Annotated in this window: 38 protein-coding genes; 14 read left to right on the forward strand and 24 right to left on the reverse strand. The window is 42.5% G+C overall.

Annotated features, from left to right (window positions below; all coding sequences use genetic code 11):
* The first annotated feature begins 361 nt into the window (after positions 1–361).
* Positions 362–1447, forward strand: coding sequence for an efflux RND transporter periplasmic adaptor subunit (locus AB4238_RS07635; RefSeq protein WP_372032616.1), 1086 nt, complete (start codon positions 362–364; stop codon positions 1445–1447).
* A complete protein-coding gene (locus tag AB4238_RS07640) occupies positions 1444–4536 on the forward strand; it encodes an efflux RND transporter permease subunit (RefSeq protein ID WP_372032618.1) in 3093 nt (1030 codons plus the stop codon). The genes AB4238_RS07635 and AB4238_RS07640 overlap by 4 nt, the downstream gene beginning before the upstream one ends.
* Positions 4537–4658: 122 nt before the next feature.
* Here the strand turns inward: AB4238_RS07640 and AB4238_RS07645 are convergent, their stop codons facing one another.
* From AB4238_RS07645 to AB4238_RS07710, 14 genes are all read right to left on the reverse strand, one after another.
* Complete coding sequence (locus AB4238_RS07645; RefSeq protein ID WP_372032620.1) at positions 4659–4859, reverse strand: DUF2897 family protein; 201 nt, start codon at positions 4857–4859, stop codon at positions 4659–4661.
* Positions 4860–4873: 14 nt separating this feature from the next.
* Positions 4874–5611 (reverse strand): 8-amino-3,8-dideoxy-manno-octulosonate cytidylyltransferase KdsB, encoded by a 738-nt coding sequence (gene kdsB, locus AB4238_RS07650; protein ID WP_372032621.1) that lies wholly within the window; start codon positions 5609–5611, stop codon positions 4874–4876.
* A 67-nt stretch (positions 5612–5678) separates the two neighbouring features.
* The gene (kdnB, locus tag AB4238_RS07655; protein WP_372032623.1) at positions 5679–6749 is read right to left on the reverse strand and encodes a 3-deoxy-alpha-D-manno-octulosonate 8-oxidase KdnB; all 1071 of its coding nucleotides are present in this window, start codon (positions 6747–6749) and stop codon (positions 5679–5681) included.
* A gap of 80 nt (positions 6750–6829) precedes the next feature.
* Positions 6830–8014 (reverse strand): 8-amino-3,8-dideoxy-alpha-D-manno-octulosonate transaminase KdnA, encoded by a 1185-nt coding sequence (gene kdnA, locus AB4238_RS07660; protein WP_372032624.1) that lies wholly within the window; start codon positions 8012–8014, stop codon positions 6830–6832.
* Positions 8015–8256: 242 nt separating this feature from the next.
* Entirely contained in the window at positions 8257–8868 is a 612-nt protein-coding gene (gene can, locus AB4238_RS07665) for a carbonate dehydratase (protein WP_372032626.1), read from the reverse strand.
* A 166-nt stretch (positions 8869–9034) separates the two neighbouring features.
* Positions 9035–9865 carry an alpha/beta fold hydrolase gene (locus AB4238_RS07670; protein WP_372032627.1) on the reverse strand — a complete coding sequence of 277 codons (831 nt, stop codon included), beginning with the start codon at positions 9863–9865 and terminating at the stop codon, positions 9035–9037.
* A gap of 50 nt (positions 9866–9915) precedes the next feature.
* Positions 9916–10593 carry a M15 family metallopeptidase gene (locus AB4238_RS07675; RefSeq protein WP_372032628.1) on the reverse strand — a complete coding sequence of 226 codons (678 nt, stop codon included), beginning with the start codon at positions 10591–10593 and terminating at the stop codon, positions 9916–9918.
* Positions 10584–11729, reverse strand: coding sequence for a succinyl-diaminopimelate desuccinylase (dapE, locus tag AB4238_RS07680; RefSeq protein WP_372032630.1), 1146 nt, complete (start codon positions 11727–11729; stop codon positions 10584–10586). The genes AB4238_RS07675 and dapE overlap by 10 nt, the downstream gene beginning before the upstream one ends.
* A complete protein-coding gene (locus AB4238_RS07685; RefSeq protein ID WP_372032631.1) occupies positions 11726–12070 on the reverse strand; it encodes an ArsC family reductase in 345 nt (114 codons plus the stop codon). Before AB4238_RS07685 ends, dapE begins: the two co-directional genes overlap by 4 nt.
* A gap of 217 nt (positions 12071–12287) precedes the next feature.
* Positions 12288–12797 carry a PTS glucose transporter subunit IIA gene (gene crr, locus AB4238_RS07690; protein ID WP_372032633.1) on the reverse strand — a complete coding sequence of 170 codons (510 nt, stop codon included), beginning with the start codon at positions 12795–12797 and terminating at the stop codon, positions 12288–12290.
* Positions 12798–12853: 56 nt separating this feature from the next.
* Entirely contained in the window at positions 12854–14560 is a 1707-nt protein-coding gene (ptsP, locus tag AB4238_RS07695; protein WP_372032634.1) for a phosphoenolpyruvate--protein phosphotransferase, read from the reverse strand.
* A gap of 10 nt (positions 14561–14570) precedes the next feature.
* Positions 14571–14828, reverse strand: a complete 258-nt coding sequence (locus AB4238_RS07700; protein WP_372032635.1) for an HPr family phosphocarrier protein — start codon at positions 14826–14828, stop codon at positions 14571–14573.
* A 48-nt stretch (positions 14829–14876) separates the two neighbouring features.
* Entirely contained in the window at positions 14877–15269 is a 393-nt protein-coding gene (locus AB4238_RS07705; RefSeq protein ID WP_372032636.1) for an ACT domain-containing protein, read from the reverse strand.
* Between the two features lie 107 nt (positions 15270–15376).
* A complete protein-coding gene (locus tag AB4238_RS07710) occupies positions 15377–17017 on the reverse strand; it encodes a methyl-accepting chemotaxis protein (protein ID WP_372032637.1) in 1641 nt (546 codons plus the stop codon).
* 335 nt (positions 17018–17352) lie between these two features.
* Here AB4238_RS07710 and AB4238_RS07715 point away from each other — a divergent pair, with 335 nt between their 5' ends.
* Together AB4238_RS07715 and AB4238_RS07720 are read left to right on the forward strand one after the other, a co-directional pair.
* Complete coding sequence (locus AB4238_RS07715) at positions 17353–18051, forward strand: DUF3334 family protein (RefSeq protein WP_372032638.1); 699 nt, start codon at positions 17353–17355, stop codon at positions 18049–18051.
* An 81-nt stretch (positions 18052–18132) separates the two neighbouring features.
* On the forward strand, positions 18133–19149 hold the full coding sequence (locus AB4238_RS07720; protein ID WP_372032640.1) for a LacI family DNA-binding transcriptional regulator: 1017 nt from the start codon (positions 18133–18135) through the stop codon (positions 19147–19149).
* 50 nt (positions 19150–19199) lie between these two features.
* On the opposite strand, the gene AB4238_RS07725 is transcribed toward AB4238_RS07720, so the two are convergent.
* Positions 19200–19868, reverse strand: a complete 669-nt coding sequence (locus AB4238_RS07725) for a PolC-type DNA polymerase III (RefSeq protein WP_372032641.1) — start codon at positions 19866–19868, stop codon at positions 19200–19202.
* Between the two features lie 171 nt (positions 19869–20039).
* On the opposite strand from AB4238_RS07725, the gene AB4238_RS07730 reads away from it, so the two are divergent.
* The gene (locus AB4238_RS07730; protein ID WP_372032643.1) at positions 20040–21185 is read left to right on the forward strand and encodes a JmjC domain-containing protein; all 1146 of its coding nucleotides are present in this window, start codon (positions 20040–20042) and stop codon (positions 21183–21185) included.
* A 114-nt stretch (positions 21186–21299) separates the two neighbouring features.
* Here AB4238_RS07730 and AB4238_RS07735 read toward each other — a convergent pair whose 3' ends face one another.
* Positions 21300–22220, reverse strand: a complete 921-nt coding sequence (locus AB4238_RS07735; protein WP_372032645.1) for a transporter — start codon at positions 22218–22220, stop codon at positions 21300–21302.
* A gap of 166 nt (positions 22221–22386) precedes the next feature.
* On the opposite strand from AB4238_RS07735, the gene AB4238_RS07740 reads away from it, so the two are divergent.
* The 3 genes from AB4238_RS07740 (at position 22387) to AB4238_RS07750 (ending at position 24154) form a co-directional block, all read left to right on the forward strand.
* Entirely contained in the window at positions 22387–22899 is a 513-nt protein-coding gene (locus tag AB4238_RS07740) for a GreA/GreB family elongation factor (protein WP_372032647.1), read from the forward strand.
* Between the two features lie 191 nt (positions 22900–23090).
* Positions 23091–23606, forward strand: a complete 516-nt coding sequence (locus tag AB4238_RS07745; protein WP_372032648.1) for a GNAT family N-acetyltransferase — start codon at positions 23091–23093, stop codon at positions 23604–23606.
* A 2-nt stretch (positions 23607–23608) separates the two neighbouring features.
* Positions 23609–24154: a GNAT family N-acetyltransferase gene (locus tag AB4238_RS07750; protein ID WP_372032649.1), complete on the forward strand. Its 546-nt coding sequence runs from the start codon at positions 23609–23611 to the stop codon at positions 24152–24154.
* 120 nt (positions 24155–24274) lie between these two features.
* Here the strand turns inward: AB4238_RS07750 and AB4238_RS07755 are convergent, their stop codons facing one another.
* Together AB4238_RS07755 and AB4238_RS07760 are read right to left on the reverse strand one after the other, a co-directional pair.
* Entirely contained in the window at positions 24275–26809 is a 2535-nt protein-coding gene (locus AB4238_RS07755) for a glycoside hydrolase family 15 protein (protein ID WP_372032650.1), read from the reverse strand.
* A 93-nt stretch (positions 26810–26902) separates the two neighbouring features.
* Positions 26903–28456: an MFS transporter gene (locus AB4238_RS07760; protein ID WP_372032651.1), complete on the reverse strand. Its 1554-nt coding sequence runs from the start codon at positions 28454–28456 to the stop codon at positions 26903–26905.
* Between the two features lie 341 nt (positions 28457–28797).
* On the opposite strand from AB4238_RS07760, the gene AB4238_RS07765 reads away from it, so the two are divergent.
* The gene (locus AB4238_RS07765; RefSeq protein ID WP_372032653.1) at positions 28798–29157 is read left to right on the forward strand and encodes a hypothetical protein; all 360 of its coding nucleotides are present in this window, start codon (positions 28798–28800) and stop codon (positions 29155–29157) included.
* Position 29158: 1 nt separating this feature from the next.
* On the opposite strand, the gene AB4238_RS07770 is transcribed toward AB4238_RS07765, so the two are convergent.
* A complete protein-coding gene (locus AB4238_RS07770) occupies positions 29159–30694 on the reverse strand; it encodes a DUF3612 domain-containing protein (protein WP_372032654.1) in 1536 nt (511 codons plus the stop codon).
* Positions 30695–30850: 156 nt separating this feature from the next.
* On the opposite strand from AB4238_RS07770, the gene AB4238_RS07775 reads away from it, so the two are divergent.
* Positions 30851–31363: a malate synthase gene (locus tag AB4238_RS07775; protein ID WP_372032656.1), complete on the forward strand. Its 513-nt coding sequence runs from the start codon at positions 30851–30853 to the stop codon at positions 31361–31363.
* Between the two features lie 80 nt (positions 31364–31443).
* Here the strand turns inward: AB4238_RS07775 and AB4238_RS07780 are convergent, their stop codons facing one another.
* The 5 genes from AB4238_RS07780 to AB4238_RS07800 all read right to left on the reverse strand — a co-directional run bounded on the left by AB4238_RS07780 (position 31444) and on the right by AB4238_RS07800 (position 42219).
* On the reverse strand, positions 31444–33573 hold the full coding sequence (locus tag AB4238_RS07780; protein ID WP_372032657.1) for a glycoside hydrolase family 97 protein: 2130 nt from the start codon (positions 33571–33573) through the stop codon (positions 31444–31446).
* A gap of 258 nt (positions 33574–33831) precedes the next feature.
* Positions 33832–35898 carry an alpha-amylase family protein gene (locus AB4238_RS07785; RefSeq protein ID WP_372032659.1) on the reverse strand — a complete coding sequence of 689 codons (2067 nt, stop codon included), beginning with the start codon at positions 35896–35898 and terminating at the stop codon, positions 33832–33834.
* Positions 35899–35938: 40 nt separating this feature from the next.
* A complete protein-coding gene (locus AB4238_RS07790; protein WP_372032660.1) occupies positions 35939–37867 on the reverse strand; it encodes a glycoside hydrolase family 13 protein in 1929 nt (642 codons plus the stop codon).
* 10 nt (positions 37868–37877) lie between these two features.
* A complete protein-coding gene (locus tag AB4238_RS07795) occupies positions 37878–39395 on the reverse strand; it encodes a tryptophan halogenase family protein (protein ID WP_372032662.1) in 1518 nt (505 codons plus the stop codon).
* Between the two features lie 100 nt (positions 39396–39495).
* On the reverse strand, positions 39496–42219 hold the full coding sequence (locus AB4238_RS07800; protein ID WP_372032663.1) for a TonB-dependent receptor: 2724 nt from the start codon (positions 42217–42219) through the stop codon (positions 39496–39498).
* A gap of 474 nt (positions 42220–42693) precedes the next feature.
* Here AB4238_RS07800 and AB4238_RS07805 point away from each other — a divergent pair, with 474 nt between their 5' ends.
* The 4 genes from AB4238_RS07805 to AB4238_RS07820 form a co-directional block, all read left to right on the forward strand.
* Positions 42694–44322 (forward strand): alpha-glucosidase, encoded by a 1629-nt coding sequence (locus AB4238_RS07805; RefSeq protein ID WP_372032664.1) that lies wholly within the window; start codon positions 42694–42696, stop codon positions 44320–44322.
* Between the two features lie 281 nt (positions 44323–44603).
* A complete protein-coding gene (locus tag AB4238_RS07810) occupies positions 44604–45869 on the forward strand; it encodes a sugar MFS transporter (protein WP_372032666.1) in 1266 nt (421 codons plus the stop codon).
* 151 nt (positions 45870–46020) lie between these two features.
* Positions 46021–47238, forward strand: a complete 1218-nt coding sequence (locus tag AB4238_RS07815) for an RsmB/NOP family class I SAM-dependent RNA methyltransferase (RefSeq protein WP_372032668.1) — start codon at positions 46021–46023, stop codon at positions 47236–47238.
* 192 nt (positions 47239–47430) lie between these two features.
* Positions 47431–47674 (forward strand): transposase DNA-binding-containing protein (locus AB4238_RS07820; protein WP_372032670.1); only part of this gene is annotated, 244 nt, incomplete at its 3' end.

Genomic DNA, 47674 nt, shown 5'->3' on the forward strand with positions numbered 1-47674 from the left:
ACTCATAAGGGAGCAACCATTGTGTCATTACTCACTTTGAATTAGCCTGCCTTGAATTAGCGTGCCAAAAACGCTCTGAGTAGATCAACTTCTTATACTGATTGGTATAATGCCTGTTTCAACTCGATGTCAAATATATAAAACGTTTATGCTCGTTAGTTTTGATTTGTAAACAGTTAAAACTTATTTAGTGCTTAAACGATATATTATTAACTGATGTAGCCGCTAATTCACTATTTTCTGCTGAACGCGAGAGTGTGAATGAAATGTGTTAATTGTAAGAAAAGGTAAAACGTATTGAAGCTTGGTATTACCTAGGTAAACTACCCACAATTGAATAACGCAGTTTGTTAGGGAAGTCATGAAAAAAATAACAATAATTATACTAATTGCATTAGCTGCCGCCTTTGGTTATCAATATCTTAAAACTGATAATGTAACTAAAGCCAAAAAATCTAGGCCTACACCCAATGTTGTTGTAGCAAAAGCCGCTATTCAACCTATACGCGATGAAGTTGAGGCGTTAGGAACCAGTAAAGCTAACGAGTCGATTACCGTCACCCCCAAAGTATCAGAAGTGGTTACCAAGGTTAATTTCGACGACGGTGATTTAGTCGAAAAAGGGCGCTTGCTGGTGCAGTTACAAGATAGTGAGCAAAAAGCACGTGTTACCGTTGCCAAAGTAAAAGTTAAAGATCACCAACGAGAGTTGGATCGTATTCGCACGCTCGTTACCAGCCAAACGATTGCAGAGCTTGAAAGAGATAGATTGCAAACTCTTATCGATACTGCCAAAGCTGAACTAGTACAATCTCAATCAGCACTCAGTGATAGACGGATAAGCGCACCATTTTCGGGTGCGTTAGGTTTGCGTCAAGTGAGTGTCGGCGCGTTAGTGACTCCTGGTAAAGCAATTACTACTTTGGATGACATATCAGTAATCAAGTTGGATTTCTCTGTGCCAGAGCGCTTCTTGCAATCGTTAGCGATTGGCAAAACAGTAGAAGCAAGTGCTGTAGCTTTCGATGGTGAGATGTTCATTGGCAAAGTGACATCAATTGATAGCCGCATTAACCCGCAAACCCGCGCAGTTATTGTTCGTGCTGAGATCCCAAATCCAAAACATCGTTTACTTCCTGGTATGTTGATGAAGGTAAAACTTATCAAGCAAAGCCGAGAAGCGCTTATTTTGCCAGAATCCGCGATTATTCCCATACAAGATCGGCACTACGTTTACCTAGTAAATGAAGAAGGTGTGGTTGAGCAGAAACAGGTAACGCTTGGATTACGTAAACGTGGCTGGGTAGAAATTTTGGATGGTGTTGAACTCGATGAGCAAGTTGTGATCAGAGGGATCCTTAAGGTAAGACCTGGTGATGCGGTTAAAGTGACGTTTAGCGAAAGGTTTAGTTTTCTTAAACAAGCCAGTGTGGAGCCAGTAGCATGATCTTAACTGATATTTCGGTTAAGCGGCCGGTTTTCGCTTCGGTTATCAGTATCCTGTTAATCGTTTTTGGTCTTGTAGCATTTGAAAAGTTACCGCTACGAGAATACCCAAACATTGATCCCCCAGTAGTATCAATACAAACCAATTATCGCGGCGCAAGCGCTGCAGTAGTTGAAAGCCGTATTACTCAGCTTGTAGAAGACCGCATCAGTGGGGTGGAGGGGATAAAACATATTAGCTCCTCAAGCAGTGATGGTCGCTCCAATGTCACCCTTGAGTTTGATGTCGGTCGAGATATTGAGGCTGCAGCAAACGATGTTCGCGATAGGGTATCCGGGTTATTAAATAATCTTCCGGAAGAGGCCGAACCACCTGAAGTGCAAAAAGCCAACGGTGGTGATGAAGTGATTATGTGGCTAAACCTAGTCTCTGATCAGATGAACACTTTGCAGTTAACAGATTATGCTAGGCGTTACTTAGTTGATCGCTTTTCAGTGATTGACGGTGTGGCAAATATGCGACTCGGTGGCGGTAAAGTTTATGCCATGCGGGTGTGGATCGACAGACAAGCGTTAGCAGCACGTAACCTTACCGTGGCTGATATTGAAAATGCTCTGCGCTCCGAAAATGTCGAATTACCAGCGGGTAGTGTTGAATCAAAGGAACGGCATTTTACTGTAAGGCTTGAAAGGAGCTTTAGAACTTCAGATGATTTTGCCAATTTGGTACTGGCTGAAGGTGACGATGGATATCTTATTAAACTAGGCGATGTCGCTAAAGTTGAGATTGGTTCTGAAGAGGAGCGAATTACCTTTAGAGGTAACCGTGAGGCGATGATTGGTCTAGGTGTCTCTAAACAATCCACCGCCAACACCCTTGATGTTGCTAGAGCGGCTAATGAGCTGGTTGATCAAATTAATCCAACATTACCAGCAGGCATGGAGATTAAACGTTCATACGATAGCTCTGTATTTATTGAGGCATCAGTAAAAGAAGTTTACCAAACTCTGTTTATCGCAATGTTTTTGGTTATCGTAGTGATCTATCTTTTCTTAGGCAGTGTCCGGGCTATGTTGATCCCAGCATTAACGGTACCTGTCTCGTTAATGGCGACATTTATCGTACTCTATGCGTTAGGTTATACCATTAACTTACTGACACTTTTGGCAATGATTTTAGCCATCGGTATGGTAGTTGATGACGCCATTGTCGTGTTAGAAAATATTCACCGCCGTATAGAAGAGGGCGATTCACCGCTTAAAGCCGCATACTTGGGTGCCCGAGAAGTCGCGTTTGCGGTTGTCGCTACCACATTAGTACTAGTCGCGGTATTTATGCCGATAACCTTCCTAGAAGGCGACTTGGGTAAATTGTTTAAAGAGTTTGCCGTTGCCATGAGTGCAGCAGTCATCTTTTCGAGTATCGTTGCATTAACGCTAAGTCCTATGATGTGCTCTAAAGTGTTAAAGCCTGCTGGGCAATCAACTTGGTTAGTTAGAAAAATCGACAGCGGTATGGATAAACTGTCTGCGGGTTATCGAGCGTGGCTTCGAAAAGCAATGTCACATCCATTCTTGGTTTCATCGCTCATTCTTATCGCGTTGGTGAGCAGCGCTTTCCTTGCTAAAGAGGTGCCGCAAGAGTTTGCGCCAAGAGAGGATAGGGGATCGATGTTCCTTATCGTCAATGGCCCTCAAGGTGCGAGCTTCGAATACATCGAATCCTACATGGATGAGATTGAAAACAGGCTGATGCCGTTAGTTGAAGCCGGTGAGATTAAGCGATTACTTATTCGAGCACCACGTGGTTTTGGTCGTAGCTCAAACTTTTCTAACGGTATGGCGATTATTGTACTTGAAGATTGGGCGGTTAGACGCAGTGCATTTGAGATCATCGGCGATATACGCGGTCGGTTGTCAGATCTTGCTGGTGTACGAGCGTTCCCGGTGATGCGGCAAGCATTTGGTCGTGGAGTTGGTAAACCTGTACAGTTTGTATTAGGTGGCCCAAGTTATGATGAATTAGCCCGCTGGCGCGATACCATTCTTGAAAAGGCTAAAGAGAATCCAAATCTTGTTGGTTTAGATCATGACTACAAAGAGACAAAGCCACAATTGAGAGTGGTGATAGATAAAGACAGAGCATCTGATCTTGGCGTATCTATCTCTCATATTGGTCGAACGCTAGAGTCTATGTTGGGTTCTCGATTAGTGACAACATTTATGCGTGACGGTGAAGAGTACGACGTCATTATTGAAGGTAATCGAGAAAATCAAAATACCGCAACCGATCTCGAGAATATCTATGTGCGTTCAGATCGTTCTCAGGAGCTTATTCCATTATCTAACCTTGTTAGCGTGGAAGAGTTTGCCGATGCGAGTCAGTTAAATCGTTATAACCGCATGCGAGCCATTACCATTGAGGCGAACCTTGCTGATGGCTATAGCTTAGGTGAGGCGCTTGATTACCTCAATGATTTAACTCATGAGTATCTGCCCGCTGAGGCGATTGTCAGCTACAAAGGGCAATCACTCGATTACCAAGATTCAGGTAACTCGATGTACTTTGTATTTATCTTAGCGCTAGGTATCGTGTTCTTGGTATTAGCTGCCCAGTTTGAAAGCTATGTGCATCCGGTGGTGATAATGCTAACGGTGCCATTGGCAACGTTAGGCGCATTAATTGGTCTGTGGGCAACGGGTCAAAGTCTAAATATTTACAGCCAAATAGGGATAATCATGCTAGTTGGTCTAGCGGCCAAAAATGGTATTTTGATTGTTGAATTTGCTAACCAATTGCGCGATAAAGGCGTGGAGTTTAAAGATGCAATTATCCAAGCTTCAAGTCAGCGACTACGGCCAATTTTAATGACGGGTATCACAACCGCCGCGGGAGCAATCCCTTTGGTTATGGCCCAAGGCGCTGGTGCTGAAACACGCTTTGTGATTGGTGTAGTGGTGTTATCAGGCATTAGCTTAGCGACATTCTTTACCTTGTTTGTCATTCCAGTTGCCTACTCTTTACTGGCTAAGAATTCCGGTTCACCTGAATTGGTTGCCCAACAGCTTGAAAAAGAGCTAGCTGAGTGATGAGTATTGTCAGTAATAGTTAGCTAAGACGGGTCATAGACAACAAAAAAGGCGCTTTTAGCGCCTTTTTTATTGTCTACAAATCTGCAGGGTATTCAAACGAAACAATGATAAGTGAATGGCTATAGGCCGTCTTTATCCTTATGTTTGCCATCGCTCTCTTCATTATCTGCAGACTCAGGAGCTTTTGAACTGCGAGTTTTTTTCTGATCTTTACCAAATTGTGGCATTTTATACTTTGCACTGTATTTCAGTACCGCCAGGTTGCTGGCGATAACACCAATAACTAATAAAATGATGAGGCCAACTTCAAGATCAGACATAAACTTATCCTTAATTAATCAACAGCTAAACGAGATTCACAGATGCGAATATCTTCTGGTGTATCAACTTCAGGAGAATCGAAGGCGCTGATGGCGACTTTGATTTTATGACCATGCTCTAATGCACGTAGTTGCTCAAGTTTTTCAAGATCTTCTAGGCGGCCAAGTGGTAGCTTGGCAAATGTGTGCACAAACTTTCGTGTATAAGCGTAAACACCTAGATGCTTGTAAACTGGATAGTCATCGGTATCACGGCCAAAAGGGATGCGTGCACGAGAAAAATACAGTGCGTTGAACTCATTATCAAACACGAGTTTCACGTGTTTAGGATCGTTAAGCTCTTCCTCTTCGGTAATTTGAAAACCGAGGGTCGCCATTCCGAACTCACCAGGGTGGCGTTCAAAAAGGCTAATAATTTGTTCAATCGAAATAGGATCGATAAGCGGCTGATCACCCTGTAGATTGACCACTAAGTCATCTTCACCTAGACCTAGCTGGGTAATCGCATCTTCGATTCGGTCGGTACCTGATGCAGCTTCTGCACTTGTCATGACAACTTTTCCGCCAAACCCTTCAACGGCATCTTTGATGCGATCGTCATCGGTAGCGACGTAGATATCAGTCAACCCTTTTGCAAGCGATGCACGCTCGTAAACATGCTGGATCATCGGTTTGCCATTGATTGGAGCCAGTGGCTTACCAGGAAAACGGCTTGAACCGTATCGAGCAGGGATTAACAAGGTTACATTCATTCAATTTACCTAATAATAAAATTAATGGGCTCCTTTATAGAAGCCCATTTATCATCTAAAAGCGAGTTTAGATACGACGGAATAGCTTAGTTAGCATTTCGTCGGTGACTTTCTCTTCCCAACCTTCACCATAAACATTGTCCCATAGTGGGCCCATGCTCTTAGTCACGGCAACCATCTTAGCGATAGTTTCGTCAGGTAGGTCACGACAGATGTTCTTTGGAAGCACGATGTTGTGGGTTTCCATCATCTTACGGAACTCTGCAACGCCTTCTGGGTAGAACTCTTCAAGTACATCAAATGCTAAACAGTTACCAATACCATGATGGTAACCAAGTACGTAGCCTAAGCCGTAAGAAACAGCGTGACATGCACCAACTTGGCTATAAGCAATGCTCATTCCGCCCATGTAAGATGCCATCATCAACTTGTCATCTTTCTCTTCATGGTTATCGATAAAGACTTCACGACAAAGATCCATCGACTTTTCAGCGAAAGCTTTAGCAAATTCATTAAGGTAAGTACCTTCTAATGATTCAACACAGTGGATGTAGCAATCCATACCCGTGTAGAACCATTGGTCAGTCGGTACGCCAGCGATGAGTTCTGAGTCCATAATGATCTGGTCAAATACGGTGTAATCTGAGTTTAGACCTAGCTTACGAACTGGACCACATAGTACTGCAGTACGAGACGCTTCAGCACCGGTTCCCGATACCGTTGGGATCCCAATATGGTGAACGGCTGGATTTTTGATTAAGTCCCAACCTTGGTACTCGGCACTGCCACCTTCGTTGGTTAGCATCAAAGATACTGCTTTGGCCAAATCTAGAGTAGAACCACCACCAAGACCAATCACACTTACTGGTAGCTTAGTGCTAAACGCTTGTACTTGTTCAGTTAATGCATCAACTTGCTTAGTTGTTGGTTCATCGTCAACGTTAACGTAAACCACTAAATCGTGTGCTTTAGCTGGCACTCGTGCGCCGAGCGGTTTTTCTTGATGAACATCATCTACCAAGAAAACGACGAAATCATCTTCGCTGCTACGTTCTTCAGCAAGAACGGCATCTAATTGTGCGAAAGATCCACGTCCAAAAATCATTTTTGGTACACATTTGAAATTTTTAAAACTCATTACAACATTCTCCGTTGAGATTATTACTGTAAAAAGTGCCGCGGGTTCTTATAAATGAAGCCGCGGCATATAAAATGCGATTAAGCGAAAGCGCGCTTAATGTTTTCAATACGCTGGTTAATCTCTTCTTCAGTCCAAGAAAGTTTAATCAACATTGAGATAGTACGACTCATAATGGCATCAGACTTAGGTACTGATACTTGAGTATAGTCAGGTCTATCTTCGATTAATGTGATCGGCAAAGCTGCTGGCGACTTAAGCTCTTGGATATGCTTCCATTGATTTAGGTAATGCCAGTTGTTGATATACCAGTAGAAACAACCGTCAACGCCATTTTCAGCAAGTTTTTTGTTGATCTCAATAGTACGTGCTTCAGTTGGCATAAAGAAAGTGAGGAAGCCTGCAGAATCACCAGCAGGATCTGGAATTTCGCGGAATGTCACTTCTGGGATTGCTGCCATTGCATCTTTGATAACTTTTTTATTGGTACGTTGAATATCAATAATTTTATCAAGCTTACGTAGCTGAGCTAAACCCATAGCAGAGTTCATTTCAGAGATGCGGAAGTTCAAGCCCATGATAGGGTGACCCTCAGCGCCACGGTCGTTACCTACGTGGTCGTGGCCATGATCTGAGAACATGTGTGCATGGTTGTAGATAGTTTCGTTGTTGGTAATTACTGCTCCACCTTCACCACAAGTGATAGTTTTAACAGAATCAAAAGAGTAACAACCTACATCACCAATGGTACCAAGGGCCTGGCCTTTATAGCTGCCACCAATGGCTTGGCAAGCATCTTCTAGAATAATTAAGTTGTGCTTGGCACAAACGGCTTTAATTTCGTCCATCTTGGCCATAGAGCCACACATATGAACTAGATTAATTGCTTTAGTCTTTGGTGTTATAACCGCTTCAATGCCTTCTGGAGATAGACAAAGTGTTTCATCAATCTCTGCAAAAATTGGAACCGCACCGGCCATGAAAACTGCTTCTACAGAAGCGACAAATGTGAAAGGCGGTACAATAACCTCGTCGCCAGCACCGATGCCAGCTGCTGCCATTGCAGTTTGCAATGCTGCTGTGCCACTCGATACTAAATGTGCGTGCTTTGCGTTCATTTTTTCGCAAAGTAGCGCTTCCATTTCACGGGTCTTCCAACGATCATTACGCATATGATCGAAGTTATAACGGAATGTAAAACCATTCTCCATTACGTCTGCAACTTCCTGCTTCTCTTCAGGACCAAATAATTCAAAACCAGGCATGGAAATTTCCTTAGAATTTACTGCGCATAAAAGCGCTAAAAATAACTAATGGATTATAACTGCGATATGGGGGTAACTGCGAGATTTCTTGATGATTTTCTTCGGATATATATCAAATATCCCTTAAACAAGCGATTTTAACGCGATTGGTTTACGACAAAGCGGTCAATTGACAATAAAAAGTAAAATAAAAGGCTATCATTCAGGCAAGAATGATAGCCTCTTTAAAGCGTTAGTAGTGCTTATTTAGAAAGCTCGCTTTCTCTATTGATTGTGACATCTAAATCAGAAAGAAGCCCATTTTCAACACTGTAGATCCAGCCATGAATAGCAACATCTTGACCACTGTGCCAAGCTTCTTGCACGATAGTCGTGCTGCTAACATTAGCCACTTGTTCCATTACGTTAAGTTCGCACAGTCGATCAAACCGTGCTTCTTCGTCAAGCTTATCTAAATCTTGTTTGTGTAAGCGGTGAATATCTCGTAGATGGCCAAGCCAGTTGTCGATCAGGCCTAAGCGCTCAGTCCCCATAGAGGCTTTTACGCCACCGCAACCATAATGCCCAACGACCATAATATGTTTTACTTTAAGTACTTCGACTGCGTACTGCAGTACCGATAGACAGTTAAGATCGGTATGAATGACCATGTTAGCAATATTACGATGCACGAAAACTTCGCCAGGCATAAGATCGATGATCTGGTTAGACGGTACTCTACTGTCGGAGCAGCCAATCCATAAATATTCGGGGTTTTGCTGTTTAGCTAACTGCTCAAAGAATTTAGGGTTTTCTTCAAGAATACGTCCAGCCCAGCGTTTGTTGTTATCAAAAAGCGGTTTAAGTAATTTCATTCTGCTCTTATTTTCAGTCTGTTAACGAGAACATTGATGCGTTGCCAGCATAGCACTAATAACTTGCCATGCTGGTCTATTCAGTGGTGCTAATTGCTAAGTAACAGCATAGAACACAAACCTTAACTTATTGTTAAAATTTGACACCGCTTGGTAACAAGTGATCTTAGTCTGTTGCTATTAAAAACTGGCTAAGTTGTTGGTTAACAAATTCAGGCTGTTCAAGTGTTGAAATATGCCCGGCATCTGGAATGTGAACAAATATACTGCCGTCAATGATATCGTGCATGAGATAGCTTTCTAGCACAGAACGAGCTTTATCTTGCAAGCCCGCTAGGATTAAACAGGGAAGGGTAAGCTTATCAGCTTCCTCGGTTGTATCTCGTCTACCGAAAATCATTTTGCCCATTCGATAAATAGTATCTATCTGCTCATTATCAAGATTTGCTAAACGAGCATTAAATGACTCTACTAACTCCATCTTTGGTTGATCAGCAAAGAATAACGGTGCGATGGCTGAGCGCAGTGTAGCTGAGACAGCTTGCTCTTGCTTAATCACCTCTAGCATGGCGTAGTATTTATCACGAGTGATCTCTGGCTCATAACCGATAAAGCTGTTTAGCATAACCAAACGTTTAACTCGTGTTGGCGCCGCAAGGGCGAGTTCTGCGCCCCACATTGCACCTACAGATAGGCCGATAATTGAAAACTCCTCAATTTCTAAACTATCCATCAACGCCAGCATTTGAGTCGATATATCGCGAAGATTACGGTTTTTGGATGGCATTGCATCTGACAAACCATGACCCCATAGATCTGGCACAATACAGCGGTAGTGTTGACTCAATAACTCAATCTGCGGCGCCCACATTAGTGCGTCCCACAAGTAGCTATGACCAAACAAAAGGGTTGGTCCTTGACCAATATCAATAAAGCTTAATGTCTGATTATCGATAGTATATTGCTGTCTATGAGCGGCGAAATCTTGATTTTTCACGAGGTATTCTCTGTCAAATATGAATTTATTAGATACTAATTAATACAGTACTACTGTGGAGTTGGTGCGACTCGATAAACGTACTCTTGCACCAAACCTGCTAGATTATTGAGTAATGAATCTTTATGTAATACAGAAGAGTCTTGCAGTATTTTACGCAATTCCCGAGGGTCGAATTTGTCTACAAATTCTTTAGATACAGGGTAGTAGCTCAAGTGCCAAGGCTCAGCGCTTACACCGCTCAATCCATGCTGAAAAGGAAAGTAAAAGCCAAACTGCTCCGCATTGTTAACTAACCAAGTATAAAGTTGATGGCAGGGACCATTCAACGCGTATTCTTGCGGTATAAGTTGTAATTTGTCCTTTGATATAGCTTTGCCATCAAAAACATCGATATCAGTTCCCCAATGATGACGTGAAGTTCCAGGTAGCGCTGACCACAATAAGATTAGTGCTATTATTTGCTCGGGGCTTTTTTTATCAACGTCTACAGGCTTTGAGTCCGAATCGAGCAACACTCGTTTGCCGCTGGCTTTTGCATTCCAGATAAGCTGTTGCCTATCAAAGTCACGAAAAGCGGAACATATCGTTACGTTAATACCTTCTTTAGCGGCAGTAGTGCGCATTTTTTCAAATGCGACAGCGGTTTCACTTTCGAGTAGAAAGCCACAGTACTCAACTAAATGAGCACTGCTAAGTCCGTAAAGGTGAGGCGAGGTTACTCGCAAAGTAAGTTTTCCAAAATAGCTTCGTAGCATAGCGTAAGTTGTTCTAGATCAGACACTTTTACGCACTCATTGACCTTATGAATAGTGGCGTTAACAGGGCCCAATTCAAGTACATGTGCTCCGGTTGGTGCAATAAAGCGACCATCTGAAGTACCACCTGATGTTTGTGGATCTGTATCTAGTCCGGTCACTTTTTTAATTGCATCACGGGTCGCATCGAGTAATGGTCCATCACCCGTTAGAAACGGCAGGCCATTGAATATCCAGTTGATATCGTAATCTAGTCCATGGGCATCAAGGATATTAAGTACTCGCTCGATTAAGATCTCTGCAGTCACTTCGGTTGAATACCTAAAGTTGAACATTACTTCTAATGCACCAGGGATAACATTCGATGCGCCTGTTCCACCATTGATATTGGCTATTTGAAAGCTAGTCGGTGGGAAGAACTCATTGCCGTTATCCCACTTCATACGTGCTAATTCATCTAACGCAGGTGCAGCCTTATGTATTGGATTATCAGCTAGGTGAGGGTAGGCAACATGCCCCTGTATCCCTTTAACAGTCAAGTTGCCTGTTAAGCTACCACGACGACCATTTTTAACAATATCACCGAGTTTATGGGTAGATGACGGTTCACCGACAAGTGACCAAGTGATCTTTTCATTGCGAGCTTCTAAAGTGTCGATGACGCGCGTGGTTCCGTTAATAAACGGGCCCTCTTCATCGCTAGTAATGAGAAACGCGATTGAGCCTTTATGATCTGGATGTTTGTTTACAAATCGCTCTGTGGCGACAACCATCGCAGCAAGTGAGCCTTTCATATCTGCAGCGCCACGACCATGGAGGTAATCGTCAATGACTACGGGCTCAAAGGGAGGGGTATGCCAGCGATTTAGATCGCCAACGGGTACCACGTCAGTATGACCAGCGAAACAAAAAACGGGACTTTGTGTGCCTCTTCTTGCCCACATATTGGTGGTGTCTTCAAACACCATATCTTCAATATTGAAACCGGCATCTTTTAATCTATCAGCCATCAAAGTTTGACAGCCCTCATCCAGTGGCGTAACTGATGGACGAGAAATAAGGTCTTTAGCCAGTGCAAGTACAGGTGAATCGTTTAACTGGCTCATAGTTTGAACCACGCTTTATAATCTGCTTCTTTGAAGCCAACCATCACCTTGCCGTTATCGACTAGTACAGGGCGTTTTACTAAAGTCGGGTACAACACCATTAATGCGATGGCCTTTTTCTCGTTGATGTCGTTTTTCTCTGCATCAGTAAGGTTTCTAAAGCTAGTGCTACGTTTATTAAATAAGGTTTCCCAACCGATAATGGCAGACCATTCTTTTACTAACTCTTCGGTAAGTCCATCTTCACGAAAGTCGTGAAAATTAACGCTAAGATTATTCTGTTCAAGCCATTTGCGCGCTTTACGCACGGTATCGCAATTCTTAATGCCGAAAAGTGTCAAGGTGGGTACTCCATTATCTATTTTTGTGTTTTGCATTGTGGCATTGGTTTTATAAAGGCTCAAGATGAAATCGTGCCGTAATGCTGTTAATGAGGTTTATTCACGCCAATGTAAGTGTCATCTGGACTTTGGTTGCTTAAAGCTTACATGGTTGCAACATTAAGCCCAATGGGTTCCACTAGGCTATCCTGTATACCGCGCGAGAATTGAGCAGAGGCTAAAGAATTGCAGAAAAGATAACGTCTTTACCGGCTTCTAAGCTTCCCTGTTTCTTATCTAAACTTTGGATATCTTCCATATTGGCAATTAGCACTGGTGTTAATAGGCTATCAGCGTGTTCCTTTAAGTATTCAATATCAAACTCAAGAATGGGTTCTCCCATTTTCACTTCTTGTCCCTCTTCGGCTAGACGTTGAAAACCATTTCCTCGGAGCTCAACAGTACCAATACCAAAGTGAACGAATATCTCTAAACCTTGAGGTGACTCAATGCTGAAGGCATGGTTCGTCTCAAAGATTTTACCTATGGTTCCGTCAATGGGCGCAACAATATGCTTACCCGTTGGCGCTATGGCTAAGCCATCACCAACTATTTTTTCGGAAAATACCGCATCAGGTACTTTCTCGATAGCAACAATTTTGCCTGAAACGGGCGCGTATACATTTACACTTCCCGCGATGTCTGTTTGTCCGGAAACAAGACGTCTAATGCGGCTTAAAAATCCCATTCATTTGCCCCTTGGAATCATTATTATTTTCAAATTAGACTGCATTTATTATATCTCTATAAACTAAGACCTGTTAGATAAAGATTTAATTCTTCGATTCTTTTTAATTGGTGTGCCTGTTTTGCCATTTCTAAACAGGCTTGGAGTGACCTTGCCCTTATGGCAGATTTGACCTCAAGTAATGAAGCCAAGTTGACACTCAGTTCATCAATGCCCATTCCGACTAAAAGCGGCGCTACAATAGGATCACTGGCTAACTCACCACAAAGCGATACTTTAACGTTGTGTTGTTTCGCACTATCAATTGTCATTTGTATCAAGGTTAATATGGCAGGCGATAGTGATGGGTAATCTCTTGTCAGCTGAGGGTTGGTTCTGTCTGCTGCCATTGCATATTGGGTCAAATCATTGGTACCTATACTTATAAAGTCAAGTCTTGGTAGCATGGATTCAAGGTTTATCACCGCAGCGGGAGTCTCAACCACTATGCCATAGCTTAGTTGACCAAAGCCTTTTTCTTGTTCATTTAAGCTGACTTTACACTGCTCTATTAGGTCGAAAAGGGTATCTAACTCCTCCACTTGATTGAGCATAGGGAACATCAATCTAATTGGCCCATGGTTCGCAGCACGCAAAATAGCCTTTAACTGAGTCATTAATATTTCTGGATGGGCAAAGGTGTAGCGTATACCTCTCACGCCTAGCGCGGGGTTGTCCTCGCAAGCGGGGTTTAAACAAGGGAGTTCTTTATCCGCACCGACATCGAGCGTGCGAATGGTAAAAGGCTTGCCATCCATTAGGTGCAGCGCATCACAGTAAAAATGATACTGAACTTTTTCTTGGGGAATGGTAGTGGTGTTCATTAACATAAACTCTGTTCTGAACAAACCAATCCCTTCAGCACCAACATCGGTAAGGTGGCTAATTTCATTCAAGCTACCGACATTGGCAAGTAGCCCGACACTATGGCCATCAAGCGTTTGTGTCGGTAGATCTTTAAGCAATAGGAGCTGTTGCTTATGTGCCTCATCTTGTAGACGAAGCTCGGTTAATTTTTTTAAAGTTTCGGCGCTGGGTTTAAGGTGAAGTTCGCCATCGATGGCATTAAGGACGACTTCATCGCCATTATGGATCTGGGCTCGAGTGAATTGACAACTTAGCAGCGCGGGCAGACCTGCACTGCGTGCCAAAATGGCGGTATGGCTTGTAAGCCCGCCGGTATTGAGCACTAATCCTGCGATGTGCTCTAGCGGTAACATGGCAAATTCTGCAGGGGTTAGATCATGCGCTAGTATAACTGTGGGCTGAGTTAATCGGCTCAGATCTAGGTGCTGTGCGCCACTGAGTCTTGCAATCAAGCGGCTGCCAAGGCATAACACATCTTGGGCTCGGTTAGCGAGGTAGGGGTCGTCGAGTTGCTCAAGTTCAGATGCTTGTAGCGCAAAAACCCTTTCTATCGCAACAGCTGCATTGATCTGTAGTTGCTCAACTTCTGCTAACACCAGTTCCAACAGAGACTCATCATCTAAAAAGAGTATGTCCGCTTCTATTAGATCATAGTGGTCAGAACCAACTTCAAGTTTTGCTAAACCCTCTTCTAAATGGCACTTTTGCTTACTAAAAGCCTGTGTAAGTTTTCTTTGCTCATCGGCAATTTGAGCTGTTGGTAGCCTACGGTAGTCAATTTTTTCATGATGCAGGTTTAAATGTAGGGCCTGTCCAAATGCAACTCCTGAAGAAACAACAATACCTTTAATAGACATGACGTAGCCTTTAACTTAGAGTAATCAGTAATTCGGAAACTTCTTCAACAGCCTGTTCTGCTTGCTCGCCTTCTGCAATCACCTTCACTTCAATACCATAGTAGAGTCCAAGGGTTTGCAGTTTAAATAAACTTTTTGCACTGGCTTGTTTACCATTACATTCAACTAAAATATCACAATCGAATGATTTAGCTTTTTTTACCAAAAGTGCTGCTGGGCGAGTGTGTATGCCGTGTTTGGCGGTAATTGTGACTGTTTTCTGATACATATATTTTCTCTATCTAGCGCAAAACGAGTGGCTAAGTCATCACCGTAACTATCCTTGATGATTGATTATCTGATAGTTCTTTTTTTTGAGTGCTTTAGTGGCATCGGCAAGTGTTTCTTTTTTTACCAAAATATAATCAGTATCAAAAGTAGAAATCGCAAAGATTGATATTTTTTGCTCTGCAAGTGCACCAGATACACTCGATAAAATACCTGTCATAGAAAAACCTAAAGGCCCGAGCACTTCTAAGCAACTCCAGCCATGTTCTTGTTCTAAGCTGTCTATTTCGAAAGTGGAATCAACGACAACCGACAACTCTTCCCGTGTCTTACCAATAAAATAGATCTCTTGCTGGAATATGCTGCTTGGCACGATAGCGTCAGGAGCTAGGCTATGGATTGTAAAAAGCTGCGGATGAACAGCTAATGTCATACGTGCCATAAATTCAATTCCGTTTAGATAAGTTTTCCAGATTGAATTTAGCTTAACATAGTTTGAGAAATGAAAAAGGGGCAAATAATGCCCCAAATAGTCTGTGGGTAAAGTGTTTAGCTTACCTTGAATTGACCGAGTGTTTTTGCTGAGCTCTGGCTGATAGATTGCAAAGACACAGCTGCATGATGGTTACTTTCATTTGCTTTAACCGAGACTTCTGTTAATTCGGTGATACTACAAATGTTTCGGTTAATCTCTTCGGTAACTAAAGATTGTTCCTCAGTCGCACTGGCTAATTGGGTGTTCATGTCACTAATATGTGCGATTAAGGCTAAGATTTCTCCCAGAGAGTCACCCACACCTTTGGCTTGAGTTTGTACCTGCTCAGATTGTTGTTGGGTACGCTCATTACTTGAGACGACCGAGCCCACACCTGATTGGATTTCGGTTATGATCTTCTGTATTTCATTGGTTGAATCTTGAGTACGATTAGCAAGCGCTCTAACTTCATCGGCTACAACAGCAAAACCACGGCCATGAGCTCCTGCTCGGGCAGCTTCAATTGCTGCGTTAAGAGCAAGCAGGTTCGTTTGGTCGGCTATGCCTCTAATGACATCCAATATACTGCCAATCTGCTTTGATGAACTGCCGAGGTCATGGGTGATCTGCTCTGATGTTTTTAGCTCTTCTACTAAACGCTGGGTATTGTCTAGAGTACTACCCATTTTTTCCATGCTTAGTTGTGCTTGCTGTTTGACACTGTTTGCTGCATCGGCTGCTTGACTGGTGTTCGTAGCCATTTCGTGGGTGGTTGATAACATCTCATTGATTGCCGTGGCGACACTGCTGGTCTCTTGATGCAAATGATCAACGCTGCTGTTTGATTCTTGTACTGCATTGAGTAAGCGATTAGCGTCATCATCAAGGCTTTTACCTAACGGTTGCAATTGGGCGACGGTATCTGCAATTTTGATGACAAACAGGTTAAATGCTTCAGCAAGCTCGGCAACCTCATCTTTACCTTTGGTAGGTAATCTCTTGGTTAAATCGCCTTCACCCTGTGCGATATCTTTCATCGCTGCAATAGCATCTTTTAGTGGCGCGGTAATAGAGAGGTTTAGCATCAGAAAGAAACAGAAAATAGGAATAGAAATCATCAGCATAATGATTAAGTAATCTATCGCCATAGAGTACATTACCGTGCTAATCGCGCTTTTATAGCTACCCGTAATCAGTGTCCAATTCCAAGCAGGGTAATATCTTGCTTCTACTAGTTTACTTTCTAACTGCCTAGTTTGAGGGTTAGTGAAGTTAACCTCTCCCTGTGCACTACCGGCAGACGAAGCCTTTGCTACCAGCTCGGAAAGTGTACTGTCATTGCCCGATTGATTGATGCTGGCGATGTTTCTGCCGATTGCTTGATTATTGCCACCATGAGCCAAAATAGTATTGTTGTTATCGGTTAGAATGAAAAAACCATCGTTACCAAAATTGATTTGGTTCACCAAACTTGCTGATTCGACTTTTGCTTCGGCTTCAGAAATTTTGCCATTAATGACTTGCTGTCTATGGGCCTCAATAATGCTGACTACAGTATTAAGTTGCGCATCATTCTGTTCCAGCTTTTGTGTCACAAGGTTGTTATATTGTTCATTGACTGAAAAACTGGCAAAAACAACTGTGCCAATCGCAGCAAGCATAAGCATTAAAATTAGTCGCTGAAGGATGGTGAGTTGTCTTAATATGGCTGTCATGATGGCGAAGCTCTATTAGTGAAATAGTAGGCTAAATGTACCGTGTATTTTGTCTAAAAAGAACAGCTAAGGTTATGTTTATTTTTAAAATGTTAACTATATCGTTTCTTATACTTTTATTCATTCGCAGTGGCTTAATTAGGATTAATGCGAGGTAGGGTTGACTCACGACCTTTTATTTGAAGTTTAATGTTCTAAAGGTAGTGAGATTAACGAATAGGATCGGCTAAAGACTGTACCGCTTAGCAATAATTCTCGACTTTAGCTATGTTTTTGCTTTGTTTTGTTAAAGGTTTGCGGCACTATGAAAAGATTACAATAAGAAGGTTTTCATTATGCTAACAACGCAAGATTCTGTCACCACTGATGACATACTACGTAAGCTTTGTATATCAGTCTCTCACGTACTTTCTAGTACCACAAACAGCCAGATCACCCATGCTGGAATGGTGCAGTCAATTACACGTACTTGTTTAAAGCCTGATTTAGGTTGTTTTTCAATTTTTGACGGTGGCTTTTCCGGCTTAGTCGTTATCAACTTTTCTGCTCCAGCCGCGATAGAGATCTATCGAGAGTATATGCTTAATATGGGCATGCCTGAGTCAGAATTGGCGTTCTCGCACACCTCTGACGAAGTCGGCAATGTGATGGGTGAGTTGATGAACCAAATGCTAGGGGATTTCATCAATAAAATCAGTAAAGAATTACAAACGTCAATTAGTCAAAGCCAGCCAAAAATGTTGACTATTAATAAAGAACTAACTATTTCGGTTGATACTAACCTTGATGAAGCGGTAGCGAGAAGGGTTTCTTTTAAAACGCAAAACAATCATATTTTTTATCTTGAATTTGCGATGGATAAAACAGAGTTTATTAAGTTAACAGATTTCGATGCGGACGAAGACTTTGATCTCGATGATCTGTTGGCAGAACATGGTCAAGGCGCTAGCCCTAAAAAAGTAAAGCCCAGCACAACCTCTAATGAAGCACAAATGAGTAGTGCAGACGATCTGTTTGATGAGTTAGGCATATAGGCCGATAGGCTATATCAATGAGAGTGAAGTAAGTAACGCTATAAAAACTACCTAAAACTATAATAAAGGTTTGAAAAAATCATGGTTACAAAAGCAACATCCATTGATATAGCTTACAAAGCAGGAGTGTCACAATCTACAGTCTCTAGAGCCTTAAGAGACAGTCCGTTGGTGAATTTGGAAACCCGCCAACGTATTCAAGCGATTGCTAAAGAGCTTAATTATAAAGTTGATAAAAATGCCAGTAACTTGCGGATGCAAAATAGTCAGACGCTTGCGTTGTTACTTTGTGAGGACCCTACCAACGACGATTCGCTGATCAATCCGTTCTTTTTATCTATGCTTGGCTCAATCACTAGAGCTTCTGCACAAAAGGGCTATGATCTGCTGGTTTCTTTTCAACAGTTAAGCAGTGATTGGCATGCTGATTATGAGGACAGTAATAAAGCCGATGGTATTATTTTACTCGGCTATGGCGATTTCGTTGACTACGAGAGAAAGCTTGCAAAATTATTAGAGCAAAATACTCACTTTGTTATTTGGGGGGCAGAACACAATCATAAATCGGTATTAACCATTGGTTGTGATAACCATCAAGGTGGCGTAACAGCCACAGAACACCTCTTAGCGAAAGGGCATAACAACATTGCCTTTATTGGCGATTCATCTAGTCATAGCCCTGAGTTTCGTGACCGTTACTTAGGTCACCTAAGCGCACTGAAAAAAGCTGGGATTAAAGTAAATAACGCCATACAGTTTGCAGCCATAAGTACAGAAACGTCGGGATTTGATGCGACCAATAGCTTACTGAATAGTGGTGAAGACTTTGACGCTATTTTTGCCGCTAGCGATCTTATTGCAATTGGCGCCATAAGGGCACTTAACGCTAAAGGGTTAGCTGTTCCCGAAGATGTTGCTGTAATGGGCTATGACGATATTCCAGTGGCTAGTTTTGCTAATCCGCCATTAACGACGATTAAGCAAAATACTATGCTGGCGGGTGAAATTCTGGTTGAGAGTGTACTTAAACTGATTAACGGTGAAGAGGTATCACCGCAGCTGATCCCGACTAACTTAGTGGTGCGTCAGTCGGCATAGCAACTTTTTAGCTGCCGAGCGATAAAACATGTCATGCTCGGCTAAAGGCGTTAGTTGCTGTAATTAGACAGAAATCTAAAGATGTTGGCTTTACTCTGCTTTGTTATCGTTTGCATCAATCTAAACTCCGCATTTTCAATACAATGATCTTGCTTAAGATCATCTAACATTGCTAACCATAAATCGGCTGTCATCTCTGAATCGGCTAACGCTCTATGAAAAACACCATCATGTTTAATCTGCTTGTAACTGATTAAACTACCAAGTTTATGGTTTGGGGCTTCTTGATATAGCCTTCTAGCAATCAACATCGAGCAAGCAAACTGACCGTTATAACCACGTCCAATTGCATTCAGCTCGGCATCTAAGAATCGTTGGTCGAAAGATGCATTATGGGCAACCATATTATAGTCAGCGATAAAGTCAGCAAACTGATCCATGACTTCATCACAAGGAGCTGCACTGCTTAGCATTTGGTTGCTAATCCCGGTGTAACTCTCGATAAAGCCACTAACACGAAAGCCTGGATTCATTAGCTCTTGAAAACGTTCAACTACAATGCCGTTTCGTAATTTCACTGCACCAATTTCTATGGCTCGATCACCTTGGTTTGGTGATAGACCAGTAGTTTCAAAATCGAGCACAATGACCGTACTTGCATCTAAAGCGATATCGTTTTGAAGATTTGTCGAATGGGGTGAAGCAAAAGAGTGTGCCAATGTGCAGTTCTTACCAGTAGAGTTTGCGCATATTGTAGAGCGACATTGGTGGGAGTCAATTTAAATGTAACGCAAATTGAATGTTCAGCAACTTGCCAATTTATGATCTTGCCCAAATAACTAAATGCTAATACTTGCTAGGATCGCCGCAAATTATAGTGAGTGATAAATATGCAATTAGATTTAAATGGTATTACGCCGCAGCAGTTCTTAGAGCAGTATTGGCAAAAAAAACCACTAGTGATCCGCCAAGGATTTAAAAACTTTCAAGATCTGCTCTCTCCTGAAGAGATGGCTGGACTTGCTTGTGACGAAATGGTTGAGTCACGCCGAGTTTTTAAAGCAAACGATGAGTGGCAAGCTGAGTTTGGCCCATTTGAATCTTACGAAGAACTTGGTGAAAAAGATTGGACCTTAATTGTTCAAGCACTGAATAACTGGTTACCGGAAGCAGAAGAGTTAATTCAATGTTTTGATTTTATCCCACGCTGGCGTTTTGATGATGTCATGGTGAGCTATGCCACACCTGGTGGCGGAGTTGGACCTCATATTGACCTTTACGATGTGTTTATCTGCCAAGGTTCGGGTCGCCGTCGTTGGCGAGTTGGGGATCTTGGTCCTCACAAAGAGTTTGCAGCTCACCCTGCATTGCTGCATACAGAAGCATTTGATCCGATCATAGATGTTGAATTGTTGCCTGGCGATATCTTGTATCTGCCACCGGGGTATCCTCATGATGGTGTGACTCTTGAGCCTTCGATGAGCTTCTCAGTCGGTTATCGAACAGCCTCTGCGAAAGACATGGTAAGCGCAATGGCTGATCACATTATCGATAACGATCTGTGTAATGAGCAGATTGCCGATCCGGACCGTGAACTAGCTAATGGCTCTGGCGTGGTCAATCACTCCGACTTAGCACGCATTAAGCAGCAGTTATTCAGTACGTTAGATGACAAGCTAATCAGTGAGTTTAGTGGCCGTTATCTTACTCAGTCGAAATGTGAACTTGATTTACCTGAAGATCATTTAGGTTTTCAAAGTCTTGACGTAACCGAGCAGTTAAAGTTACAGCCGCTAGTAAAGCTTGGTGGCCTGCGTTGTTTGTATTTTGAAGCAACAGCCGCTGACGGTATGCTCTATATAAATGGTGAACAGATCCAACTAGGCGAAACTAAAGAGTCGTTAATCGCACTGTTATGTGACTCGCAGCAGTTAACTCTAGAGGCGCTAACACCTTGGTTGGCTGATGATGAAACACTCAATCAATTAACCGATTGGGTTAATGCTGGTTACTGGTATTTCGACGATATAGAGTAACAGCTAGCATTTGCAAATGCTTGACTGCAAATAGAACAGGTTCAACGGTAATACTGCCATTGAACCTTTTTTATTAGTGCATTAAGTTGAGCGGCATATTTTTGGCTAATCAATCTAGAATATGTACTGCCAAACTGCACCGAGCGTATCAAAATCACTACCGACTTGAGTAACCACCCCAGTACTGGCGTATAGTTTAATGCTATTGCTTCTGTTAATCGGCGCAGAATAGGTGATGCCGAAACGAGAGTTCTCCTGCGAATCAAACGAGTCGATATTGTCCTTGTGGGTTTCGCCGCCAAAATAAAAGTTGGCATTGAGTGATAGCCAGTGACCTTGGCTAAAGTTGTAAATTAGGTGACCCTGTAGGGTATATTGTGGATCTTGCTCAAGCTTAACCTCATTGAAATACTCGTCATTATCACCGTAAAAACGCACAGAAGCGATTAAATCGTAATACCAGTCGCCGAGTTTATGAGACATACCTAATCCTGGTCTAAATACCCAACGATTTGCACCCGCATTAAGCAGTTTATCTTTATCATAACTCCCTGTCGGTGCTGTAATTTGTAGACTCGTCCCGACCACAACACCTTGTTTCCATGCACCAAAGTCGGCAGGTTTTAAGGCCGGTGCACCAAAAAAGTTCCAAGAGAGTCGAACATTAACATCGCCATAACCACATCTATCAGCCGTAACTCGTTCGCCTTGAAAATCAGCGCTGCCTTTATAGCAAAGTCGACTCGCGCTCATATCAATTTTCGACGATTTTCCAGCCAGTGCAAAAGTATGGGCATATCCGACAACAGCGGCATTGATGTTGATATCAGCATTTTCGATGGGTGCTGTAGGTGCTGGTGATAGTTCGCCTTCAGAATGTGCAGCGCCGACAACTAAAAAGTTCATTCCGATGGGAATGTTGGTATAGCTTCTAGGCTCTAGATCTTGTGCAGAGCATGTTGTTGCCGCCATTGCTACGCTGAGCAAGCCAATGTTGAGGAGTTGTTTGTTATTTTTATTATGGCTGTTTTGCATTGATGATCCCTAACTGAAAAATGGCTCTCTCTGAGCGGTTCCACTACTCAGTTAATTCGATTGCACATACTCTAAGTTAACCAATTTATCAGTTTAATCAAGCATGTTATGCTGCAAATAATTAAAACTGTTATTTAACATTTTTGTATTACCTAAAGGGCGTTACGTGCTTACCAGAGAAGAGATAGAGCAATCGATTCAGCAAGCCCTTATCAAAGTGCATCAGGATGCGATGAATGCAGCCAAACGTGCCCATGATACTGCAACAAGTAGTGAAAGCGTTGCTGAAAATAAGTACGATACTTTTGGTTTAGAGGCGTCGTACCTTGCCCACGGCCAATCCGTTAGAGTTGCAGAGTGTCAAGCGGATATCACAGCTTTTGAGCAACTATTCACCTTGTTAAAGCATCGAGCTTTGAATGAATGCGATAGTCGTAAACCTAAGCTTATCGCTGTTGGTCACCTAGTTGAGCTTGTTGACGCAGAAGATATTGTTAGCTTGTTGTTTATGGGACCAAGTGCTGGTGGTTTAAAAATTGAATTAGCTAAACGTAATTTTATGCTCATCACACCGCAGTCGCCTATTGGTGAAAAACTAATGTCGCGCGAAGTGAATGATGAAGTTTCGATTAACGTCGGTGGAAACCTACATCATTATGAAATTGTTGGGATCTACTAGTCAGCTCAACAACGAAGTGGAGTCGAACAAAGACTTCTGCGATGGGCGTTTCTTATACAAAAAGCATGGGTTTTACTCAGTTTTATTGATTTTACCAAGGGAACGACCATTTGTGGCAATCGATGCCGTGATTAAACTCCCACTGAATCGTGCACCTTCAGGTAGTACGGGTATATATTAAAAGGAATTATATGGCTTTAATGACCAGTGAACGGCTAACAATCAGACAGATTACTGCTGCTGATGCGAGTTTTATTCTGTCTCTGCTTAATGAACCAAGCTTTATCGAGGGGATTGCAGATAAGCAAGTCCATAGTCTTGAGCAAGCGGTAACGTATATCAATGACAGTTTCACTAAAAGTTATCATGATAATGGCTATGGTATGTACTTGGTTACATTGCGAGAAGGCGATATTCCAATTGGGATCTGTGGCTTAATACGCCGCGACTACCGCGATGATTTTGAACTAGGTTATGCTTTTGCAAAAGCCTTTTGGTCTAAAGGATATGCCCAAGAAGCGGTAAAAGCGGTACTCAACTATGGTGAAACTGTTCTTAAGGCAAAGGAATTTATTGCAGTGACTTCTATGGATAACGAGGCTTCGATAAAGACACTAGAGCGGCTAGGCTTTGTATTTGATAAAATTGAAAAATTGGCTGCTTACGATGAAGAGAGTCGTTTGTATAAATTAACAGTAGAGTCATAACAATGTCGAAGATATTTACCGTAGATGATTTAACTATCCGTGAGTTTGAACTGGTCGACCTAGAGACTTTTGCGCGTTATCGAGCGATGGAAGCGGTTGCTCAATACCAAAGCTGGAATGATTACTCAATAGAAAAAGCCAATAGCTTGTATGAATCGATGCAGGGGCATCAATTTGGTGAAGTAGGGCAATGGTTCCAACTTGCAATTGTTGCAACCCACAGCAATAACTTGTTAGGTGATTTTGCAATCCATTTTATTGATGCTGAGCAAGTTGAAGTGGGCTTTACTTTAGCGCCGGAGCATCAAGGTAAAGGGATTGCGACCAAAGCGTTGAGTGCATTTATTGATTATCTTTTTAATGATATGAAAAAGCACCGAATAATTGCGACTACTGACTGCGACAATCACCCCTCCTATCAATTATTAGAAAGAGTAGGGTTTCGCCGAGAAGCACATTTTATCGATAATATATTCTTTAAAGGCGCTTGGGGAAGTGAGTTCCAATATGGCTTGCTTAAGCATGATAGAGATTCACTAAGCTTATAGATACAATCAGTTTATAGATACAATCAGTTTATAGCTGCAATAAGCCCGTTTAAGTATCGATAAAAAAGCCCGCTAGCTTGATGCTAACGGGCTTACCTTTTTTGTACTTATTTAAATCGCCTACTGCTTGAGTTTGTCAGTGACAATTGAGTAATTATCCCATACCTTTTTATCTGACATTGAGCGCACCAGCTTAATGTATTCTGCGTGAGTCCAAGCAAGTGGTGTGGCAGAGTTAGTGCCTTGAGCTGGCTTATAGTGGTAACGCGTAGGGTTGCCAACACCGTCCCATACTTGTTCCGGTAGCATTAACCCTTCATTGGCAAACGTTTCCATTCCTTGCACATAAGTATTGATTAGCTTTTGGTGGGAGTCACTATCAAGGCTGTTGCTCTTAAGGGCTTTAGCAAGCTCAAAATGGCCACGTTCTCCGGTAAAAAATGGCCAAACACGACCTCGTTGTCCAGCACTGTTTTGACCTTTCTCTGCATAGCTATCACCGTTGACTTCATCTTCTCCATAACCATCATTACCGTAACGTCTAAAGCCTGGAATAAGTGACCCATCTTTGGCTTTAAACTGGTATTTCACTCTTAAGTTATGCTCTAGTTTCTCATTGTCTATCAGTGCAACCGTATTACTCACCGTCTTATCGGTTGCGTCAGTTACACCGTAGCGAACCAGTTCCAAAAAGCCTCCATCTAGAATAAGGCGTTGATCAAGGCCACCTCTACCATTGTTGTCACCGAGCTTAGTATCAAGGTTTGGTTCGCCGTTTGGCGCTAAACGTACAAAATAGGGTAGGTTTTCAGTTTGGTCTGAATCACTATTAGAGCGGCTTGATGCTGCCAGTAACCCACTTTTGGTCACCATCAGTTTTGCTATTTTGCTCTGCATCATTTTTGCGGTATCTAAATAACGTTTGGCCGCTTTGTCATCGCCTGTATGATTTGCTATATCACTGGCACTGATAAGACCTGATATTACCGCTGCGGTAGTTGAAGGTGAGTAACCTTGCTGCTCCTCCCAGCGTTCTTGCTGAGTTTTTAGTGGTGTTATATTGATGTGATTCCAATCTAAGTTAACTTCACCACCATTGACCAAAAACTCTGCGGCAGGTTTGAGCATCTTTTTATACCAATGGCTTATTTCCGTATCGCTTAATACCCCAGCTTGCCATAACTTCCAGCCGAGCATGATAGGCATTGCAGTTTGATCTAACTGCACACCGACCCATTCAATCTGTCCATCTACATGGGTTTTCTGTAAAAACCAACCTGGTGTCCCGGTATAACCCGGAGTATTTTCAGTTACCTGAACTTTCTCTAAATACTCAAACGCTGTTTTTGGCGTTTGGTTGTCGCCCATTGCTAGAAAGGCCATCGCGCATTGATAAAAGTCCCGTGGCCAAACAGCTTTGTAGCCAGTACTGCCAACTTTTGCAGAAACCGTATCTCCCCATGGATTAGAAAGTGAGGCGATTAACGCGCCGGCATGAGTCTTGTCTTCTTGCGCTTTTAACACTAATGCACTGGCGTATAACAACTTGCCATTATCAGTAGTGGTATTGACCATGTTGTTTAATGCATCGAGTGAGCTTAGATAATCTTGCCAACCCAATGCATCTCCTTCACCGTTAAAGGCTGCGAGTACTTTGTCGCTACCTGCAGCTAGGCTCGCGTCTGTATTAGCTAAACTGATTTGCTTATCGCTGCCAAAACCGATGACCAGATCAAAACTTATCTTAGCTTGCTGCTCGCCGGCTTTTATTATTGGGCTCGGGTACTGGGCAGTGAGTGCGACATTCCCGCCTTGGTTTTCATCGGAGGTTGCGCTGTACTGCCAGTTCATATCACCGTTATTTTTTAGATCGGTTAATCCATCAGAGATGCCTACAAAGCCAACACTTGCTTGGCTAAAATCAACACTTGATTTAACACTCATGACACTGCTGTCTTTATCTGTGGTGTTTACGGTAAACACTTTATTAGCAGTGTCATACTGAGCAATATCGTTTGCACCACTATTGTCGATATGCGGGTTAACCATTAGGTATGGGGTGATCCCGGATTCAAATGCAGTAAAAATCACCTTCATCATTAGTGCATCGCGGTCAGGATCAGTAAAAATATGTTTTTCTATTTGGTATTTGCCGCCTTTATCTTTATTAATAAGCTTATAGGCAAGTGATAGTGGTCTACCGAACTCATCAGTGTGTAAATACTCGATAGAGTGTTCAGTATCATCTTTTTCAGTATCAACAAAACCGTCGCCGGTTACAACAAATTGCATCTCTTTCAGTTGTGCGTTGTGGATTAGACCAAACATGGTTTCAGTGATAATACCTTGGGCAAGCGAGAACCAAACCCGACTGATAGGATTTTCAGCGCTATCTTGATAACTGCCGTCTGTATAGGGCTCATAAGAGGTGCCAATGCCGGTTTTTCCTGCAAAAGCCCATGTTGGGTCGTTTCCAGGAATTCCTGGTGCAATAGAATTTCGCTGATTACCAGTGCTAAGTTGTGTTGTTTCACTTTTAACAGAACTTAACTCAGTACTATTTTCTGTATGTTGATTGTTACAGCCGGCTAGTAACAGCGCCATACTCACTGCGGTGGTAAGTACTGTTTGTTTAAATGTGATTGGACCTACCATTTGCTTCCCCAAATATGATGCTTTTTTATTTATTTTGCGTAAAACACAAAGTGTATTGTTAACGTTTTTTGCGAGTTTAATTTTCAGCAAGGATCACAGGCTATTGTCGACATTGACTCTTAACACAGCTATACCTGCTACCATCATCAGCACGCCACCGGTGATCAGTGCGTAAATCGGCTGGCCATCGAAAAGTACTCTGACGATAAGACCAAGCACACTTGCTGCCAATAATTGTGGGATGACGATAAAGAAGTTAAATATTCCCATGTAAACGCCCATTTTCTTTGCTGGTAACGTATTTGCGAGCAGGGCGTATGGGACAGAGAGTATTGAAGCCCAAGCGATACCTATGCCTATCATTGGCAGCCATAATAAGGTGGGATCGCTGATGAACTTAAAACTAATAAGGCCGAGACCACCACAGAACAGGTTGATGCAGTGAGTCACTTTTAAACCCAGCTTTTTAGCGAGAATAGGGATGAAAATGGCCGCGATTGCTGCAAAACCGTTATAAACTGCAAAGAGTAAACCGACCCAGTCAGCACCATCGTTATAGGCTTTTGATAATACATCTTGGCTACCATAGTGATAGTCAGTCACGGCTGCTGTGGTATAGATCCACATGGCAAATAGTGCAAACCATGAGAAAAATTGCACTAAAGCGAGTTGATGCATCGCTTTGGGCATATTGAATAGGTCATCGACCACGCAAAAGATTAAGCTCTGCTTTTCACGGTTTGTACTTAACTGTTCTGTTGTTTCAGAATGACACTTTAGTTGGTTTAATTTGGTTGCACAGTATAGCTGCAATGGACCAAAACTTAATATTCCGATACTGAGAATAAATAGCTGTTTATCCCATTCACATAACCAAATAGTGGCAGTAAAAATGCTACCAATACTTGCCCAGAGGATACTTCCGTTTCGGTACTGTGTTGCGCTACGTTGACCCGTTGTTTGAATCGGACTTTCGTCAGTGTGCTTTTCAAATTCAGCTAACTCTTCAGGTGAGTACTCTTTTGTTGAAATGACGGTCCACATTACAGCAAGGAAAAGAACAGCACCGCCAAAATAGAAAGCGTAACGTACTGAATCAGCAATCTCACCAGCGGGCGCAGTATTACTCACATCAAAATAATTACTTAAAATATAGGGTAGCGCTGATGCGATGACTGCGCCAATACCAATAAAGAAGCTTTGCATCGCATAACCAAGAGTGCGTTGCTTATTGGGCAGGTTATCGCCAACAAATGCTCTAAATGGTTCCATAGCGATGTTAATCGATGCATCCATAATCCAAAGCATGCCAGCAGCAATCCACAAAGCAGGAGAGTGGGGCATAACAAAAAGTGCTAAGGTCGTACAAACTGCGCCTAGTACAAAGAATGGTCGCCTTCTTCCCCATCTTCCCCAGGTGTTATCACTTAGATAACCGATGATAGGCTGTACAATGAGTCCGGTTAGAGGCGCGGCAATCCACAGAATTGGGATATCATCAATCGATGCGCCAAGGGTTTGGAATATTCGGCTTACATTGGCATTTTGCAGTGCAAAGCCAAATTGAATGCCCAAAAATCCAAAACACATATTAAATATTTGCCAGAAGCTGAGCTGTGGCTTTTGTTGAGGGTTGTTTTCAGACATTAACCAGACCTTTTCGGTGTTAGAATTATTATTGTGGGTCGAATCTTTAAAAAAATGGGTAACAACTAGCGACCTCTGCTGGCCGTTACCCTATACCTATGCTAATAAAGCGATAACCAAACGTGTTTGCGTTGTTGGGCTAAAGCTTGTTATAGAGTGGTAAAACTAACGGCCAAACCGTTAGAAACGACCATACTTTTACCGACCACACCACAAGCAGAGCATGAATAAAAGTAGGTTCCCATGTTACCCTTGAGCTTGATTTTGGCACAACAGAATACATACGTATTCATGCTGTATGTTTAACAGTAATAACACTTATATTTAACGGAACTGTGTCGATGACTAAAATGATAAAAATACAAGCTTTTGTTTTTATGTGCTTTTTAATCTTGACTGGTTGTAACATTGCAAATCACGGTTCATTTACCTCAGAGACATATCATGGTGTAACTCAGTCTGAAGAGCTTGTTGAATTAGGTGCCGTCGTAGGTAAAAGCTGTCAAACACAGTTTTTATATTTACTGCCTATCGATGAAGGCGTATCGACTTTGATGGCAATTGAGCAAGCTAAGCAAAAAATTGCCGGTACCGTCTTACTCGCTGATATGATTATCGACGATACGCTGGCAATTGAATTTGGCTATTCAGAGCAGTGCATCATTGTGCATGCAACTGCAATGGGCATACTTAATCGTTAAGCTACTCTGCGTCACAAAGGGCTTTACCGGCTTTATAACAACTTGGTTGTCTTGGGCACACGGCGCCTCTTGAGCAAATCAGCCGCGCTTCATTGTCAATACCGCGTTCTATCCAATTAATGTTAAGGATTTTTGCCACGCTTAATAGGTTTTTCTTAATATGCGTTGGCATTTCTACTGAGCCACTATTTTCGGCACAGATCTGTTTCAGCTCTGTGGCAATAGACGCAGAATCACCACCTTGGGCATCAATAGCTGGATTGAGATCGATTCCTGCGCAAAGCACGTGATTGTTTCCCGCCATATCTTCAACCTTTACTGACTCACAGCAGTAGATCCGTGGCTCTTCAGCAACCTCGAGAATTGATATTTGGGCTGAGGTACCAACTTTGGGTTCGTTGATCATTCTAAATACGGCCCAATGCTGGCAAGGATCTTCTACCACCCGCATATTGCCCCAAGGTAGAGGAATGCCGTTACCGCGATAAACCGCTTTCAATTTGCCCGGTGCGTAGGCATCAAAGTAATGCCAATGCGGGTAGGGAGAAACGACGGTCATTCGGCGCATTGCAACCGATGCCGACACACCAACCGCTTTGTTGACGTTTATCTCATAGCCGTGTCTGTCTAATAATTGTCTGAAGGGCACTTTTGGACAAAGCAGTGCACCAGCAAAGAAGCTAGACTCGAAATCACGCCATGCATGCAAAATATCTTGGGCATTCAAAGTCGATGATGCGGGAGTTGTTAACTCATCGTGGGCAGCGGTATGTCTTCTTCCGGCTGTTAACACGCACTTTAAACCGTCTTTATTGTGTAAAACACAGTGACCAATATGTACCGCAAGATCATATTTAAGCCTTGTTGGGAATGACTTGAGCATCTTGTTGAGATAAATAGTCGATGGCGGCTCAAAGAACGAAGTCACTACATGGGCGGTACTGACTCCCATCTCATCTTCTACTTCTTGCGGAGTTCTATCGACCCATTTCAGTTTTAACCCAAGGGATTTGGCAATATCTTTTAAGTCATCTAATGCCAAAGGAAGCCGTTTTTGACCAACTTCTTCAGCAGCGCGCTCAAGATCTGGGAAGTGGTTTTGATGGTGTTCTTGGTGTGCGCGGATCAATAAATGGGCAAATTCACGACCGGTAGTTCCTGTTTGTGACAGCATTTCGGGGATGGCAATCTGTAAAATATCACTCGAAAACAGAAAACTCGGCTCTAAAGCCATACCACTTATTCCACCGCGTCGACCTTTTTCTGGTGTTATTGCGTTGTCTTCAGGAACGTCATCGAGAAACCAATCAACCTCTTTTTGAAACACTGCGGCAATCACCGCTAGCATCCCAGCACTAGGGACTCGTTTACCCCGTTCAATCATCGAAAGGTAAGATACAGAGGGGGCTGACTCAGGATCGACACGCACACAGCGGGCTGAAAGATCTTCCATTGTAAGGTGGTTTCTCTTACGCAAATTTCTAATCTTGGTACCGAGAAAATGTGACTTTCTGATCAGGCTCTGATTACTTTTCATATTGTAAAATTCACATTGTAAAATTTTTATTGTGAAATTGTAGCGATTTTTACACTAGACTACAAATCAAGCAGTCAGGAAATAAACAGTTTCTTGAAAGCTTTCAAAGCAAGTAACGGTGAGTGACCTATTTTAGGAACGAATGAGGACAGGACAATGGATATATCAACAATCAATAACACTGCAAACAACCACGAGAATAATGTATATATTGGTTCGGATTTTGTTGATGTGAATGTTGTCCGTCAGGCAGCAAATGATACCTCAACACCTTGTGCCAAAATATTTTTGGATGACAAGTTTCCGCTAACTAAAGGATCGCACAAGGATGCTTGCAGCTATGTAGTCTACTACCAACAACTGCTAGTGTTTATGAAAGACGGTAGCCAAACGGGCTTACGTTGCCCTAAACAGTTTGTGGCGCTTAACGGTCATAAGAGTGAGCCTACCGCAATATTACTTAAAGATAATGGCGTGCATGTGGAGCTAACTTTTGATAGACAAAGTGTAAAGGGCGCAGAAGATTGTGCCAACATTGAAGATATCTTAGTTGAAGGTCACCAGTACTGGATAAGCCTGGTTAATGTTGAAAACACAGTGGTAGCCTCATCGGTACTCGATCAAGAGTTTACCGCGAAAGATGGTAGCGACTACCAGCTAAAGCGCTAAATCTTGCTAAGAAATCGAGTAATAGAAAAAGCCCTTAATTAAGGGCTTTTTTAGTCTATGACATATAAAAGGCAAGTTTTCTAATTAACAGCCTTAAAACGAATTGCGGTTCCGCCGCTTGGTGCAAGCTTTAATGTGAGTTGATCTGCAGCGTTTACTTGTTTGGTCTCGATGACATAATCATAAGGATTACTTTGCCAGTTAGCGTCTTTACCATCGCGGTAGATCTGCGCCTCGTAACGCACTCCTTGGGTTAAAAAATCAAGTTTTACTTCAATTTCTCTGGCGTTGTCGTCGGTAATTGCCCCTAGGTACCAGTCTTTGCCATCACTTTTTCCTGCTCGTTCTTGTCGCGCAAATACCACATATTCGCCAACTTCACCTGCCAAGGCGATACTTTGATGCCAATCGGTGGGTACATCTTTGATGAACTGAAACGCATCTTGCCGTTCAAGGTAGTTTCTAGGAAGATCCGCGGCCATCTGAATAGGGCTATAAAGTACGACATACAGAGCGAGTTGCTTGGTTAAAGTGGTTTGTACTCGATTAATCGCATCAAGTCCTTTTGGGGCAAGGTCGAATATACCTGGGGTGAAATCCATTGGCCCAGCTAACATGCGGGTAAAGGCAAGCGTTGTGGTGTGTGCCGGATTGTTCGGCGGTGTGCCCCAGGCGTTAAACTCTTGTCCACGGGCACCTTCACGAGAAATCCAGTTTGGATAGGTACGGCGCAGTCCGGTATCTTTTATCGGTTCGTGAGTGTTAATACTGAGCTGACGTTTAGCTGCCTCCTGAACGCTATATAGATATTCGTTCGCCATAAATTGACCATCATGCCATTCATGGCGAGTAATACCGTTTTCATCTATACGCTTAATATCGCCGCCATCAGCGACATAGCCGGTCTTTATCTGACTGACGCCATGCTGTTGGTAAAGATCGTAGGCGTCTTGCATCTGATTTCGGTAGTTTGTCACTGAGCCAGAGGTTTCGTGATGGCCAATGAGCTTAACCCCTTTTGAGCTGCCGTAATGACTCACCGCATCAAGGTCGAAATCGGTGTAGGGTTGAGTAAAACTGAACACGTCACCATTATGAAACCAGCTGCCATCCCAACCATGATTCCAGCCTTCTACTAACACACCATCGAAGCCATTATTCGCTGCAAAATCCATATAACGCTTGGTTTCGCTGGTGGTGGCGCCGTGTTTTTCACCTGAGCCCCAAGTATTCTCATTAAGGTGCATACCCCACCAAATACCGACATATTTCCCAGGCTCTACCCAGCTTACATCGCCAAGTTTATTGGGTTCATTCAAATTAAGAATTAAGTGTGAATTTAGTAAACCTGCGGCGTCATCGCTTATCTGGATAGTACGCCATGGTGAGAAAAAGCCCGCTTGAGTTTTGACCAAACTGCCGTCAGACCAGGGAGTGAGATCGGCTTTTAGTTTGCCGCTACGACGTTGATTTAGGGTCATCGAAGCGTAATCAACCAGTGCAGCTTCGTGAATACTCATGTGCACACCAGAATTGAGCCTAAAAGTGAAGGGAGTGTGTACATTAGTCACTTTGTCTAAAGCGCTGTTGCTGTATAGGTACTCATAACGATTCCAGCCTCTTGCTGGGATCCACCAGGCTTGCGCTTTTTCGGGCGACGGAACTGAAAATTCTGTTAATTCATTGGTGATGGTTAACTGACTTAGCTCAGCTTGTTTTGGTAGCTCATATCGAAAGCCGATGCCGTCATCAAAGGCTTTAAAATGCAGTTTAAGCTTATATTTGCCGTTGCTTAGGGTGATGTTAGCTTGGTTGTAATTATCCTCTATCCATTCTTGCTCGCCCCATGGTTGCTGCCAACGATTTTGAGTGTTGCTTAATTTGCTTTTTTCAATGGTAAAGCCTTGTGCCAATTCACCTAATGATTTAAATACCAATCCAAGACGAGAGTCGGTGATGACCTTTTTTCCATGAAACTCAACGTTATATTCTGGCTGGCCATTGTCATCAAAAATAGACACCACTATTTGTTTGTCGGGAGAGGTTACTGAAACTGTTTTAGCCACTGCGATATTGCTAAACGCCGTACCTAGTATTATTGAAGTGATGGTGGCCAGCTTAGATAATGAACGCTTTTTAGCGTGGAAAGTCTTTTTTTGTATTGCGGCGTTATCATGGTACGAAAGTAATGTAGAGCGCAGTGAGTACATGGTGCCATCCCTGTGTTTAATTTATTGTTATAGTTCTGCCGTGCAAGTTTTATTGAAGTTATGCTGCTGTTAGCATACTAAGTTGAACCTTAAACTTGCTGCAATGGCTTGCATACGTATTCAAATGGAGAAGATAGCTGTACAGCATTTTGGTTATGGTTAGCTTTTCAGATAAATGACAAAGCCCGTCTATACGGGCTTTGTATTACTTTTTATTGGTACTGGGATTGGTACTGCCATTGGTATGAATATTGATGCTTAGTGATGATTAACCATCAGTACTTTTGACTCATTAGGCGCAAGGGTCAAAGCAACGGCTCCCTTATCATCAATAACTGTCAGTGTTAATTCTTGGTCGTTTAATGACTTTTGAGGTTCATTTAAAAGGTCCACCAGCGCTATTTGCTTAGCATCAATGTTCCACTTCGAAATGAGTGAGTGCGGTAGTTGTAAGGTAAACGTCTTACTGTGTTGCTGGCTAAAGTTACTCACGATAATCAGTTGCTGCTCAGCATTGTATCGACTAAATGCAAATGTTTGCTCATCATAGCCAATGACATTGTTTGCGCGGTTAAAACTATCGAGTTCGATATACTCACCTGTTAGTGCCGACGCGCTATGGCTTAGGTTGAGCAGCTTTGTGTAATATAGTCTAAGTTCAAGTTCTTTTGCTGTTGATTGTCCGCCATCAAATTTGCCGTTGTTCATGTAGCGCTGATGGGCTGGAACGCCGATATAATCGAAAATACTGGTACGGGTAGGACTACCAAAACCTGCTTTCTCTGCTGCTTTTTCGCCAACATCTTGTCCGAAATAAATAAGAGTAGGGGCGGAGCTTATGGTAGTTGAAACAACCATAGCGGGCAGTGCCGCAAAAGCATCATTAGCAAAATCGGCACTGGCAATCCTTTGCTCATCATGGTTTTCCAAAAAGTGCAGCATGTTTGATGAGATATCACTGACTAAGGCTTGTTTCTCTGCGATAGCGGCTGTGCTTTCTTGCCCTTGAATAATAGCTTTTAGCGTATCGTACATATCCACTTTATCGTACAGATAGTCCATTTTCCCGAGTCGAATATAGTCTCGATAAAGCGCTGGATTATAGACTTCAGCTAATAAGAACGCTTCTGGATTTGTGTGTTTAATATTGGCGTTTAGATAACTCCAAAATGCCACTGGTACCATCTCTGCCATGTCATAACGAAAACCATCGACACCCTGGGCTAGCCAAAATTGAGTGATTTGTTTGAATTTCATCCAAGAGTCTGGAATGCGCTTGTCTTTAAAAGGCAGTGCTTTGTCTTCAGTTTCTATCGTTAACCAATGCTGATAGTGGACGTTAGCGTCTTGACTTGCTAGTGAAGATGGCAGGCTAGGGAAGTCGTAGCTGCCGTCTGGTTTTACGCCATAATTGATTTTCACGGTTTCGTACCAGTCATTTGCATCCGGCTGTGCTGCGCGAGAGCCATTGCCGGTCCATTTTGCGGGGAACTCTATAAATTTACCATCGGAAAGGGGATGAGCTTCTCCACCTAGCGGTGCATTTTCTTGTGTTAACTGAGGGACTTTGAAAGCTTTTGCAGTTAGCTCAATGGCAGTATCGTCTACCACATAGTAGAAGTTGTTATGTCTTTTATAACTTGTACTGGTGTCATCGTTAACGCCGAAGCTACTAACGCCATGTTGGCTATAGTTGGATTGATAAGCTCTAGCAACATGATTTGGCACGATGTCGATGACTACCTTCATACCATTATCATGGGTGCGTTTGATTAAGTCTTTAAACTCTTGCAGCCTGTTCTCTACATTATCAGCAAGATCTGGGTTTACATTGTAGTAATCTTTTACAGCATAAGGGGAACCTGCGCGTCCTTTAACGACATCTGGGTCATCGTCGCTAATACCATAGGTTTTATAATCAGCAACCAAAGCATGATGGGGGACGCCGGTATACCAAATGTGGGTGGTACCGAGGGCTTTAATACTTCGTAGCGCAGTGTTATCAAAATCACTAAACTTTCCAACACCATTTTGCTGTTTTGTTCCCCACGGTTGATTGTTGGTGTTTTTGTTGCCAAACAAGCGCGTGAAGACTTGATAAATCACCGGCTTTACTTGTTTATGCGTCGAAACAGTGCTTTTGTTTGCAGGTGCTTTTTCTGCAGTGTTTACGTTGCTATTCGTTGATGATTCTGTGCAACCAGTTGCAAAAAACGCAGGTAAGACAAGACTGACTATTAACGCACTTTTTGATACTTTTAGCTTGCTCTTTTCAACAGAATTGTTAATACCACATACATCAACTAACTTTGTTTTAAACGTCATAAAATCTAGCCCTATCCATTGATTTAATTGTTCTTATTGATTAGTTTAGGCTTAGTACTAACACCGAGTTGGCAGGGCTTCTTAAGCTATGTAAGATATTTTGCGATTGGCCTGTTATCACATCGGTTGCGGTTGAAAAGTCTTTCAACTGTGTTTTGAATCTTTCACTATCTAGAGTTATCTGCTCATTGTTCTTGTTCATCACGACCATCACCGTTTCTGTCTTATCCGCTCTAAAGTAAACATAAACGCCGTTTTCTGGTACGTAATGAATCAGCTTACCGTTAGCAATGGCAGATGAGCCTTTTCTAAAATTGAGTAATGTACTAACAAAATGTTGGGCGTCCAACTGCTGCGAGTTTAATCCCTGCTGGGTCATCGCATTGCTAGCGTCGGATGACCAACCACCGGGGAAGTCAGCTCTTACTGCACCGTCGTGGCGACCCTCTACCGGGCTTTGCATTAACACTTCTGTGCCGTAAAAAATCTGCGGAATACGATTAGACGTCAATGTGTACGCCATTGCCATCTTGTAACGGGATAAATTGTTATCCAAAAGGCTGAATAAACGGTTGGTGTCGTGGTTGCCTTCAAATAACACTAGATTAGTTGGGTCGGCATAAACGACATCATTTGCCATCATCTCATATAATTCAATAAAACCTTTGTCCCAAGATTCTGGATGATTAAAGGCTTTTAGCATGGTCTCGTAGAGTGGGAAATCCATTAGGCTTGGAAGGTAGGAGACATAGCCATCTTGGTTTATTTTTCCTGCTTGCCAATAGGAGACCGTTATGGGATTAGCAGTCCATTCTTCGCCTACAATATTAAACTTGGGGTATTCAGCCATAATTGCTTTTGACCATTGCGCCAAAAATGCTTTATCGGCGTAGGAGTAGGTATCTTCACGGATCCCAGATAAATTAGCGTACTCAACCCACCAAATACTGTTTTGAATCAGGTAGGTTGCTAGTTTTTCATCCGTTTGGTTTAAATCTGGCATGCTATCAACAAACCAGCCATCGACGAAGTTGCTCAAATCGCTTGGCGCAGAGTAGGGATCTTGTACTGTAGTACGACGATGAGTAGTAAAAGGCAACTTACTGGTATTGATGGGTTGATTAGCAGCCAAACCATTGATCCAGGTTTTGCTAGGAATATCTGTCATCCACCAATGGTTAGAGCCGATATGGTTGACGATGATATCTTTGATGATCCCAATGCCCCTATCTTTAGCGGCATCACTAAGTTGACGGTAGTCCGCATTACTGCCAAAACGCGGGTCAATCTTGTAGTGATCTGTTGTTGAGTAGCCATGGTAGGAGTATTGCTGTTGATTATTTTCAAGCAGTGGATTGACCCAAAGCTGGGTCACACCAAGCTTTTGTAAGTAATCTAGGCTATTAATAATACCTTGTATATCACCGCCATGACGGCCATCTTTATCTGCTCTATTGACCTTTTCAAGCATTGAGCTGTGATTATCATTTGATGTATCGCCGTTAACGAAGCGATCTGGAGTAATTAGGTAGATGACATCGCTGTTATCGAAGCCTTGTCGCTGGCCAGAACCAGTACGTCGTTGCTTGATTTGGTAATCAAACTGATGCATTAGCGTCTTATTTTTTGTTAGCGACAGAGTGATGGTCTGCGCTTTAACATCTTTTAGAGATAACTTTATAAATAAATAGTTTGGATTTTCTGTGGTTGATTGCTCAACAATATTGATATTGGAACGAGTCTGTAAGGATGCTTGCATTGACGCGATATTGTCGCCGTGAAGCATCAGCTCAAGCGTTGGATTGACCATATCCGCCCACCAGAACTGCGGTTCAACTCTAACTTCTTTTATTGTTTTAGCCGTGTTTAAACCTTCCATCGGTAGTGAATTGTCCGCCGCACTAACATTGCTACAAATGCCATAGACGCACATTAAACTAAGAACAGCTTTCGTCAGAATATATCTCATAGCTGTGATCCTATGTATTATTGGGTGCTTGTTTGTGATCAATATAAAGATCAATAAAGTGCTTGTGTTTTGGCACTGCGGGTAATATTTGTTTGATAATAGAGCGAGTTTCAGCTAGATGGATCTTTAGATTTTTAACCGGGAAACTATGTGTCATAGGATGATATCCTTTGGGTAATATGTTTTGCCCTAGCATCACTTGAGTCCAACTAATGTCAGAAAATAATTCATCACTACTGCAGTGGACTTGTCCTTGAGCTTCAAAGAGCGATATTTTTTGTTGTAATGCCGCAGGGACTGGCATTTGTGCGCAGTCATGCCAGAATTTACTTTCCTGTTTTTGATTAGCTTTATAATGGAGGATGATGAAATCCCTGACATTATTATATTCTTGGTTTACTAGTCGGTTAAATTCATCAGTAGTAGATGGATGAAATGTTTTATTTGGAAAAAACTTGAGTAACTTGCCTAAGGAAAATTGTACTAAATGAATACTCGTGGATTCTAACGGTTCTAGAAAGCCACTTGCTAATCCAAGAGCAACACAATTTTTATTCCAACTCAATTTTCTCATACCTGTTTTAAAGCGAATAAGTTTCGCTGGCCCAATTGGTTCACTATTTAACTTGTTTAATAATTCTTCCTTGGCTTGTTCATCTGTCATATAGCGACTGCTGTAAACATATCCGTTACCGGTTCTATGTTGTAGAGGGATCTGCCATTGCCAACCAGCATCATGTGCTGTCGCTGTTGTGTATGGAGGGAGAGGAGTTAACGCTTTGGTTGGAATAGCAAGAGCACTATCACACGGTAACCAGTGGCTCCAACATTCGAAACCTGTTTGAAGTGCTTGTTCAATAAGCACACCTTTAAAACCCGAACAATCGATAAAGAGTTCGCCAGTAATAACCATTCCGCTGTCGAGCGTCAGTGAATTGATAAAGCCTGTTTCACTACTTAAATTTGTCTTTTTAACGATTCCTTCTATTCGATTTACACCAAGGTTCTCAGAAAAAGCGCGCAGGAAACTTGCAAACAAAGATGCATCGAACTGGTAGGCGTATACGAGTCCTTGAAGGTTGGTTTCACCGACTTTTTCTATTTTGGCAAACTTATTATATTTTGCTGCCTGACTATTTAATGAGTAATCCCAAAAACTAAATTGATTCCCTAATGTTTTACTATGCATCCAATATTGAAAAAATGGTTGTGATCCAAATGGGAATCCAAAACCACCGAAAGCATGCATGTAGTCATCTTGCTCTTTCCCCCAACCTTTGAATTGTATGCCTAGCTTGAAAGTTGCATGAGTAGCTTTGACAAATGCTTGTTCATCAATCCCTATCAGCTGATTGAAGAGATGTATAGATGGGATAGTCGCTTCTCCTACGCCGACAGTGCCTATTGATTCCGACTCGATAAGCGTAATTTGTAACTGGCTGCCGAGTGTTTTGCTTAAGCAAGCTGCAGCCATCCATCCAGCACTGCCGCCACCAAGAATAACCACGTTTTGGACACGGCTCGTCATAGGTACTCCATAGAATGGACTAATCGATTTAGTAAAATTCCACTGTGCAAACATAAGGCCTTTGATCCAAGTTGTGATCAAAGACCTTGTTTTGCATTATTTAAAACTGGTATGAAGCGCCAAATGCGTAGCTAGTACCATAACGTTGGTAATCAATTACGCGCATTTCATCGCCTTCTTCAGTGGTGACAAACGGTTCATCTGTAAGGTTATTGGCTTGCAACAATAATGTTAGACCTTCCAGCGTACCTTCTTGGAAACGATAACTTATTTGAGCATCAACAATTGTTTCTGGCTCGTTATATCTAAAACTTCTTCCAGCATCAAAACCGGATACTTCTCCTAAAAACTCAGATCGATAACGCCCAACAACCCGAGCAGAAAAACCACTATGTTCATAGTAGAAAGTTAAGTTATAGACATCTTCAGATAAACCAGGTAAAGGCTCTGACGGAGAATCTGGGTTCGGTTGAATATCGCTTGTCGTGAATGAAGCACTGGCAATAGCACCAAAATCTTCAAGCACCTCGGTTAACATTGCACCAGATATTGAGGCTGCTAGTTCAAGTCCTTTTAGCGAGCCGCCATCGCCGTTTTGTGGCTTAGTAATCGCACCTACATCTAACGCGGGGTTGTAACCACCTGTAGGAAATTCACTGAAGTCATAGGCTTCTGGTTGAGTATATACATAGGACTCGAGATCTTTATAAAAACCAGCAATAGATACATATCCAACTGAATCATCGAAATAATGTTCAAATGACAAGTCAACACTATTTGCAATCCAAGGTTCTAGCTGCGGATTACCACCGCTCGCGCTCCAAGGTGAAAATTCAGGATCTGTTGAGTCTTCGTATTTAGGGTCAAAGCTATAAGTAGAGCTTGCGCGGAGTTCATCCATACGTGGACGAGTTAACGTTCTTGCTGCACCAAAACGTAATATAGAGCTATCCGAAAGCGCTAAGCTTAAATTTAAGCTCGGTAGAATCTCTGTATAATCAGTACCATCTTCAATTGGTACGGTTGTAACATCAACAATAATTCCATTTTCGTACACATCTGTTGCAGAAACAGCAGAAGAACTTTGCTCTGTATAAACAACTTGCGTGCCTACGTTACCCGTGAGGCGCATATCCCAAACGTCAGTATCAATATCAAATTTAATATAAGCGGTCGTTACTTGTTCACTAACTTCCCATGCCTTTGCGGCAATATCAGCTCGAAGCGCTTCTACTTCTACAAGTGAATCGAAGGCGGCACGTGGATCATAACTTACCATTCCTGGAATCCCTAAGAAGCCAAGATTAGTGGTGAAGGTATTAAAATTGATATCCTTTTGACAAGTACTAGAATCTCCTGGCTTAGTGCAGTCAGAATCTGAAAGTGTGTAGTAGTACTCAGGAATTGTCGTTTTAGATTTAGTTCGATCATCATAGTTTGCACCGAACTCTACCCGAGAGATTAATCCCCAGTCCAAATCGTGGCTAGCGCTTAGGCGGATTTGATAAAGTTCATCTTTACTAGCAGGTTGTTTGTAATAGCCAACTTGGCCATTGTTAAGACCCACGTTGCCAGCCCAGTTTGGACCTGACAACTTCACAAGGTCAGTGTCGGCGTAGTCAAGTTCAGATTCGAATACAGTGCCTTTAGTGGTTGATTTAAACTTTAGGTTATCTAAAGCACTGGTTATTTGGCTATAGCTTTCATAAATTTCATCTGTTCGCTCATTTTTTGAATAACTTAAATCTCCCTCGAGTTGCCATTCTCCTAGGTCATATTCAAGGTTCCAGCCAGCTGCTAGCGTATCAGAATCTCTTTGCTCTAGATCGTTACGCATTATCCCTTCAACACCGTTGAAAGTACCATCAGTTACCATTCCATTTTGGACTGTACCTGGTGTTAACGTTGCGCCAGACCATGCTAAAGGAAATTCGATACCGCGCAAAGTTTGTGCTTCGTTGAAATCAGTATAAAAAAGATCAAAAGTGCTGTGTAGATTTTCAGTTGGTTGAAATTCTAAAGTTGCTACGATTGCCGTACGCTTTAGTTCATTTGACTGTACAAATGGCTTCGCACCACCAATTACGTAATTCCCATCTTCATTTTGGGGGTAGCCCCAAGCGTTAAAACGCTCTCCTTGACTAGGTGTATCCATATAGGAAACACCTAAGACTAAACCTATAGTGTTGTCGGCGAACTGATCAATATACGAAGCTGAAACTCGCTGGCCAGAGTCGTTCACGTCCGGATTTAGAGATTCTAATTCATTCCATTCATATCGTGCATTAACACTGAATGTCTGCTCTCCATGTGCTAACGGACGAACAGTCTGCATATCAATGGTACCAGCGATACCTTGTGCCATTAATGATGCGTCTGGTGTCTTATATACAACAGCACCACTTAATAACTCTGAAGGGTACATGTCGTATTCAACACTTCGGTTATCACTAGCTGATACTTGCTGACGACCATTTAAGGTTGTATTTGTGAAGTCTGGTGATAGACCTCGAACACTTATTACCTGACCACGGCCATTTAAGCGTTGTGTGGTTAAACCTGGTAGACGCGCTAAAGAGTCAGCAATACTTACGTCTGGTAATTTACCGATATCTTCAGCAGAAATAGCTTCTACTATAGAGCTGGAGGTCATCTTTATCGCTTTGGAGTCTTGTAGGCTACGACGAATGCCTGTAACGCTTATAACTTCAATTGATTCATCTGCTGAGGCCTCTGCTTTGGTTTCTTCAGCAGCGTAACTGCTCATACTCGCGCCAGCAGCGACTAATGCTAAGGTCAGCACGCTAGGTTTAAATTGCAACATCTTCATCCCCTTTAACTAGACTGTCGGCTAGTTACTTTTTTAATTATCACTGACGTTGTAACGAGTTTGGGTACAGAAGCGCACGTGTTACAACATATTTGCAGCGTTTATAAGTATATTGTTGCGCAACGGTGAAGATATTACTCCCGAGATTCTGACCATAACAATGTTATGCATACGTATTCAATCTTTTTGTCCGTCTAAAACAACGGTGGATGGCTGTTTTTACTCATAGGTGGTGGCGCCAACTGTTACTCTTAAGTGTTTGTTTAATAAAATTATATTTTTGTCGTTGCGTTTGGTGTTTGTTGACTGCTTTATTGCATACGTATGCAGAGATATTGAACCCAATTTCGCAAATCACGTATGCTGCCAACATTCTAACAACAAATGCGATCAATCTTTAGGTTGCAACATTGTTTTAACTGACGGTTGGATTTGTTAGTTTTAAATATTGAGTGTTAAGGGGCAAGAATGGATCAACTTACATGGTGGCGAGGCGCTGTCATCTATCAAATCTATCCACGTAGTATGTTGGATACAAATGGTGATGGAGTTGGAGATCTACAAGGGATTATTAAAAAACTAGATTATATTGCTAGTTTGCACGTTAACGCTATTTGGATTTCGCCTTTCTTTACCTCGCCAATGAAAGACTTTGGTTATGATATTAGTGATTATCGAGACATTGACCCAATGTTCGGTAACATGACTGATTTTGATGAACTGATTGCCAAAGCACACTCATTAGGTATTAAAGTTGTCATTGATCAAGTGCTTAGCCATACGTCCGATCAACACCAATGGTTTACAGAGAGTCGACAAGATAAAACCAATGCCAAACAGGACTGGTATGTTTGGGCCGATCCGAAAGAGGATGGGACAGCGCCTAATAATTGGCTCGCGATTTTTGGCGGCTGTGCATGGGAGTGGGAACCTAGGCGTCAACAATATTACTTGCATAACTTTTTAACCAGCCAACCCGATCTTAACTTTCACAGCCCGCGAGTCCGCTCAGCCGTATTAGCCAATGTGCAATTTTGGTTAGATAAGGGCGTTGATGGTTTTAGACTCGATGCGATAACATTCTGCTTTCATGATGATCTTCTTCGTGATAACCCGGCAAAGCCCAAAGACAAGCGTCAGGGGCGCGGTTTTAGTGAAGATAATCCCTATGCTTATCAGTATCACTACTTCAACAATACTCGCCCTGAAACTGTTAGTTTTATCGAAGAGTTGCGGGCACTGATTAACCATTACCCCGGTGCGGTAACCTTAGGTGAAGTCTCTTCAGAAGATTCCTTAGCCACAATGGCTGAATACACCCAAGGTAATGACCGATTACATATGGCTTATAGTTTTGAGCTATTAACCAATGACTACAGTGCCAGTTACATTCGGGAGACCGTTGAAGCGCTAGAAGGCCGGATAGGGGATGGCTGGCCATGTTGGGCTATTGGTAACCATGATGTACAGCGGGTGGCAACGCGTTGGGGTCAAGGGCGAGCAACAGAAGATATGATAAAGATGCTCAATGCCTTGTTATGTTCGCTTAGAGGCAGTGTTTGTAGTTATCAAGGTGAAGAACTTGGGTTAACTGAAGCCAAAATAGAGTTTGAGCAACTCCAAGATCCATTCGGTATTGCATTTTGGCCAATGTTCAAAGGTCGCGATGGCTGCCGCACACCAATGCCTTGGTCTAAAGATTTAAGCAATGCAGGTTTTAGTGATGGCGTGCCTTGGTTACCCGTTGCCAAAGAGCACTATTCATTGGCGGTTGAAAGCCAAGAGTTGAATAAGGATTCAATTTTAAACAGCTATAGAACTTTCCTTGCTTGGCGAAAACACCATGCAGTGCTTATTGAGGGCGATATTCGCTTTATTGATACTCCTGAACCTACGCTGTGTTTTATTCGTAGCGATGACGAAATCAGCTATTTAGTCTGTTTTAATTTGGGCGAAAATGAGTTGTCGGTGCAGTTACCCAGTGTTGAAGTGGAACGTGAGTTTAACGACCATGGTTTAGCCCGAGGTGCCATTCTGAACGGAGTGTTGACATTGCCACCCTACGGCAGTTTTTACGCCAAACTTACTAGGGGCTGATGAACTTTTATGGTTGTTTTTGCAGTAATTTATTTGCCATTTTGGCAAGGAAGAGGCTATGTAGTGTAGTCATTGTCCACAAATAGCCTTTAACGCAGAAAAAATGGCCAAGAGGTGCTGTCCTTTGGAATCGTTTCATCGCTCAAGCCTTGCGATAGAAGCATTATTCCTTACGGTAAAGAATCGAACAAAAACTCAGCTCGAAAGAGCAATAGACCCTAATACTTAGTCTTTAAATGACTTTAACTTAAGAAGATTGACCTGATAAGAGAGAAAATAATATGGCTTCATCTTTTAGTTCTAATACCGCGACTGTAGCATCGGGTGATAACGGCAGTTATCGTTTTGCTTTGGTTTCACTCACTTCACTGTTTTTTATGTGGGGTTTTATAACCTGCTTAAATGATATTTTGATCCCGCACTTGAAAGCGGTTTTTTCGCTTAGCTATACAGAAGCAATGCTCATCCAGTTTTGCTTCTTTGGCGCATATTTTTTAGTTTCTGTGCCGGCAGGCAAGTTGGTTAAGACCATGGGCTACCAGCGTGGAATTATTACTGGGCTTGTTATTGCAAGTATAGGATGTGCATTGTTTTATCCTGCTGCGGCGCTGGCAGTTTACCCACTATTTCTTGGCGCACTGTTTGTGCTCGCCTCTGGGATCACGATTTTACAGGTTGCAGCTAACCCCTATGTGAATGCATTAGGTAGTGTTGAAACTGCGTCGAGTCGCTTAAATTTAACACAAGCATTTAATGCGTTAGGTACAACCGTTGCCCCATATTTTGGTGCAATCTTAATATTGTCTGTCGCAGTAGAGGCTCAATCAGGGCTTTCGCAAATGCAAGCTGAAGCAGAAGTGGTCAAATTACCGTATCTACTGTTGTCAGCAATGTTAGCCAGTTTAGCAATTATATTCTCTAAGCTAAAACTACCGGTCATTACAGCTCATTCAGAGTCAGCTGTTGAAAGTGTCGCCGATAAAAATGGTAAAACCAGTGCCAGTCAGTATAAACATTTGGTACTCGGTGCGGTTGGGATCTTCGTCTATGTCGGTGCTGAGGTTTCGATAGGTAGCTTTTTAGTCAACTTTCTTGGTGAAGAGCATATTGTCGGTATGAAAGAAGCTGACGCTGCAAAATATATCGCTTACTACTGGGGCGGGGCAATGGTCGGTCGTTTTATCGGTTCGGCGGTAATGCAAAAAATCCCAGCAGGAACGGTATTAGCTTTTAATGCATTTATGGCCGCTAGCCTTGTTGTTGTTGCGATGAATACCTCAGGTGAAATTGCAATGTGGTCAATACTTGCGGTTGGGCTGTTTAATTCAATAATGTTCCCAACTATCTTTAGTTTGGCACTACGTGATTTAGGCCCACATACCTCTCAAGGTAGTGGCTTTTTATGCTTAGCGATTGTAGGTGGTGCGATCATACCTCTGTTACAAGGTGTAATGGCCGATAGTATGGGGATCCAACCTGCGTTTATCCTACCCGTTATCTGCTATGGATTTATTCTATACTATGGAGTTAAAGGTTCTAAACTATAGGATTTTAGGTTAGCGATACCGCGCTTGTAAGCGCTTATGAAAAGCGACTTGTTTGAAGTCGCTTTTTTATTGCGACTTTTCGCGAGTAAGCTTGCGTATTTAGCGCTTTGCTCCTATGATCGCTGCGATTTCTTTCTACGGTAACTTTTTAATGTTGAATTCGTCTTTATCTCCTAGCTCTACAGAACTTGTGATTAGTATTCTTGACCTTGTATTAAAAGAGGGCAAGCCACTGGATCGCGCTTATTCGCAGCACTTTTCGGGGCTGCAACTAGAGCCTTCTGAACAAGGGCGGATCACTCTTGTAACGGGTGATATTTTAAGACGTTTGAATCTTTACTGCTTTTTATCTGACGTAAAGCCTGAAGAGATGGCGAGAATGGGCTCGCGTTTATTAAACGTATGGCATCTTTTCCACCAGTTACCGTTACCAAAAATGAAATACGCTTTACAAGTCGATGAGCAAGAACTAGCGACACGTATTGAAACTGCAAAGCAGCAACCTGTATTGTGGGATGGCTGTCCTGACTGGCTAAACGAGGTGGGACAGGCACAAATGGGCGACCGTTGGCCAGCAGAACGTGCAGCGCTTAACAAGCCTGCTAAACGTTTTTTACGTGTTAATACTCTTAAATGTACTCGTGATGAATTAGCAAAAAAACTACGTAATGAGCGGGTGCAAACGGTAGAAGTTGAAGGCGTCGACACCGCTTTAGAGGTGGTATCCGATTCAGCACTGTTTAGAACGGAGTGTTTTAAGAAAGGTTGGTTTGAGCAGCAAGATGCTGGCTCGCAGCTTATTGCCAAAGCGCTTGATGCTAAACCAGGTATGCGTGTTGTTGATGCGTGTGCCGGAGCGGGTGGTAAGACACTGTCTATTTCTGCCCAAATGGAAGGCAAAGGCCGTTTGCTGGCGATGGATGTCGAGCAATGGAAACTAGATAACCTTAAACAGCGTGCTCGACGCGCTGCAGCTCATAATGTTGAGACACGTATTATTGCTAGCAGCAAAACGATTAAGCGTCTTAAGCTCTCCGCTGATCGAGTGTTACTCGATGTACCGTGTTCAGGCCTTGGTGTACTCAAACGTAATCCAGATGCCAAATGGCGTGATACTCCTGAGCGGTTACCTGTTTTGGTTGAACTGCAGAAGCACATTTTGCAAAGTTATAGCAGAATGGTCAAAGTCGGTGGTATTTTGATATATGCTACGTGCTCTATCATGCCTGAAGAGAATCGCGATCAAGTCGATGCATTTCTAGCTGAGAATAAACATTTTCGCTTTATTGAAGATGAGAATATCAGTCCTGCTGAAACGGGATTTGATGGTTTTTACTACGCGAAACTAGAGCGTATCGCTGAAGCATAAAACTAACTTAGCAAAATCTAAAAAAGAGCGCTTGATGCGTAATGCCGTTCACTTAACGTGAACGGCTTTCTTTTTTATGGGATATCGGTCCTTTGAACACTTCAACCAAACTCTTCTACACAAATCTGTACCACAATGAACTTTGTTACAAATCGATGATCAGATCTAGTAACTCAACTAACTTGCAGATTAATGATGTCAATTTTCAACGCAGAGCAATGGTCATACAATCATTTTATAAACGGTTCATTTGGTGACTCGCGCCGCACTGAACGTGTCATCGAAGTCGCGGCCGATATGGCGCGTTGTAGTGGTAAGTCAATCGCTTTATCATGTCGAGGTAATGAAGCTAAAGTTGAAGGAGCTTATCGATTGATCCGTAATGACAATATTTCTCCAGAAGCGATTAGAGCTTCAGGTTTTCAACATACTGTAG

The organism is Shewanella sp. 10N.286.45.A1 (assembly GCF_041470405.1).
GTDB lineage: Bacteria > Pseudomonadota > Gammaproteobacteria > Enterobacterales > Shewanellaceae > Shewanella.

Coding starts and splice junctions, on each gene's coding strand:
- AB4238_RS07635 (WP_372032616.1), top strand. CDS start 362: ATGAAAAAAATAACAATAATTATACTAATTGCATTAGCTGCCGCCTTT.
- AB4238_RS07640 (WP_372032618.1), top strand. CDS start 1,444: ATGATCTTAACTGATATTTCGGTTAAGCGGCCGGTTTTCGCTTCGGTT.
- AB4238_RS07645 (WP_372032620.1), bottom strand. CDS start 4,859: ATGTCTGATCTTGAAGTTGGCCTCATCATTTTATTAGTTATTGGTGTT.
- kdsB (WP_372032621.1), bottom strand. CDS start 5,611: ATGAATGTAACCTTGTTAATCCCTGCTCGATACGGTTCAAGCCGTTTT.
- kdnB (WP_372032623.1), bottom strand. CDS start 6,749: ATGAGTTTTAAAAATTTCAAATGTGTACCAAAAATGATTTTTGGACGT.
- kdnA (WP_372032624.1), bottom strand. CDS start 8,014: ATGCCTGGTTTTGAATTATTTGGTCCTGAAGAGAAGCAGGAAGTTGCA.
- can (WP_372032626.1), bottom strand. CDS start 8,868: ATGAAATTACTTAAACCGCTTTTTGATAACAACAAACGCTGGGCTGGA.
- dapE (WP_372032630.1), bottom strand. CDS start 11,729: ATGAGCCAGTTAAACGATTCACCTGTACTTGCACTGGCTAAAGACCTT.
- crr (WP_372032633.1), bottom strand. CDS start 12,797: ATGGGATTTTTAAGCCGCATTAGACGTCTTGTTTCCGGACAAACAGAC.
- ptsP (WP_372032634.1), bottom strand. CDS start 14,560: ATGTCTATTAAAGGTATTGTTGTTTCTTCAGGAGTTGCATTTGGACAG.
- AB4238_RS07700 (WP_372032635.1), bottom strand. CDS start 14,828: ATGTATCAGAAAACAGTCACAATTACCGCCAAACACGGCATACACACT.
- AB4238_RS07705 (WP_372032636.1), bottom strand. CDS start 15,269: ATGGCACGTATGACATTAGCTGTTCATCCGCAGCTTTTTACAATCCAT.
- AB4238_RS07710 (WP_372032637.1), bottom strand. CDS start 17,017: ATGACAGCCATATTAAGACAACTCACCATCCTTCAGCGACTAATTTTA.
- AB4238_RS07715 (WP_372032638.1), top strand. CDS start 17,353: ATGCTAACAACGCAAGATTCTGTCACCACTGATGACATACTACGTAAG.
- AB4238_RS07720 (WP_372032640.1), top strand. CDS start 18,133: ATGGTTACAAAAGCAACATCCATTGATATAGCTTACAAAGCAGGAGTG.
- AB4238_RS07730 (WP_372032643.1), top strand. CDS start 20,040: ATGCAATTAGATTTAAATGGTATTACGCCGCAGCAGTTCTTAGAGCAG.
- AB4238_RS07735 (WP_372032645.1), bottom strand. CDS start 22,220: ATGCAAAACAGCCATAATAAAAATAACAAACAACTCCTCAACATTGGC.
- AB4238_RS07745 (WP_372032648.1), top strand. CDS start 23,091: ATGGCTTTAATGACCAGTGAACGGCTAACAATCAGACAGATTACTGCT.
- AB4238_RS07750 (WP_372032649.1), top strand. CDS start 23,609: ATGTCGAAGATATTTACCGTAGATGATTTAACTATCCGTGAGTTTGAA.
- AB4238_RS07755 (WP_372032650.1), bottom strand. CDS start 26,809: ATGGTAGGTCCAATCACATTTAAACAAACAGTACTTACCACCGCAGTG.
- AB4238_RS07760 (WP_372032651.1), bottom strand. CDS start 28,456: ATGTCTGAAAACAACCCTCAACAAAAGCCACAGCTCAGCTTCTGGCAA.
- AB4238_RS07765 (WP_372032653.1), top strand. CDS start 28,798: ATGACTAAAATGATAAAAATACAAGCTTTTGTTTTTATGTGCTTTTTA.
- AB4238_RS07770 (WP_372032654.1), bottom strand. CDS start 30,694: ATGAAAAGTAATCAGAGCCTGATCAGAAAGTCACATTTTCTCGGTACC.
- AB4238_RS07775 (WP_372032656.1), top strand. CDS start 30,851: ATGGATATATCAACAATCAATAACACTGCAAACAACCACGAGAATAAT.
- AB4238_RS07780 (WP_372032657.1), bottom strand. CDS start 33,573: ATGTACTCACTGCGCTCTACATTACTTTCGTACCATGATAACGCCGCA.
- AB4238_RS07785 (WP_372032659.1), bottom strand. CDS start 35,898: ATGACGTTTAAAACAAAGTTAGTTGATGTATGTGGTATTAACAATTCT.
- AB4238_RS07790 (WP_372032660.1), bottom strand. CDS start 37,867: ATGAGATATATTCTGACGAAAGCTGTTCTTAGTTTAATGTGCGTCTAT.
- AB4238_RS07795 (WP_372032662.1), bottom strand. CDS start 39,395: ATGACGAGCCGTGTCCAAAACGTGGTTATTCTTGGTGGCGGCAGTGCT.
- AB4238_RS07800 (WP_372032663.1), bottom strand. CDS start 42,219: ATGTTGCAATTTAAACCTAGCGTGCTGACCTTAGCATTAGTCGCTGCT.
- AB4238_RS07805 (WP_372032664.1), top strand. CDS start 42,694: ATGGATCAACTTACATGGTGGCGAGGCGCTGTCATCTATCAAATCTAT.
- AB4238_RS07810 (WP_372032666.1), top strand. CDS start 44,604: ATGGCTTCATCTTTTAGTTCTAATACCGCGACTGTAGCATCGGGTGAT.
- AB4238_RS07815 (WP_372032668.1), top strand. CDS start 46,021: ATGTTGAATTCGTCTTTATCTCCTAGCTCTACAGAACTTGTGATTAGT.